At 63.5% G+C, this 56,062-nt stretch carries 58 protein-coding genes and 1 pseudogene (1 of these 59 cut by a window edge); 21 read left to right on the top strand and 38 right to left on the bottom strand.

Features of this window, described 5'->3' with window-relative positions:
• Window positions 1-50: 50 nt before the first annotated feature.
• Window positions 51-581, bottom strand: a complete 531-nt coding sequence (locus WFP78_RS15915) for a hypothetical protein (protein ID WP_336964431.1) — start codon at window positions 579-581, stop codon at window positions 51-53.
• A 148-nt stretch (window positions 582-729) separates the two neighbouring features.
• On the opposite strand from WFP78_RS15915, the gene WFP78_RS15920 reads away from it, so the two are divergent.
• Entirely contained in the window at window positions 730-1,863 is a 1,134-nt protein-coding gene (locus tag WFP78_RS15920) for an ATP phosphoribosyltransferase regulatory subunit (RefSeq protein WP_336964433.1), read from the top strand.
• 43 nt (window positions 1,864-1,906) lie between these two features.
• On the opposite strand, the gene WFP78_RS15925 is transcribed toward WFP78_RS15920, so the two are convergent.
• Complete coding sequence (locus WFP78_RS15925; protein WP_336964781.1) at window positions 1,907-2,734, bottom strand: alpha/beta hydrolase; 828 nt, start codon at window positions 2,732-2,734, stop codon at window positions 1,907-1,909.
• Between the two features lie 235 nt (window positions 2,735-2,969).
• Between WFP78_RS15925 and WFP78_RS15930 the strand changes: the two genes are divergently transcribed.
• The gene (locus WFP78_RS15930; protein ID WP_336964436.1) at window positions 2,970-4,259 is read left to right on the top strand and encodes an adenylosuccinate synthase; all 1,290 of its coding nucleotides are present in this window, start codon (window positions 2,970-2,972) and stop codon (window positions 4,257-4,259) included.
• Window positions 4,260-4,330: 71 nt separating this feature from the next.
• Here the strand turns inward: WFP78_RS15930 and WFP78_RS15935 are convergent, their stop codons facing one another.
• The 10 genes from WFP78_RS15935 to hisB all read right to left on the bottom strand — a co-directional run bounded on the left by WFP78_RS15935 (window position 4,331) and on the right by hisB (window position 11,842).
• A complete protein-coding gene (locus WFP78_RS15935) occupies window positions 4,331-5,593 on the bottom strand; it encodes a multidrug effflux MFS transporter (protein WP_336964439.1) in 1,263 nt (420 codons plus the stop codon).
• A gap of 182 nt (window positions 5,594-5,775) precedes the next feature.
• Entirely contained in the window at window positions 5,776-7,338 is a 1,563-nt protein-coding gene (locus WFP78_RS15940; protein WP_336964442.1) for an amino acid permease, read from the bottom strand.
• A 160-nt stretch (window positions 7,339-7,498) separates the two neighbouring features.
• Entirely contained in the window at window positions 7,499-7,900 is a 402-nt protein-coding gene (locus WFP78_RS15945) for an HIT domain-containing protein (RefSeq protein WP_336964445.1), read from the bottom strand.
• Window positions 7,901-7,904: 4 nt separating this feature from the next.
• The gene (locus WFP78_RS15950; RefSeq protein WP_336964448.1) at window positions 7,905-8,243 is read right to left on the bottom strand and encodes a phosphoribosyl-ATP diphosphatase; all 339 of its coding nucleotides are present in this window, start codon (window positions 8,241-8,243) and stop codon (window positions 7,905-7,907) included.
• Window positions 8,244-8,292: 49 nt separating this feature from the next.
• Complete coding sequence (locus WFP78_RS15955; protein ID WP_336964451.1) at window positions 8,293-8,547, bottom strand: PEP-CTERM sorting domain-containing protein; 255 nt, start codon at window positions 8,545-8,547, stop codon at window positions 8,293-8,295.
• Between the two features lie 254 nt (window positions 8,548-8,801).
• Window positions 8,802-9,578 (bottom strand): imidazole glycerol phosphate synthase subunit HisF, encoded by a 777-nt coding sequence (gene hisF / locus WFP78_RS15960; protein WP_336964454.1) that lies wholly within the window; start codon window positions 9,576-9,578, stop codon window positions 8,802-8,804.
• The gene (hisA, locus tag WFP78_RS15965; RefSeq protein WP_336964457.1) at window positions 9,575-10,312 is read right to left on the bottom strand and encodes a 1-(5-phosphoribosyl)-5-[(5-phosphoribosylamino)methylideneamino]imidazole-4-carboxamide isomerase; all 738 of its coding nucleotides are present in this window, start codon (window positions 10,310-10,312) and stop codon (window positions 9,575-9,577) included. Before hisA ends, hisF begins: the two co-directional genes overlap by 4 nt.
• A 6-nt stretch (window positions 10,313-10,318) precedes the next feature.
• Entirely contained in the window at window positions 10,319-10,930 is a 612-nt protein-coding gene (gene hisH, locus WFP78_RS15970) for an imidazole glycerol phosphate synthase subunit HisH (protein ID WP_336964460.1), read from the bottom strand.
• Entirely contained in the window at window positions 10,927-11,217 is a 291-nt protein-coding gene (locus WFP78_RS15975; protein ID WP_336964463.1) for a YciI family protein, read from the bottom strand. Before WFP78_RS15975 ends, hisH begins: the two co-directional genes overlap by 4 nt.
• A 37-nt stretch (window positions 11,218-11,254) precedes the next feature.
• Window positions 11,255-11,842, bottom strand: a complete 588-nt coding sequence (hisB, locus tag WFP78_RS15980; RefSeq protein WP_336964465.1) for an imidazoleglycerol-phosphate dehydratase HisB — start codon at window positions 11,840-11,842, stop codon at window positions 11,255-11,257.
• Window positions 11,843-11,967: 125 nt separating this feature from the next.
• Here hisB and WFP78_RS15985 point away from each other — a divergent pair, with 125 nt between their 5' ends.
• From WFP78_RS15985 to WFP78_RS15995, 3 genes are all read left to right on the top strand, one after another.
• A complete protein-coding gene (locus WFP78_RS15985; protein WP_336964468.1) occupies window positions 11,968-12,447 on the top strand; it encodes an SspB family protein in 480 nt (159 codons plus the stop codon).
• Window positions 12,448-12,522: 75 nt separating this feature from the next.
• A complete protein-coding gene (gene fumC / locus WFP78_RS15990) occupies window positions 12,523-13,914 on the top strand; it encodes a class II fumarate hydratase (RefSeq protein ID WP_336964471.1) in 1,392 nt (463 codons plus the stop codon).
• Between the two features lie 111 nt (window positions 13,915-14,025).
• A complete protein-coding gene (locus WFP78_RS15995; protein WP_336964474.1) occupies window positions 14,026-14,370 on the top strand; it encodes a hypothetical protein in 345 nt (114 codons plus the stop codon).
• Here WFP78_RS15995 and WFP78_RS16000 read toward each other — a convergent pair.
• On the bottom strand, window positions 14,345-14,902 hold the full coding sequence (locus WFP78_RS16000; protein WP_336964477.1) for a DUF2585 domain-containing protein: 558 nt from the start codon (window positions 14,900-14,902) through the stop codon (window positions 14,345-14,347). The two genes, WFP78_RS15995 and WFP78_RS16000, sit on opposite strands and share 26 nt — an antisense overlap.
• On the bottom strand, window positions 14,899-15,489 hold the full coding sequence (locus WFP78_RS16005; protein ID WP_336964480.1) for a DUF1697 domain-containing protein: 591 nt from the start codon (window positions 15,487-15,489) through the stop codon (window positions 14,899-14,901). The genes WFP78_RS16000 and WFP78_RS16005 overlap by 4 nt, the downstream gene beginning before the upstream one ends.
• A 61-nt stretch (window positions 15,490-15,550) precedes the next feature.
• Here WFP78_RS16005 and gmk point away from each other — a divergent pair, with 61 nt between their 5' ends.
• Window positions 15,551-16,219: a guanylate kinase gene (gene gmk, locus WFP78_RS16010; RefSeq protein ID WP_336964482.1), complete on the top strand. Its 669-nt coding sequence runs from the start codon at window positions 15,551-15,553 to the stop codon at window positions 16,217-16,219.
• Between the two features lie 99 nt (window positions 16,220-16,318).
• Window positions 16,319-16,924 (top strand): hypothetical protein, encoded by a 606-nt coding sequence (locus WFP78_RS16015; RefSeq protein ID WP_336964483.1) that lies wholly within the window; start codon window positions 16,319-16,321, stop codon window positions 16,922-16,924.
• 5 nt (window positions 16,925-16,929) lie between these two features.
• Here WFP78_RS16015 and WFP78_RS16020 read toward each other — a convergent pair whose 3' ends face one another.
• The 7 genes from WFP78_RS16020 to bla all read right to left on the bottom strand — a co-directional run bounded on the left by WFP78_RS16020 (window position 16,930) and on the right by bla (window position 22,218).
• Entirely contained in the window at window positions 16,930-17,631 is a 702-nt protein-coding gene (locus WFP78_RS16020; protein ID WP_336964485.1) for an ATP12 family chaperone protein, read from the bottom strand.
• An 11-nt stretch (window positions 17,632-17,642) separates the two neighbouring features.
• Window positions 17,643-17,903 (bottom strand): hypothetical protein, encoded by a 261-nt coding sequence (locus tag WFP78_RS16025; protein ID WP_336964489.1) that lies wholly within the window; start codon window positions 17,901-17,903, stop codon window positions 17,643-17,645.
• A gap of 13 nt (window positions 17,904-17,916) precedes the next feature.
• Window positions 17,917-18,585: an HAD-IA family hydrolase gene (locus WFP78_RS16030; protein ID WP_336964492.1), complete on the bottom strand. Its 669-nt coding sequence runs from the start codon at window positions 18,583-18,585 to the stop codon at window positions 17,917-17,919.
• Window positions 18,582-19,184, bottom strand: coding sequence for an FMN-binding negative transcriptional regulator (locus tag WFP78_RS16035; protein WP_336964495.1), 603 nt, complete (start codon window positions 19,182-19,184; stop codon window positions 18,582-18,584). The genes WFP78_RS16030 and WFP78_RS16035 overlap by 4 nt, the downstream gene beginning before the upstream one ends.
• Window positions 19,184-20,674, bottom strand: a complete 1,491-nt coding sequence (locus tag WFP78_RS16040) for an RluA family pseudouridine synthase (protein WP_336964498.1) — start codon at window positions 20,672-20,674, stop codon at window positions 19,184-19,186. The genes WFP78_RS16035 and WFP78_RS16040 overlap by 1 nt, the downstream gene beginning before the upstream one ends.
• Window positions 20,671-21,048, bottom strand: a complete 378-nt coding sequence (gene crcB / locus WFP78_RS16045) for a fluoride efflux transporter CrcB (RefSeq protein WP_336964501.1) — start codon at window positions 21,046-21,048, stop codon at window positions 20,671-20,673. Before crcB ends, WFP78_RS16040 begins: the two co-directional genes overlap by 4 nt.
• 270 nt (window positions 21,049-21,318) lie before the next feature.
• Complete coding sequence (bla, locus tag WFP78_RS16050; protein WP_336964504.1) at window positions 21,319-22,218, bottom strand: subclass B3 metallo-beta-lactamase; 900 nt, start codon at window positions 22,216-22,218, stop codon at window positions 21,319-21,321.
• A gap of 111 nt (window positions 22,219-22,329) precedes the next feature.
• On the opposite strand from bla, the gene WFP78_RS16055 reads away from it, so the two are divergent.
• Together WFP78_RS16055 and WFP78_RS16060 are read left to right on the top strand one after the other, a co-directional pair.
• Window positions 22,330-23,196: a LysR family transcriptional regulator gene (locus WFP78_RS16055; RefSeq protein ID WP_336964507.1), complete on the top strand. Its 867-nt coding sequence runs from the start codon at window positions 22,330-22,332 to the stop codon at window positions 23,194-23,196.
• Between the two features lie 149 nt (window positions 23,197-23,345).
• Window positions 23,346-23,939 (top strand): pseudouridine synthase, encoded by a 594-nt coding sequence (locus WFP78_RS16060; protein ID WP_336964510.1) that lies wholly within the window; start codon window positions 23,346-23,348, stop codon window positions 23,937-23,939.
• Between the two features lie 30 nt (window positions 23,940-23,969).
• On the opposite strand, the gene WFP78_RS16065 is transcribed toward WFP78_RS16060, so the two are convergent.
• Together WFP78_RS16065 and WFP78_RS16070 are read right to left on the bottom strand one after the other, a co-directional pair.
• Window positions 23,970-25,121, bottom strand: a complete 1,152-nt coding sequence (locus WFP78_RS16065; RefSeq protein ID WP_336964513.1) for a cupin domain-containing protein — start codon at window positions 25,119-25,121, stop codon at window positions 23,970-23,972.
• A 143-nt stretch (window positions 25,122-25,264) separates the two neighbouring features.
• Window positions 25,265-26,407 carry an FAD-dependent oxidoreductase gene (locus WFP78_RS16070; protein ID WP_336964516.1) on the bottom strand — a complete coding sequence of 381 codons (1,143 nt, stop codon included), beginning with the start codon at window positions 26,405-26,407 and terminating at the stop codon, window positions 25,265-25,267.
• A gap of 55 nt (window positions 26,408-26,462) precedes the next feature.
• On the opposite strand from WFP78_RS16070, the gene WFP78_RS16075 reads away from it, so the two are divergent.
• On the top strand, window positions 26,463-26,909 hold the full coding sequence (locus WFP78_RS16075) for a MarR family winged helix-turn-helix transcriptional regulator (RefSeq protein ID WP_336964518.1): 447 nt from the start codon (window positions 26,463-26,465) through the stop codon (window positions 26,907-26,909).
• 138 nt (window positions 26,910-27,047) lie between these two features.
• On the opposite strand, the gene WFP78_RS16080 is transcribed toward WFP78_RS16075, so the two are convergent.
• From WFP78_RS16080 to WFP78_RS16100, 5 genes are all read right to left on the bottom strand, one after another.
• Entirely contained in the window at window positions 27,048-28,484 is a 1,437-nt protein-coding gene (locus tag WFP78_RS16080; RefSeq protein WP_336964521.1) for an aldehyde dehydrogenase family protein, read from the bottom strand.
• A gap of 11 nt (window positions 28,485-28,495) precedes the next feature.
• Complete coding sequence (locus WFP78_RS16085) at window positions 28,496-29,683, bottom strand: CaiB/BaiF CoA transferase family protein (RefSeq protein ID WP_336964524.1); 1,188 nt, start codon at window positions 29,681-29,683, stop codon at window positions 28,496-28,498.
• Window positions 29,680-30,870, bottom strand: coding sequence for an acyl-CoA dehydrogenase (locus tag WFP78_RS16090; RefSeq protein WP_336964527.1), 1,191 nt, complete (start codon window positions 30,868-30,870; stop codon window positions 29,680-29,682). The genes WFP78_RS16085 and WFP78_RS16090 overlap by 4 nt, the downstream gene beginning before the upstream one ends.
• Window positions 30,863-32,176: a 4-aminobutyrate--2-oxoglutarate transaminase gene (gabT, locus tag WFP78_RS16095; protein WP_336964530.1), complete on the bottom strand. Its 1,314-nt coding sequence runs from the start codon at window positions 32,174-32,176 to the stop codon at window positions 30,863-30,865. Before gabT ends, WFP78_RS16090 begins: the two co-directional genes overlap by 8 nt.
• Before the next feature lie 79 nt (window positions 32,177-32,255).
• A complete protein-coding gene (locus tag WFP78_RS16100; RefSeq protein WP_336964533.1) occupies window positions 32,256-33,617 on the bottom strand; it encodes an aldehyde dehydrogenase family protein in 1,362 nt (453 codons plus the stop codon).
• Window positions 33,618-33,822: 205 nt separating this feature from the next.
• On the opposite strand from WFP78_RS16100, the gene WFP78_RS16105 reads away from it, so the two are divergent.
• The 4 genes from WFP78_RS16105 to WFP78_RS16120 are packed head-to-tail and all read left to right on the top strand — an operon-like array spanning window position 33,823 to window position 37,875.
• Window positions 33,823-34,656 carry a VOC family protein gene (locus WFP78_RS16105; protein WP_336964536.1) on the top strand — a complete coding sequence of 278 codons (834 nt, stop codon included), beginning with the start codon at window positions 33,823-33,825 and terminating at the stop codon, window positions 34,654-34,656.
• 20 nt (window positions 34,657-34,676) lie between these two features.
• The gene (locus tag WFP78_RS16110; RefSeq protein ID WP_419722985.1) at window positions 34,677-36,296 is read left to right on the top strand and encodes a bifunctional 3-(3-hydroxy-phenyl)propionate/3-hydroxycinnamic acid hydroxylase; all 1,620 of its coding nucleotides are present in this window, start codon (window positions 34,677-34,679) and stop codon (window positions 36,294-36,296) included.
• Complete coding sequence (locus WFP78_RS16115) at window positions 36,293-37,135, top strand: fumarylacetoacetate hydrolase family protein (RefSeq protein ID WP_336964542.1); 843 nt, start codon at window positions 36,293-36,295, stop codon at window positions 37,133-37,135. Before WFP78_RS16110 ends, WFP78_RS16115 begins: the two co-directional genes overlap by 4 nt.
• Before the next feature lie 17 nt (window positions 37,136-37,152).
• Complete coding sequence (locus WFP78_RS16120; protein WP_336964544.1) at window positions 37,153-37,875, top strand: class II aldolase/adducin family protein; 723 nt, start codon at window positions 37,153-37,155, stop codon at window positions 37,873-37,875.
• Window positions 37,876-38,111: 236 nt separating this feature from the next.
• Here the strand turns inward: WFP78_RS16120 and WFP78_RS16125 are convergent, their stop codons facing one another.
• A complete protein-coding gene (locus WFP78_RS16125; RefSeq protein WP_336964546.1) occupies window positions 38,112-40,967 on the bottom strand; it encodes a TonB-dependent receptor domain-containing protein in 2,856 nt (951 codons plus the stop codon).
• A gap of 227 nt (window positions 40,968-41,194) precedes the next feature.
• Here WFP78_RS16125 and WFP78_RS16130 point away from each other — a divergent pair, with 227 nt between their 5' ends.
• Complete coding sequence (locus WFP78_RS16130; protein ID WP_336964549.1) at window positions 41,195-41,431, top strand: hypothetical protein; 237 nt, start codon at window positions 41,195-41,197, stop codon at window positions 41,429-41,431.
• Between the two features lie 136 nt (window positions 41,432-41,567).
• The gene (locus WFP78_RS16135; protein ID WP_336964552.1) at window positions 41,568-43,643 is read left to right on the top strand and encodes a formylglycine-generating enzyme family protein; all 2,076 of its coding nucleotides are present in this window, start codon (window positions 41,568-41,570) and stop codon (window positions 43,641-43,643) included.
• 177 nt (window positions 43,644-43,820) lie between these two features.
• Here the strand turns inward: WFP78_RS16135 and WFP78_RS16140 are convergent, their stop codons facing one another.
• The 7 genes and pseudogenes from WFP78_RS16140 to WFP78_RS16165 all read right to left on the bottom strand — a co-directional run bounded on the left by WFP78_RS16140 (window position 43,821) and on the right by WFP78_RS16165 (window position 49,628).
• Window positions 43,821-45,368: an acetolactate synthase large subunit gene (locus tag WFP78_RS16140; RefSeq protein WP_336964554.1), complete on the bottom strand. Its 1,548-nt coding sequence runs from the start codon at window positions 45,366-45,368 to the stop codon at window positions 43,821-43,823.
• Window positions 45,369-45,456: 88 nt separating this feature from the next.
• Window positions 45,457-46,227 (bottom strand): hypothetical protein, encoded by a 771-nt coding sequence (locus WFP78_RS16145; protein ID WP_336964556.1) that lies wholly within the window; start codon window positions 46,225-46,227, stop codon window positions 45,457-45,459.
• Window positions 46,228-46,245: 18 nt separating this feature from the next.
• Window positions 46,246-46,503: pseudogene (locus WFP78_RS23460) on the bottom strand (Rieske 2Fe-2S domain-containing protein); the annotation flags it as partial.
• 81 nt (window positions 46,504-46,584) lie between these two features.
• Window positions 46,585-47,388: an SDR family NAD(P)-dependent oxidoreductase gene (locus tag WFP78_RS16150; RefSeq protein ID WP_336964559.1), complete on the bottom strand. Its 804-nt coding sequence runs from the start codon at window positions 47,386-47,388 to the stop codon at window positions 46,585-46,587.
• The gene (locus tag WFP78_RS16155) at window positions 47,366-48,220 is read right to left on the bottom strand and encodes an SDR family NAD(P)-dependent oxidoreductase (RefSeq protein ID WP_336964561.1); all 855 of its coding nucleotides are present in this window, start codon (window positions 48,218-48,220) and stop codon (window positions 47,366-47,368) included. Before WFP78_RS16155 ends, WFP78_RS16150 begins: the two co-directional genes overlap by 23 nt.
• The gene (locus tag WFP78_RS16160) at window positions 48,159-48,971 is read right to left on the bottom strand and encodes a TauD/TfdA dioxygenase family protein (RefSeq protein WP_336964563.1); all 813 of its coding nucleotides are present in this window, start codon (window positions 48,969-48,971) and stop codon (window positions 48,159-48,161) included. Before WFP78_RS16160 ends, WFP78_RS16155 begins: the two co-directional genes overlap by 62 nt.
• 144 nt (window positions 48,972-49,115) lie before the next feature.
• Window positions 49,116-49,628 (bottom strand): MarR family winged helix-turn-helix transcriptional regulator, encoded by a 513-nt coding sequence (locus WFP78_RS16165; RefSeq protein WP_336964565.1) that lies wholly within the window; start codon window positions 49,626-49,628, stop codon window positions 49,116-49,118.
• 230 nt (window positions 49,629-49,858) lie between these two features.
• Between WFP78_RS16165 and WFP78_RS16170 the strand changes: the two genes are divergently transcribed.
• Genes WFP78_RS16170 through WFP78_RS16190 form a run of 5 tightly spaced genes read left to right on the top strand, consistent with a single transcriptional unit; the run spans window position 49,859 to window position 54,542 of the window.
• Window positions 49,859-50,776 (top strand): alpha/beta fold hydrolase, encoded by a 918-nt coding sequence (locus WFP78_RS16170; protein WP_336964567.1) that lies wholly within the window; start codon window positions 49,859-49,861, stop codon window positions 50,774-50,776.
• Between the two features lie 52 nt (window positions 50,777-50,828).
• Window positions 50,829-51,701, top strand: coding sequence for an alpha/beta fold hydrolase (locus tag WFP78_RS16175; protein WP_336964569.1), 873 nt, complete (start codon window positions 50,829-50,831; stop codon window positions 51,699-51,701).
• Between the two features lie 13 nt (window positions 51,702-51,714).
• Window positions 51,715-52,563, top strand: a complete 849-nt coding sequence (locus WFP78_RS16180; protein ID WP_336964571.1) for a polysaccharide deacetylase family protein — start codon at window positions 51,715-51,717, stop codon at window positions 52,561-52,563.
• 24 nt (window positions 52,564-52,587) lie between these two features.
• Window positions 52,588-53,793, top strand: a complete 1,206-nt coding sequence (locus WFP78_RS16185; protein WP_336964573.1) for an MFS transporter — start codon at window positions 52,588-52,590, stop codon at window positions 53,791-53,793.
• Entirely contained in the window at window positions 53,790-54,542 is a 753-nt protein-coding gene (locus tag WFP78_RS16190; RefSeq protein WP_336964575.1) for a class II aldolase/adducin family protein, read from the top strand. The genes WFP78_RS16185 and WFP78_RS16190 overlap by 4 nt, the downstream gene beginning before the upstream one ends.
• A gap of 41 nt (window positions 54,543-54,583) precedes the next feature.
• On the opposite strand, the gene WFP78_RS16195 is transcribed toward WFP78_RS16190, so the two are convergent.
• Both WFP78_RS16195 and WFP78_RS16200 read right to left on the bottom strand, forming a co-directional pair.
• Window positions 54,584-55,324: an alpha/beta hydrolase fold domain-containing protein gene (locus tag WFP78_RS16195; RefSeq protein ID WP_336964578.1), complete on the bottom strand. Its 741-nt coding sequence runs from the start codon at window positions 55,322-55,324 to the stop codon at window positions 54,584-54,586.
• A gap of 87 nt (window positions 55,325-55,411) precedes the next feature.
• Window positions 55,412-56,062: the end of an alanine/glycine:cation symporter family protein gene (locus WFP78_RS16200; RefSeq protein ID WP_336964581.1), read on the bottom strand. Its footprint extends 798 nt past the window's final position; 651 of the gene's 1,449 nt are visible here — the last part of the coding sequence; its start codon lies beyond the right edge, outside the window; its stop codon occupies window positions 55,412-55,414.

Consider the following 56,062-nt stretch of genomic DNA (forward strand, 5'->3'; position numbering starts at 1 on the left):
CCAACCCTCCTCTTCGGAAAGCCGATTGAATCAGGAATAAATGCCGCTGTCTACAACCACCCGCACACAGGTCTCATAAGAGAGCCATTGCGGCCAGCAAGATACAATTCCCTCCCTTGACTGAAGCAATTTTTAAGCCTCGTCGCTTCCTCCAAATTTATTCCAGATTTTTTACCTGATCCAGAAGAAGCCTTTCTTAACCGATACAAATCACGTATTTCACTAGAGTTCTCTAAACTCTCTGCAAGCTCAATCATTGCGTCTTCAAAATCTAGAGTTTCTATTGCTAACGGCTTAATCGGATCTTCCCGATCTAGACGACTCCTAATCTCCTTTAAGAGCAGAGACGTATTTTTAGCAGGTATTAGAGCTTGATCTTTTGGGTCCCGCACGCCTTGCTTCAGTTCAAAGTCAGAAAGATCCCGATACTCAGCACGCTCGGCACCGCTAAATTGATTCCATTTTTGAGCCGCCATATCCTTCTTGGCCACGATATCATCGTAGTCAAATTCCGAAGAAAAGATCGGTTGATTTGATGCCAACACACGATTCAGATTATCTTGGATGATCTCTTCTAACATGGCAGCTTTATCTTTTCCCATTTACACGCCAGATCTTTAAAGCCCAGCGAGGCAGCACTTTGCAAGACTTTCTGATTGAAAGCTTCAAGCCCACCCCGCCGCCCATTCCCCCTCTGGCCTAATCCGCGAAATCCGCTAAAGCGCGCGCATGACCCATATCCCGTCCGGCCTGCTCCCCGAAGGATTGTCCGATCGTCTGCCGCCGCAGGCGGAAGCGTCTGCGCGGCTGGTGCGCCATGTGCTCGATACCGTCGACGCGCATGGCTATGGCCGGGTGATGCCGCCGCTCGCCGAGTTCGAGGAGACGCTGGTCGAGCGGCTGAAGTCCGCCCGGGCGCAGGATCTGTTGCGGGTGGTCGATCCCATGTCGCAGCGCACGCTGGCCATCCGGCCGGACATGACGGCGCAGGTCGGCCGCATCGCCGCCACCCGCCTGGCCGATGCCGCCCGTCCGCTGCGCCTGTCCTATGCCGGGCCGGTGGTGCGGCTGAAGGCGAACCAGCTGCGCCCCGAGCGCGAGCGGATGCAGGTGGGCGCGGAGCTGATCGGCACGGACAGCGTTGCCGCCGCCGTGGAGATCGTGAACGTCGCGATCGAGGCGCTGCAGGCCGCCGGCGTCACCGGCATCACCATCGATTTCACCCTGCCCGACCTGATCGACACGCTCGCCGCCGGCCCGCTGCCGCTGACGGAGGCCGAGGCGGAGGCCGTGCGCGCCAGGCTGGACGCCAAGGATGCCGGCGCCCTTGCCGCGCTGGGCGAAGGCCCCGCCGCCTATCTGCCGCTGATCGCCGCGGCCGGGCCTTTCCATGCCGCGATGGAGAAGCTGGAAGCGCTGGATGCCACAGTCGCCGGGGGCACGCTCTCCGGCCGGATCGCGGGCCTGCGCGCCATCGCCAAGCCGATCGGCTGGGACATCACGCTGACGCTGGACCCCACCGAGCGCCATGGCTTTGAATATCAAAGCTGGTTCGGCTTCTCGATCTTCGCGGACGGTTTCACCGGCGAGATCGGCCGGGGCGGCAGCTATGCCATTGTCGGCGCGAACGGCCATGAGGAACCCGCCATGGGCTTCTCCCTCTATCCCGATCCGCTGATCGACGCCGGATTCGGCACCGAGCCCAGCCGCCGCCTGTTCCTGCCGCTGGACCATGATGCCGGCCGCGCCAAGGCGTTGCGCGGCGAAGGCTGGCGCACCGTCGCCGCGCTTTCCGGCACGGACAATGGCGCCGCGCTGGGGTGCAGCCACTGGCTGGATGGCGAGACCGCGCGGGCATATTGACATGCGGCCGTGCCGCCCGCGGAAAAGCGCGGGCGGACGATCCTCAGCGCCCCGCGAACACCCGCTTCAGCCATACATCCACCACCGCGGTCGCAGGGTAATCGGGGTCGCCCAGCCGGCGGTTGATCTCCATATGGCCGCGCAGCCCATTGCCGTCGAAGCCCTGCACCTGCGCCGGCGTGCCCGCCCGGCCGAGCGCCTGGGCCAGCGCCTGCGACTGGGCCGTGCCGTCGGTCCGGGCGACATGCAGGATCAGGAAAGCGGGGGCATTGGGCCTTGTCGCCTGGAAGGTCGGCGACAGCGCCCGCTGGCGCGCCGCGTCATCGCCAAAGGCCCGTAGATAGGTGTCATGCATGAACTGGCCGCCCTCGGCGATCTGGCGCGGCACATCATAGGCGGCGCCGTCCAGCGGGATGACACCCGCCAGCGAATCCGGGCCAAGCCCCGCTTTTTCCAGATAGCGCATGTCGGTGCCCACCAGCGCGGAAAGATGCGCGCCGGCGCTGTGGCCCATCAGCACCACCTTGCGCGGATCGAAGCCCAGCGCCTTCGCCCGGGCGACGAGGGCCGCGACCGCATCGGCCACGTCCTGCGCCTGCTGCTCCACGGTGGCGTCCGGCACCAGGCGATAGTTGATCGAGGCAAAGGCATAGCCCAGGTCCAGATAATGCGTCACCTTGGTCGCGCCGGTCGCGTTGCGCTTGTCGCCGCGCGTCCAGCCGCCGCCATGCACGAAGAGGACGAGCGGCGCATCCGCCGCCGCCGCCTTTGCACGCCAGAAGTCGATATGCTGCAGCGGGCTGGCGCCATAGGCGATGTCCTGCCCGCCCGGCGCGGCCGCCTCGAAACGCTGCGCCAGCCGCGCCTCCATCCGCGCGCGCTGCGCCTGGCCGGCATGCGGCATCATCGCAAACGCCGCCGCAACCGCCACCATCACGCCTGTCGCAACATCCCGTCTCATCCCGGCATTCCCCGCTTCATCTCCTGCCCCGCCTATCCCCCGGTTGCGCGCCGATAGGAAAGCTTCAAAGCGTAACAAATTGTAAGGCTGGACGCGGGGCGATCCCCCCACTAGGGGGAAGCCGGTTTTTATGGGGTAAGTCAACTTGGCCAATGTGACCGTGATCGGCGCCCAGTGGGGCGATGAGGGCAAGGGCAAGATCGTCGACTGGCTCGCCAGTCGCGCGGATGTCGTCGTGCGTTTCCAGGGCGGCCATAATGCCGGCCATACGCTGGTGGTGGGCGACAATGTCTACAAGCTCTCGCTGCTGCCTTCCGGCATCGTGCGCGGAACGCTCAGCGTCATCGGCAATGGCGTGGTGCTCGATCCGTGGCATTTCCGCGAGGAAGTCGCCAAGCTTCAGGGCCAGGGCGTCACGGTCACACCGGAAAATCTGCACATCGCGGAGAATGTGCCGCTGATCCTGCCCTTCCACCGCGATCTCGACGGCCTGCGCGAGGATGCATCGGGCGCCGGCAAGATCGGCACCACCCGCCGCGGCATCGGCCCGGCCTATGAGGACAAGGTCGGCCGCCGCGCGATCCGCCTGTGCGACCTCGACCATCTGGACGATCTTGGCCCGCAGCTCGACCGGATCTGCGCCCATCATGACGCGCTGCGCGCCGGCTTTGGCGAACCGCCGATCGACCGGGACGCGCTGATCGCCGAGCTGGCCGAAGTCGCCGGTTTCATCCTGCCCTATGCCAAGCCGGTCTGGCTGACGCTGAACGAGGCGAAGAAGCGCGGCGACCGCATCCTGTTCGAAGGCGCGCAGGGCGTGCTGCTGGATGTCGACCACGGCACCTATCCCTTCGTCACCTCCTCCAACACCATTGCCGGCACGGCATCGGGCGGATCGGGCCTTGGCCCCTCCTCGGTCGGTTTCGTGCTGGGCATCGTGAAGGCCTACACCACCCGCGTCGGCTCCGGCCCATTCCCGACCGAGCAGGAAAACGACATCGGCCAGAAGCTGGGCGAGCGTGGCCATGAATTCGGCACGGTCACGGGCCGCAAGCGTCGCTGCGGCTGGTTCGACGCGGTGCTGGTGCGCCAGGCCGCCGCCGTTTCCGGCATCACCGGCATCGCGCTCACCAAGCTGGACGTGCTGGACGGGTTCGAGACGCTGCAGATCTGCGTCGGCTACAAGGTCGGCGACAAAAGCTACACCTATCTGCCGCCGCACCCGCAGGACCAGGCCCGCGCGGAACCGATCTACGAGACGATGGACGGCTGGCAGGAAACCACCGCCGGCGCCCGCAGCTGGGCCGACCTGCCCGCGCAGGCGATCAAATATATCCGCCGCATCGAGGAACTGATCGAATGCCCGGTGACGCTGGTGTCGACATCGCCCCAGCGCGACGACACCATATTGGTGCGCGATCCCTTCGCGGACTGACCGGGCGACCGAAGAACCATCGACCAAAAGGGCGTCGGTGCCGGGCTATCGCCCCTGCGCCGACGCCCTTTTCAATGCGCCAGTTCCACCGGATCGGGCCGCTCCGCGCCCCGCTTGGGGCGCGTGAACAATTTGCCCCGCTCGGCCCAGAACACCAACAGCAGCGATATGCTGCCAAAGGTCAGGAAGCCCAGCGCCAGCGGCAGGCTGGTGCCATTGAAATGCGCGCCCACCGCCGCCCCCAGCAGCGCCGACAGGATCGTCGTCAGGCACGCCTGAAAGGATGAGGCCAGCCCCGCCCCCCGCGCGAACGGCTCCATCGAGATCGCGCTGAAATTGGAGCCGGTCAGCGCGAAACAGAACATCGTCAGCGATTGGGTGGCGATGAAGGCCGGCAGCGAATCGAGCCCGGCCAGATCGATCAACGTGCGCACCGCCGAAACCGCGATCAGCGCCAGCAGCGCCCCATGGCTGATCCGGCGCGCACCGATTCGATGCACCAGCCGGCTGTTCGTCAGGCTGCCCAGCGCCATGAACATCGCGATGCCCGCAAAGGCGACGGGAAAGATTTCCGGCGCATGATAGACGTCGAAGAAGATCTGCTGGACCGATGTGATGAAGCCGACCAGCCCGCCCATCACCACGCCACTGGCCATCATGTAACCAATGCTGGTGCGATGCGTGGCGATGCCGCGCAATGTCGCTGCAAAATCGCGCAGGTTCACCTCAACCCGATTGTCCGGCTTCAGCGTTTCGGGCAGGCGAATGACGATCCACAGCAGGACCGCCAGGCCGATCGCCGTCAACACCCAGAAAATCCCGCGCCATGGCGCCACTGTCAGGATCAGCTGGCCAAAGCTAGGCGCGAGCACCGGCACGATCATGAAGACCATGAACACCAGCGACATGATGCTGGCCATGCGATCGCCATGGAATCGATCGCGCACGATGCTGACCGCGATCACCCGGGCAGCCGCGGCGAAGAAACCCGCAGCGGCCCTGCCGGCAAGCAACAAGGTGAAGCTGGGCGCCAGCGCGCAGAGCATGGTCGCGCCCGTGAACAGCGCCAGCGTGATGCACAGCACCGGGCGACGGCCGAACCGATCGGACAGCGGCCCATAGATCAGCGACCCCACCCCCATGCCGATGAAATAGGCGGTGATGATCCACTGCCGGTCATTGGGGTGGGGGATCGACAGCGCCTTGCCGATCGCGGGCAGCGCAGGGAGCATGGGGTCGATCGACAGCGCATTGAGCGCCATCATCGCCGCGATCAGCGCAACGAATTCCCGAAAATGGATCGGGAAGTCAGAGGGCGGAGAAACCCTCCGCATGGTGATCGGGCTCTGCTGCATTGCAGCGCTATGAACGCGACGGCGCGATATGGCCAGAGGGCGCACGCGATTACGCGCAAGAGACCAGCGACTTTTTATCATGCCCAACGCAAAGGCCCTGCCGACATCTGCCGGCAGGGCCTTTGTGCTCGTCCCGTCCGCCGCGCAAGAGGCGGCGCGGATCAGGCGTCCTTGCCGCCCGGCGTATGGGCACCGGGCATCGGCGGCACGGGCTGCGGCGGCACGTCGCTGTCCGCTTCATGCATTTCCACCAGGCCCCGGCCCAAATGGCTGCGGCGATAGCTGTAGCCATAATAGACCAGCAGGCCGACAGCCGCCCAGCCGACGAACATCAGCTTGGTTTCCGTGCCCAGGCTGAAGAACAGATAGACGCAGCCGGCAATGGCGATGGGCGCCGTGACCATGATCGCGGGCGTGCGGAAGGGGCGCTTGCGGTCCGGGTCCGTCCGGCGCAGCACCATCACCGCGATCGACACGGCGGCAAAGGCGAAGAGCGTGCCGGAGTTGGAGATGTCCGCCAGGATGCCGACCGGGAAGAAGGCCGCGAACAGCGCCACGAAGATGCCGGTCAGGATGGTGATGACATGCGGCGTCTTGTAGACCGGATGCACCTTCGAGAAGAATTCGGGCAGCAGGCCGTCGCGGCTCATCACGAAGAAGATGCGGGTCTGGCCGAACATCATCATCAGGATGACCGAAGGCAGCGCCAGACCGGCGGCAAGGCCGAGCAGGTTGCCGATCTGCGGCCAGCCGATTTCACGCAGCGTCCATGCCAGCGCTTCCTTCGAGCAGGTGACGGCTTCATGGCCCTGCGCGGCAAGCGCGGCGCATTGTTGCGAAAGCGCCATGGAACCGGGGGCCAGCACTTCGCCCGCCGGGCCCGCGACCGGCTGCGCGCCGACCGTGCCGATCACGCCGGCCGCGACCAGCATGTAGAAGATGGTGCAGATACCGAGCGAGCCGATCAGGCCGATGGGCATGTTGCGCTGGGGATTCTTGGTTTCCTCCGCCGCCGTCGACACCGCGTCGAAGCCGACATAGGCGAAGAAGATGGACGCCGCCGCCGCCGATATGCCCGAAAAGCCGAGCGGCGCGAAGGGCGTGAACTTGTCCATGTGCATCACCGGCAGGGCCAGCACGACGAACAGCGTCAGCGCCGCGACCTTGATAAGCACGAGCACCGCGTTGACGCTGGCGCTTTCCTTCGTGCCGATCACCAGCAGCCAGGTGACGAGCGAGGCGATGAGCATCGCGGGCAGGTTGACCACGCCGCCATCGAAGGGCCCGCGCGTCAACAGGTCCGGGATGTCCATATGGAAGGTATGCTCGATGAGCCCCACGACATAGCCCGACCAGCCCACCGACACGGCGCCCGCCGCCACGGCATATTCCAGGATAAGCGCCCAGCCCACCATCCAGGCGATCAGTTCGCCCATCACCGCATAGCTATAGGTGTAGGCCGAGCCCGACACCGGCACCATGGAGGCCATTTCGGCATAGCACAGCGCCGCCACGGCGCAGACGAAGCCGGCAATGACGAAGGCGAGCATCATGCCCGGCCCTGCCTTTTGCGCGGCTTCCGCCGTCAGCACGAAGATGCCGGTGCCGATAACGGCACCGATGCCGAGCATGGTCAGCTGGAATGCCCCCAGCGAGCGATGCAGCGATTTCTTTTCCGCTGTCGCCAAAATGGCGTCGAGTGGCTTTACGCGCCCGAATATCATGAATGCCTGTCTCTTTCCCTTGTGGCGCGCCTTGCAGGCGCGTTCCCCTTTTTGGATAGAACGAGACTATCGCCTAAATCCACATGCGCAAGCTTGTTACAATTTCGGGTTTTTATCGGACGCGCAAAAAACAAGGCCCGGATTGCCGGAATTGGCACGTTCAGCGCTTGCCGGACCCCGGCCCGCGCCCGGCCAGCATCGGCCCCAGCGGCTCCCCCGCCAGGATATGGACGTGCAGATGCGGCACTTCCTGATGGGAATCGAAGCCTGAATTGGCAAGCAGGCGATAGCCCGGCGCCACAAGCCCGGCGGCCCGCGCCACTTCGCCGACCACATGCACGAAATCGACGATTTCCGCGTCGGAGGCACGCGCAGAGAAATCGTCCCAGCTGACATAGGGGCCGCGCGGGATGACGAGGATGTGAGTCGGCGTCCATGGCGCAATGTCGTGAAAGGCGATGCTATGCTCGCTTTCATGGACACGGTTGCTGGGAATCTCCCCGCGCAGGATCTTCGCGAAGATATTCTGGTCGTCATAGGGCAGCGTCGCGTCGACGGGCATCGCGCTATTCTCCTGAAGGCGGGGGATTGCTGGTGCGGGCGGCCTTTTCGGCCAGCCCCGAAAGGCCGTCGCGCCGGTCAAGCTCGGCGCACAGGTCGGCAAGGGACAGGTCCATGTCCGCCAGCAGCACGGCGAGGTGGAACAGCAGGTCCGCCCCCTCCTTCACCGCTTCGGCGCGATCGTCCGCCATGGCGGCGATCACCGTCTCCACCGCTTCCTCGCCCAGTTTCTGCGCCATTTTCGGGCGCCCCCTGGCGGTGAGCGCCGCGACATAGGACTGCGCCGGATCACCCGTCCGGCGCGCCCTGATCGTTGCTTCCAGTCGTTCGAGCGTTGCCTGCATGCGCCGCAGTTGCGGCGGCAGGGGCCCGGCCGTCAACCGGAAAATGCGGTTATTTGTTCCGGCGGCGGCCCTTGACCGCACGCAGGACGAGCACGGCCGCGCCCATGCCGAACAAGGCCATCTGTTCGGGTTCCGGCACCGGCGTCGCGCCGCCCGAGGAGGAGGAGCCGCCGCTCGAAGACGAACTGCCGCCGGAGGACGAACCGCCACAGCTACCGAACCAGCACTTGCCCGCCTGTGCCGGAGCAGCCGCGGCCATCATCAGCGAGAGGCCGGCGACGGCCAGAAGATTGCGCATCATCATCGTTTACATTCCTTCTCCATGGTCAAATGGCAAAGGACTGCGAAGCAATCGCAGGGCCATATCGCGAATATGCCCCGCGCCGCCCGCCTCCAATGGTTAACGCCGCGCGAGCGCACAGGGTTAATGTCAAACATATTGACATTAACCCATGGAACTCAGCCGGTTGCCGGCAATGTTCAGTTACGATTTAGGCAAACAGTCTTGCCGGTCGATGTCTCGCTCGACATCTGCACCCGGGCGCGATCCTATGCCGATCAGTGCGAGCGGACCGGGATACCCGCCGCCGCCAGCGCCGCATGCGCCTGCGCGATCGTGTGCTGGCCGAAGTGGAAGATGGAGGCGGCAAGCACCGCGCTCGCATGGCCTTCGATCACGCCCTCCACCAGATGCGCCAGCGTGCCGACGCCGCCGCTGGCGATGACGGGCACCGACACCGAGTCGGCAATGGCGCGGGTCAGCGCCAGATCATAGCCCGCGCGCGTGCCATCCCCATCCATGGAGGTGACGAGCAGCTCGCCCGCGCCCATCTCGGCAAGCCGCACCGCATGTTCCAGCGCGTCGATGCCGGTCGCGGTCCGGCCGCCATGGGTGAAGATTTCCCAGCGCGGTCCATGGGGGCCGTCGCCCACGCGCCGCGCATCCACGGACGCGACGATGCACTGGCTGCCGAATCGGTCGGCGATCTCGGCGATCACCTGCGGCCGGGAGACCGCCGCGCTGTTCACCGCCACCTTGTCCGCGCCCGCGAGCAGCAGGGCGCGCGCATCCTCGGCCGAACGCACGCCGCCGCCCACCGTCACCGGCATGAAGCAGACCTCCGCCGTGCGGCGCACCACGTCGATGATGGTGCCGCGCGCCTCATGGCTGGCGGTGATGTCGAGGAAGCACAGCTCGTCCGCCCCCGCCTCGTCATACAGCCGCGCCTGTTCCACCGGGTCGCCCGCGTCCATCAGGTCGATGAAGTTCACGCCCTTGACCACCCGGCCATTGGCGACGTCGAGACAGGGGATGACGCGGGTGCGGACGGTCATGACGCGGCCTGTGCCACCGCCAGCGCGGTCTTGAGGTCGAGCCGCCCGTCATAGAGCGCGCGGCCGGTGATCACGCCTTCGATGCCCGCATCGGCATGCAGGCTGAGGATGCGGATATCGGCGATGCCGGCCACGCCGCCGCTGGCGATCACCGGAATGTCGGTGGCGCGGGCAAGGTCCACGGTCGCATCGATATTGCAGCCCTTGAGCAGGCCGTCGCGGCCGACATCGGTGAACAGCAGCGACGCAACGCCGGCATCCTCGAACCGGCGGGCCAGGTCGATGACCGGCATGTCGGACTTTTCCGCCCAGCCATCGGTCGCGACGAAGCCGTCGCGGGCATCGACGGCGACGACGATACCACCGGGGAAATCGCGCGCGGCGGCCTTCACGAAAACAGGGTCTTTCAGCGCGGCGGTGCCGATGACGATGCGCGACACGCCAAGGTCGAACCAGCGCTCCACCGACTCGCGATTGCGGATGCCGCCGCCAAGCTGGACATGGCCGGGAAAGCGACCGACGATGCTTTCAACGGCATCGGCGTTGACCGCATGCCCGGCGAAACTGCCGTCCAGATCGACGACATGCAGATAGTGCGCGCCCGCCTGGGCGAACTGCATGGCCTGCGCGGCGGGATCGTCGCCATAGACGGTGGCGCGGTCCATGTCGCCCTCGGCAAGGCGGACGACCTGGCCGCCCTTCAGGTCGATGGCGGGGAAGACGATCAGCGACATGGGTCTTCAGGGTCTCCAGTCGAGGAAGCGGGCAAGGAAGGACAGGCCGTAGCGCTGGCTCTTTTCCGGGTGGAACTGCACGCCGATGACGGTGTCGCGCGCCACGGCGGCGACCAGCGCCGCGCCATGCTCGGTGATCGCGGCGATATCGGCCCGGTCGGCGGCGTCGAAATGATAGCTGTGGAGAAAATAGGCCTCACCCTCCTCCAGCAGTGGATGGGGCGTCACGATGCGCACGTCGTTCCAGCCCATATGCGGCACCTTGACGGTCGCGTCGGTCGGCGCAATCAGCCTGACCGTGCCCGGAATCCAGCCCAGCCCTTCATGCCGGCCGAATTCCTCGCCCGCGTCCGCCAGCAACTGCATGCCCACGCACACCCCCAGGAAGGGCACGCCGCGCCCGCGCACCGCGCCGTTCATCGCGTCGACCATGCCGCTTATGCCCACCAGCGCATCGCGGCACGCGCGAAAGGCGCCGACGCCGGGCAGCACGATCCGGTCCGCCCGCGCCACCGCATCCGGGTCGGCGGTGATGACGACATCGCGCGCGCCGGCCTTCACCAGCGCATTATGGACCGAGTGGAGATTGCCCGCGCCATAATCGATCAGCGCGATCACGGGATCAGGCTTTCCAGGAGCGTGTCCGGCGCGATCCTGCCGGGCAGGAATTCGGTGATCTCGATCTCCGCCACGCCGTTCACGACGAAGGGATCGCCCGCCGCCTTGCGCGCGATCGTCTCCCGAACGCCCCTTGCGAGCAAGATGCCGCCGTCGCGCGGTTCCTTGCGCCCGGCCATCAGCAGCCACCCTTCGGTGATCGCCGCGTCGAGCCAGGCGACATGCGCCGCAAGATGATGGTCCACTTCGGCCAGCGGCGCCTTGTAGGTCAGCGAAATGACGAACATGCGGTCCTGCCTCCGGTCATGCAGCGCGTGGGCCTGCTCACAGGATTCCCTTGGTCGAGGGGATCGCATCCGCCTTGCGCGGGTCGATCTCCACCGCCTGCCGCAGCGCGCGCGCCAGCCCCTTGAAGCAGCTTTCCACGATATGATGGTTGTTGCTGCCATAGAGATTTTCGACATGCAGCGTGATGCCCGCCGCCTGCGCGAAGCTGTGGAACCAGTGCTCGATCAGCTCGGTATCCCATTCGCCAAGGCGCGGCATGGAGAATTTCGGGCTGAAGACGAGCCAGGGCCGCCCGGAAATATCCAGCGACACGCGGGTCAGGGTTTCGTCCATCGGCGCATAGGCGGTGCCGTAGCGGGCGATGCCGCGCTTGTCGCCCAGCGCCTTTGCCACCGCCTCGCCAATGGCGATGCCGGTGTCTTCGGTCGTGTGATGCTGGTCGACATGCAGGTCGCCCTTTGTCGTCACCGTCATGTCGATCAGCGAGTGGCGCGAAAGCTGTTCCAGCATGTGATCGAGGAAGCCGATGCCGGTCGACACCGCATATTCGCCGGTGCCGTCCAGATTGACGGTGACGTCTATGGCCGTTTCGGCCGTGCTCCTGTGGATTTCCGCCGTGCGCATGGCCGCCCCTATAACGCCGAATCGCGCAGGTGCAATGCGGCCGCGCACGCCCCGATCGCATGATGTGCATATCAACGCCCGAGCAAGGCTTGACCCGCCCTTTCGCTTCGCTAGGAAGATGGCCCATGAGCGACGAGCTTCCAGACAGCCTGATTCCCTATGACGAAATCGTCCAGGAGGCCCTGCGCGCCGTGGTCGGCCGTGTGCTGGGCGAGGTCCAGCAATCCGGCGGGCTGCCCGGCACGCACCATTTCTACATCACGTTCAAGACGCAGGCCGCAGGCGTCGCCGTTCCGCGCCAGCTGATCGAGCGCTTCCCGGACGAGATGACCATCGTCCTCCAGAACAAATATTGGGACCTGAAGGTCGCCAGCGACGGCTTCGAGGTCAGCCTGACCTTCAGCCAGGTGCCCGCGCACCTCGTCATCCCCTTCTCCGCGATCACCGCCTTCGTCGATCCGGCGGTCAACTTTGCGCTGCAGTTCCAGGTGCAGGAAGACGGCGACACGCCCGAACCGCCCGAGCCCGCCGGCAACGACGCGCCATCGGTGAACACGGAGGACGGCTCGAACGTCGTCACGGTGGATTTCGGCAAGAAGAAATAGGGCTGGCGCTTTCGGGCCGGCCTTCCCACATTCGCGCCGTCCCCTTGCCCGTCCTGGGCCTGCACGGAGCGCCACATGACCAAGACCCGCACTGAAACCGACAGCATCGGCGCCATCGCCGTGCCCGCCGACGCCTATTGGGGCGCGCAGACCCAGCGCAGCATCGAGAATTTCCCCTTCGGCGAGACCGAGCGGATGCCGATCGGCATCGTCCACGCCCTTGCCCATGTGAAGCGCGCGGCGGCGCGGGTGAACCGGGCCCACGGCCTCGACGCGAAGCTGGCCGACACCATCGAAGCCGCGGCGCAGGAGGTGATCGACGGGCGCCATGACGACCAGTTCCCGCTCGTCATCTGGCAGACGGGCAGCGGCACCCAGTCGAACATGAACGCCAATGAAGTGATTGCCGGTCGCGCCAACGAGATGCTGGCCGGCACGCGCGGCGGCAAATCGCCCGTCCATCCCAACGACCATGTGAACATGGGCCAGTCGTCCAACGACAGTTTCCCGACCGCGCTGCACATCGCCGCGGCGCTGGCGGTCACGGGCGCGCTGTTCCCGGCGCTCGACCGGCTGCACGATGCGCTCGACGCCAAGGCGAAGGCGTGGGACGATATCGTCAAGATCGGCCGCACCCATTTGCAGGACGCGACGCCGCTGACCCTGGGGCAGGAATTTTCCGGCTATGCGCATCAGGTCTACCGCAGCCGCAAGCGGATCGAACCCGCGACCCTGCACGGCATGACGGCGCTGGCACAGGGCGGCACGGCGGTCGGCACGGGCCTCAACGCGCCGGCAGGCTTTGCCGAGGCGATCGCGGCGGAGATCGCGTCGGCCACCGGCCTGCCCTTCCGCACGGCGGACAACAAGTTCGAGGCGCTGGCGTCGAACGATCCGCTGGTCCACCTCTCCTCGACGCTCGCGACGCTGGCGGTGGCGCTGACCAAGATCGCCAACGACATCCGCCTGCTCGGCTCCGGCCCGCGCTCGGGCCTTGGCGAGCTGGACCTGCCCGCGAACGAGCCGGGCAGCTCGATCATGCCGGGCAAGGTCAACCCGACCCAGTGCGAGATGCTGACCATGGTCGCCGCGCAGGTGATCGGCAATCATCAGGCCGTCACCGTCGGCGGGCTGCAGGGGCATCTGGAACTCAACGTCTTCAAGCCGATGATCGGCGCGGCCGTGCTACGCTCCATCCATCTGCTGGCGGTCGGCATGGAGAGCTTCGCCGAGCGCTGCGTCGAGGGGCTGGAGGCGAATGAGGGCCGGATCGCCGAACTGGTCGACCGCTCGCTGATGCTGGTGACGGCGCTCGCACCGGAGATCGGCTATGACAATGCCGCGAAGATCGCAAAGCATGCCCATGTCGAGGGGCTGACGTTGCGCGAGGCGGGCTTGGCGCTCGGCCTTGTCGACGCCGCGACCTTCGACCGGCTGGTGCGGCCCGAAACGATGGTCGGGCGGTAGTGCGGCGCGGGGCTTGCCGCTGCGGAGAAGAGCCGCCTTTCCGGAACCCGGCGGCCCCGCTATATATTCGTCATGGCGAAGCATCCGGACAGCAAACAGGGACATCACATCATGCGCATCCTGGGCAAGATCGCCTCCACAATCATCGGCACGCGAATCGCGGCGGAAAGCGGCAAGGCCGGTCTTCTGGGCGCGGCGGCGGGCATGGTCGCGACCCGGGTGATCACCCGCTCGCCCATCGGCGCGCTGGCCATTGGCGGCGCCTATGTCGCGCATAAATTGTGGCAGAAGAAGAAGCAGATCGATGCCAAGGGCCCCCATGAAGTGGCCGTCGAAGACGGGCTGGTCAAGAAGGGCCAACCCCCGCTGTCCGCGATCCCGCACCGCGCACGCTATCGCAAGGCACGCCCCGTCACGCCTAGGACCCCGGTCAGGCGCCGCCCTGCCAGGCCTTGATCGCTTCGACCGGCCAGGCGAGCATCAGCACGTTCAGGGTCAGGTTGTCGCGGATCACCCATAGGGTCATGAGTTCAAAGGCGATGGCGACGGCCACCGTCAGCCAGACCGGCACGCGCGCCGCGAACAGGAAGCCGATGGCCATCATGGCGATGTCGCTCACCGAATTCAGCACCGAATCGCCGGTATAGCCCAGCGCGATCGTCGCCGTGCGATAACGGTCGATGATGATCCGGGAGTTTTCCAGGATTTCCCACCCCGCCTCGACCATGACGGCAACGGCGAGGCGCAGCGGCAATGGCCGGCCGCGCAGCGCCAGCCATATCGCGCCATAGAACAGGAAACCATGGATGATATGGCTGAAGCTGTACCAGTCGGCGATATGCTGGCTGTTGCCGCTGTCGACCGCGCCATGCCACAGCTCCACCGTGCCGCAGGTGCAGATCGGCGGGCGGCCCATGGCCAGCAGGATGACGACCGCCGCGATGACGATGATCGGGACCGGCGCCCACAGCTTCCATCCCCTGGTCATCCCTCCTCCCCGATCAGTGCGGCGATCTTCAGCACGCTGTTCCAGTTGCGGCCCGTCACCGTGGAGCCGGCGCATCTGTCGATGAAGGCCGGCGTCAGCTTCGAATCGGCGATCGACCGGCCATAGTCGATCCACAGCGCCCCGCCGGCCTGCACGACGCGCTCATGCGGCAGCGCCCGTTCGCACAGTTTCCGCGCGGCATCTTCGGCAAGCGGCGCGCGTGAAAGGCACAGATGCACCGATTTGGGCAGGGCCTGCGCATCGTCCGCAAAGGGATTGGCCGCGACATAGCCCGCCCAGTCGAAGGCCGCGCGCACGATCACATCGGTCGCAAAGCCGAATTCCGCGGCGATCATCGCTTCCAGCGCCGCGCGCACCGCCTCCAGCGGGCCGGGCGCCCCGACGATCAGGTTGCCGCTCTGGATATAGGTGCGGGGATTGTCCCAGCCCCGCGCCACGCACAGTTCGCGCAAACGCGCCATGGGCAGCGGGCGATGGCCGCCGACATTGATGCCCCGCATCAGCGCGACCCATGTGGTGGCGCCCACTCCGCCGCCCGATCCGCCAACAGGCTTTTTCGCCGTCATGCCCCCGCCATTCCGCGCCATACCCCCTTGCAAATTGGCAATTCCATCGTCACTAGCAGCCATGGCCCACAGCATCCAGACCGACCCCCATGGCTTCAAGCGTCGCGGGGTCCTTTTCGTCCTTTCCTCACCCTCGGGCGCGGGGAAATCCACCATCGCGCGCAAGCTTCTGGCGTCCGACGACGGCCTGCAGATGTCCGTCTCCGCGACCACGCGCCCGCCCCGGCCCGGCGAGGTCGACGGCAAGGATTATCATTTCACCGATCTGGATGGCTTCCGGCAGATGGTGTCGGACAATGAATTCCTGGAATGGGCGCATGTCTTCGGCCACCGCTACGGCACGCCGCGCGCGCCCGTGGAAGAGATGCTGAAGGCCGGGCGCGACGTGCTGTTCGACATCGACTGGCAGGGCGCGCAACAGCTGTACCAGATCGCCGGCGGCGACGTCGTCCGCGTGTTCATCCTGCCCCCCTCCATGGACGAGCTGGAACGCCGCCTGCGCGGTCGCGGCACCGACAGCGAGGATGTGATCCAGCGCCGCATGGCCCGCGCCGCGGGCGAAATCGCCCATTGGGACGGCTATGACTATGTGCTGTGCAATGACGATGCCGATGCCTGCTTCCTGAAGGTCAAGAATATCCTGGAGGCCGAGCGGCTGAAGCGCAGCCGCCAGACCGGCCTGATCGGCTTCATCCGCCATATCAGCAAGCAGGTGCCCGACGCCGAATAAAGCCCCGACAAGGCCCCGCGCGACCGCCGCCATGGGATAAGGATTGGCGCGCGCGCATTCTTGCCCCACATTGTCCGGCAGACAGGCGGGAGGATTGCGATGTTCAAGACCTTGATCGGCGGGCTGCTGGGCGGCCTTGCCATGTATCTGATCGGTTTCGTTTTCTGGGGCACGCCGCTCAGCAACCTGGCCTTTTCCGGTGTCGATGCGCAGACCAGCGCCAATCTGCAGGCGGCGCTGGCGCAGGGGCTGACGCCAACGGGCAGCGGCGTCTATGCCATTCCCTCGGCCGCCAGCAGCGAAGGCACGATCCTCTATGGCAAGGGGCCGGTGGCGCTGGTGATGTTCAACACCGGCGGCTTTCCGGTGGTGGATGGCGCGAGCCTGCTCGCCGGGCTCATCCTGGCCCTGATCGTCGGCGTGGTCTTCGCCTTCGCCCTGCGCGCGGTGACGCTGGATTCGGCCACGCGCGGGCGGGCCGCGATACTGTTCGCCCTGGCCGCCGTGCTGTGGATGCATATCGGCCAGCCGATCTTCAACCATGCGCCCTGGGGCTATTTCCTCTACCTCGCATTTTCCGATTTTCTGGGGCTGGCCGTCGCGGGCCTCATCGCCGCGCGCTTTGCCGGCCGCAGGGCGGAGCCGGCCAAGGCCGCGCCCGCGCCAGCACCCTCTGCCGGTGAAGCCCTCCCCCCGGAGGACTGAGGCGTTCAGCCGCCGTCCGTCACCAGCGCGCAGAAGCGGGCGGCATCGGCAAATTCACGGGCGCGCAGGGTGCGGCGGGCGCTCGCCTCCGCATCCTCGCCCCATTGCTCGGCCTGCCATTGCTCGTCGATCTCGGTGGCTGCCCATGTGATGTCGGCGGCCCTCTCGCCAAGCGCGACGGCAAGGCCGCAGACCAGCGATCCGCTGAGCGTCACCAGCGTGGAAAGCCCCGCCAGCCTATGGGCATCCAGCGCCGCGACGGTGGCGGCAAGGCGCGCGAGCGTTTCGGGCGGCTGGGCGACATGGATGATCCCCGCCGTCACCCGGAAAGCGATATCGTAGCGCGCCTGCGCCCAATCGAGCAGCGGGTCCCATAGCGCCGCCTGACGCTCGACCAGCGCGGCGGGGCCATCGGCGCGATAACAGAGCAGGTCGCTTTCGCCATAGGCGGCGATCCCCTGCGCAAAGGCGGCGGCATTGGGCGACACCTGATCGATCGCGGCATTGGCAAGGCCGGTCATCGGCATGGTGCGCGGGTCGATCTCCTCCCCCTGCCCCGCCCATTCCGCGACGATCGCCTCGGCAAGGCCGGGATGCGGCACCAGCAGCGGCGCGCGCGCCGGGGTGCGCAGCGGCCGCCCATCCAGCACGATGCCATGGCCGCCCGCCTCGGCGACCATGGCGACATCCTTGTAGAAACGCTTCATGGCCTTCGCGTTCAATCCTTCTTGCGCGTGCTGCTCAGCGCCGCCAGCAACAGCCGGGGAATGACGATGGTCTGCACCAGCCCTACGACCGAGAGGATCGCGCCCATGATCTTCGCCTTGTCGCCCTGCACCCAGGAAAAGCGCTGCATGATGATGAGGAATCCGAACATCAGCACGAACACGCCCGACAGGCGGAACAGGCCGATGGCGAAATAGCGCTGCCGTGCGATCCGCGCCGCCTGTTCCGGGGTGAGCGGCGGGGGCGGCGGCATATCTTCTGTTTTTTCAGGCTTCCTCATATCCCGCGATATGGCCGCGCAGGGCCGCGCTGTCCATGGCCACGACATCGGCGCCCGCCGCGATCAGCTCTTCCGGCGCATGATAGCCCCAGCCCACGCCGATGCCGCGCACATCCGCCGCCACCGCCATCGCGATGTCGAAGCTGGTGTCGCCGATCATGACGGTGGTTTGCGGGGACGCGCCCGCTTCCGCCATCGCCTGATGCAGCATCGAGGGATGCGGTTTGGAAGGGTGCCGGTCCGCCGTCTGGAGCGTGACGAAGCGGTCGATCAAGCCATGATGGGTGAGACAGAGCGCCAGGCCGCGATCCGATTTGCCGGTGGCGACGCCCAGCAGCCAGCCCGCCTCGTCCAGCGTGACGATCAGGTCGGCGATGCCGGGATAAAGTGGCTCCGCCACCGCCTTTTCCCGCCGCATCGCCTGGAACGCCCGCTTGTAGCATTCCGCCAGGTGATCGTGGAAATCCGGCTCGGCATCCGGCAGCAGCCGGGCCATGGCATGGGGCAGCGACAACCCGACGATCGCCAGGATCGCGGCCCGGCTGGGCGCCGCCAGCTTCTCGCCCTCGAAGGCGCGGACCATCGCGGCGCAGATGCTGTGCTGGCTGTCGACCAGCGTGCCGTCGCAATCGAACACGGCCAGACGATTGCTCATGCGCGCCCTTCCCGCATGACCCGCGCGACCGGCGCGTTGCCGGCGGCGTCCAGCGCATCTGCCACGGCCAGGCGCGCTGCGGCCGGCTTGTCCTGCCCGAACTTGGCGGTGCCGCGCCATTCGGCAACGTCCAATATAAAGCCGGTGATCGCGCCCAGCATCCGGTCGAACCGGCCGGGCGTCATCTTCTCGCGCGTCCATGCGGGCTTGGGCGACAGATGCGCTTCCCGCGCGGCCGAGAGCCCATCGAGCAGGTCGGCGGTCGGCGGTCCGGTCATCGCCGATACCGTGCCGGACAGTTCGACCGCACGATAGTTCCAGGTCGGCACCTGATCGGCCATGCCATACCAGTCGGGGCTGACATAGGCATCCTCGCCCTGCGCCACGAACAGCGCCGGCGCGCCGTCCAGCACCGGCGTCAGCACATTGGCGTTGGCGAGGTGGAAACCGATACGGTCATCGCCCAGCCAGAGGACCGCGACATGCGCCACGCGCGGCCCCTGCGGCGTCGACGCGCAGACCATGCCGAAGCCGCGCTCGCCCACGAAAGCGCGCATGGCATCGCGATCTTCCCAATGGAAGCGCCGGTCGGGATGCATCAGTCCGTGCCGCGGCCGCGCCGTTCGCCACGCCGTCCCTTGCGGACCTGCTTGGCATGCTGGCGCGCGATCTTCTTTTCGTCCTCGCGCGTCGGCCGCAGGTCCAGATCCTCCGCCAGCGGCATGTCGCCCAGCGTCATGTCGAAGCCCAGATCCTCGATGCTCTCAAGGAAATGCCGAGGCAGGTCCGCCTTTACGTCCACCACCCCGCCATCGGGGCTGTCGATGCGGATGCGGCGCGCGTGCAGGTGCATCTTGCGGCTGATCGTGCCGGTCAGGAAGGCTTCCTTGCCGCCATATTTGCCGTCGCCCACGATTGGGTGGCCGATGGCCGCCATATGCACGCGCAACTGGTGGGTGCGGCCGGTGAAGGGCTGCAACTCCACCCAGGCGGCGCGATTGCCAGCGCGCTCGATGATGCGATAGCGGGTGCGGGCAGGCAGCCCCTCTTCCTCGTCCACATGCATCTTCTCGCCGCCGGTGCCCGGCTGCTTGGAAAGCGGCAGTTCGATCATGCCATCGCCGATATCGGGCACGCCCATCACGATCGCCCAATAGACCTTGCGCGCGGTGCGACTGGAAAAAGCCTTGGCGAAATGCCCGGCCGAACGCGATGTCCGGGCGAGCAGCAATGCGCCGGACGTATCCTTGTCCAGCCGGTGGACCAGCTTGGGCCGCTGGTCGAGATCGTACATCAACGCGTCGAGCAGGCCGTCGACATGGGTGTCCGTCTTCGTGCCGCCCTGCGTCGCGAGGCCGGGCGGCTTGTTGATGACGATGGCCTGCGCATCCATGTGGATGACCATGGCCTGCGCGTGCGCCAGTTCCTCGTCGCTCAGGATCGGGCGCGGCTTTTCCTTCTTCGCGCGCACGCTTTCAACGGCGGCGGGCTTGGGGTCGGCGGGGGGCACGCGGATGCTCTGCCCCTCGGCGATGCGGTCGCCCGGCGTCGCTCGCGCGCCATCGACACGCAGCTGGCCGGTGCGCGTCCAGCGGGAAACCTGCGCGAAGCTGATGTCGGGCAGGTGCCGCTTGAACCAGCGGTCGAGGCGGATGCCGTCATCGTCCGCCGCCACGAGGAACTGCCGCACGTCGAGCGAGGCGGCCGGAAGTGCGGCGGGCTTGCGGGTTTCGGCGATCTTGGGCACTGCGGCCTTTGGCGCGGGCGCCCTGGATGCGGCAGCGCTGCGCGGCGGACGCGGGGCGGCGCTGCCCCCGGCCTTGCGCGCCGTCGCAGCCTTGGCGGCGCCCCGTGCGCGGCCTGCGCTCGCGGGCTTGCCCGGCCCTTTTGACCGATCTCCCCCCTTTGCCCGATCTCCCTTGACCAGATCCTTTGTGCGATCCCTCGGCGCGCCCTTGCCGGCACCGCGCCCCGGCGCAGCACCGCGCGGCGGACGCGCGCCCGCAGGCTTCCCGTCGCCGGACTTGCCCGATCCTGCGCCCCTGCCCTGACCAGCACCCTGGCCCGGCCCCTTGCCCCGCCCCGTCATGCCACGGCCCGCATGGTTGCAAGACCAACAGCGAGCGCGCCCAGCGCGCCCAGCACGGACAGCAGCACATAACCGAGCGCAAGGGCGAGTTGCCCGCGCTCGATCATCAGCACCGTTTCAAGGCTGAAGGCGGAAAAGGTGGTGAAGCCGCCCAGCACGCCGACGGCCAGCAGCAGGCGCGTGTGCTCGCCGCCCAGGTTGAAGCGCGCTAGCGCGCCGGCCAGCAGGCCCATCGCCAGCCCGCCGGCGATATTGGCGATCAATGTGCCCCATGGCAGCGCGGTGCCAAGCAGCGGCGGCGCGATGCGGCCAAGATGATAGCGCAGCGCCGCCCCGACGGCGCCGCCCGCCATGACGAGGAGGGTATTGTTCATCGCCCAGCCTCTAGAGGGAAATGGCCACAAAGGAAATGGCGCGTTTTCGCTCATGAATCCTGCCGGGATCGGGCGGTGATGGCCCAGCAGGAAACCACGAGGCATCGCATCGGGCCGTTTCACCCTTTTGTGTTCCTGTGAACGCAGGAACCCAGGGGCGAGAGCGTGCCAAATCCAGCTGTGCTCCTGCCTTCGCAGGAGCACGGAGCGCGCATGCCTGCTCCGCCAGATAGATGGTAGAACCAAACACATGACAGGCCGGTGAACCCCTCACATCTTCGCGCGCTGTTCCGCCTCTTCGCGCGCGAACGCGCGCTCGGCCACGGCCAGCCGCCGCGTCAGTTCGCCCGGATCGACAAAGGCGGTGGCAATGCCCGCCTGCTGCCGGGCGCGCTTCTTCTGCATGTCGAACTGCTGGTCATGGAAGCTCAGGAACACATCCGCCTTCATCCGCCGCAGCCTGGCAAAGGTCGCGCGGAAATCCGCGTCGGCGCGCGGATAATAGGGATCGCCGAACAGCTTCTGCCCCGCCACCGTCAGGCTGGAGGCGAACAGCACCGTCCGGTTCCCGGTGCGCAGGGTCCAACTTGTCGCGCCGCGCGTATGCCCCGGCGTCAGATGCGCGGTCATCGCAATGGGGCCAAGGCGCAGCACATAGCCGTCAGCGATCGCCCGGTCGACCTTCACCGGCGGCGCATCGGGCAGTCCGGGGCGGCCCCGCACCTTGCCCGATTCCAGGTCCGCCTTGTCGGCCATGCTCGCCACCAGCTGCGCGCCCGTCAGCCGCTTCAGTTCGGCAAGGCCGCCGCAATGATCGAAATGGGCGTGGTTGATGAGGATGGTGCGGACGTCCTTCAGCCGGAAACCCAGCGCCTTGATATTGGCGGCGATCAGCGGCGCGCTTTCCGGCAGGCCGCCATCCACCAGCACATGGCCGCGCGGGCCGGTGACGAGATAGGCGGCCAATCCCCGCGTCCCCACATAATAGACATTGCCGACGATGCGGAACGGGGCGAAGGGCGCGTTCCACTCCACGCGCTGGGCGGCATCCTGCGCCAGCGCCGGGGGCACGGCCCCAGGCACGGTTGCCCCAAGGATAATTCCAGCCATCGCCATCCGCAGCCAGCGCGGACCATGCCCCGCACAGCGCGCGAAACCCATGCTCGACATCCTCTGTTTCCTTCCATTCCCGTTGAATATGACCGCAAGCTAAGGGCGCCGGGGAGGACAGGGCAAATGATGTTCCGTCACGGCTGCCATTAGATTATCTAGGGTATCGCCATGGTTCGCCCGCATCTGCCCCTCAACGCCCTGCGCGCTTTCGAAGCGTCCGCCCGGCATCTCTCCTTCACCCGCGCGGCGATGGAGCTGTGCGTCACCCAGGCGGCGGTCAGCCATCAGGTGAAGGCGCTGGAGGCCCGGATGGGCGTGCCGCTGTTCCGCCGGCTGCCGCGCGGCCTGGCGCTGACCGACGAGGGGCTGGCGCTGCTCCCCGCCCTGGCCGACAGTTTCGACAGGATCGGCGACCTGATCGAGCATATCGCCGGCGGCCGGGTGAAACAGCTTCTGTCGCTCGCCAGTGTGGGCACCTTCGCCACCGGCTGGCTGCTCCCGCACCTGCCCGATTTCCAGGCGGCGCATCCGTGGATCGACCTGCGCCTCTTCACCAACAACAACCGCGTCGACCTGGCCGGCGAAGGGCTGGACATGGCGATCCGCTTCGGGGACGGCGCCTGGCACGGCACGCAGGCCGACCTGCTGATGGACGTCGCGCTCACCCCGGCCTGCGCGCCGGCGCTGACGGCCGGGCTGGACGATCCGCGCGCCCTGCTGCGGGCGCCGCTGCTGCGCTCCTATCGCGCCGACGAATGGCCCCGCTGGTTCGCCGCCGCCGGCATCGACGCCCCGCCGGTGCGCGGGCCGGTGTTCGACAGTTCCATCACCATGGCGCAGGCCGCGATGCAGGGCGCGGGCGTCGCCCTGCTCCCCGCCGCGATGTTCCAGAGGGAACTGGAAGCCGGCGCCCTCGTCCGCCCCTTCGCCACGGAAGCCCGCACCGGTGCCTATTGGCTGACCTGGCTCAAATCCCGCACGCCGACACCGGCGATGACGAGTTTTGCGGGATGGTTGGCACAGGCCCTGGCATAGGCACCGATATCCGCTTTCCAGGGCCATTGGCGGCGGCGAACGGCGTTTCCACCTGACCGGAAAATGCTCTAGACGCACAAGCAGGTCGTTTGCGCCCCTTATCTGGCCGCTTGATCGCTTGGGTGACGAAAGGGAGGATGAGAAGGGCGATGTCGCGGTTGATCCTGTTCAACAAGCCATATGGCGTGCTGTGCCAATTCACGGATGGCGGCACGGGATCGGGCGGCACAACATCGGACGACAGGGCATCGGCACGGCCGACCCTGTCGGATTTCATCGTTCTGCCGGGCGTCTATCCCGCGGGGCGGCTCGATCTCGATAGCGAGGGCCTGCTGCTGCTCACCGACGACGGCAAATTGCAGGCGCGGATCGCCGACCCCAGGTTCAAGATGCCGAAATCCTACCTCGTGCAGGTCGAGGGCGACCCGCAGGAGGCAAACCTGGATCAGCTGAGGCGTGGCATCCGCCTGAAAGACGGCCTGACCCGACCGGCAGAGGTCGAACGCATTGCCGCCCCCGCCCTCTGGCCTCGCGATCCGCCGGTACGCTTCCGCAAGAGCGTGCCCGATTGCTGGCTCAGGCTGACGATCCGGGAAGGCCGTAACCGGCAGGTGCGCAGGATGACGGCGGCCATCGGCCACCCGACGCTGCGGCTTGTGCGATGGCGTATCGGCGACTGGACGATCGAAGGCATGCAGCCCGGCGCATGGCGGGAAGCCGCGATCGCGCCTCTCATGCGGTGATCGGGCGCTGATCCATAGGCGCGCGCGCCCTCAATCCTCGGGCTCGAACGCCAGACTGCCTTGATTGATGAGTTGCACGATCAACGCCATCGCCGAATCCGATTTTCCAAGATCCGGATCGATGCCGATGCGATCCTGCGCACAGAGGATTTCGGCAAAGGCGGCGCTTTCTCCGGTGCATGCGAAACTTGCGCCATCGACGAACAGCAGCAGGGAATCCGCCTGTTGCCGGATGAACGAAAAGCGGCTGGCCGGGTTGCGGCCGAGCGGCACATCATCGGCAAGGCAGGCGCGCAGTTGCACGATCCCGATGGGCTCTTCCGGCTGCACATCCATATCGGGATATTTGCGCGTGCTGTTATATTGCCCGAACCAGCGGGCAAACGCATCGCGGTCCAGCATTTTCTCGGCGATCATCGCGTGCAGCCGCGCAATGGCCGTTGCCGAAATCTCGCCCGGATTGTCCTGCATCGGCAGATCCGGATCGTCATAACGATCGTCGTCCTGTATCTCCGCGAGCAGATGGTCGCACCAGTGCGCGATCAGTTCGCTGCGCGAAGGCGCGCGAAAGCCGATCGAATAGGTCATGCAATCGTCGCCGACGGCAACGCCATTATGCGCCACGCGTGGCGGCACATAGAGGATGTCGCCGGGTTCCAGGACCCATTCGTCGGTAGCCTCGAAGCTGGCGAGCAGGCGCAGATCGTCGTGCGGCAACAATGCGGTGGCCTGATCGCACGGCGCCCCCACCTGCCAGCGGCGTTTGCCCAGGCCCTGGATGAGAAACACGTCATATTGATCGAAATGCGGCCCGACGCCGCCGCCATCGGTGGCATAGCTCACCATCACATCGTCGATCCGCCAATTCGGGACGAAGCGGAACGGCTCGATGAGCGCGGCAACCTCCGGCACGGCGTGGTCGACGGCCTGCACCAGCAGCGTCCACGGCGCCTTGCCGATCTGGCCGAAGCGCGATTCGGGGAAGGGCCCGTGCTCGACCTTCCAGGTCGCGCGCGTTTGCGTAATCAGGCGCGATTCGACCTCTTCTTCGCAGGCCAGCCCCGCAAGTTCATCGGGGTCGAGCGGATTGCGCCATGCCGTCCAGGGATTTTTGATCAGCAGCGGCTGCTTTTGCCAGTAATCGCGCAGGAAAAGGGCGATGTCGAAATCATGGAGTTGCATAGATACTCGCGACAGAATTGGCAGCCGGCGCCGGGAAGGGACATGGCATGTGCCTGTTCCATCGCCTTGTCGATACAGGTCGCCGCTGTCAAAGCGCGCCGCGCGGTTTCGGCGCCGGCCGTCCCCGAACCCGATGCCACGCCTCACCGTGCGGCGCGTTCCCTGTAATGATCGAGGATATCGGCCAGGCCGGTGGCAGAAAAGGCCCCGCGCAAGCCTTCCGCGGCCCCTTGCGCTGCCGGCACGGCCCGCGCGGTCATCCCGACCTCATATCGCGCCACCGCCGACCAGCCTTCCCCCGAGGCGAGCGCCTCCGCGAGGTCCACGGCATCGGCAAGCGCCAGGTTCACGCCCTCGCCGCTGAACGGCGACATGAGATGCGCCGCGTCGCCAAGCAGGGTCACGCCGGTGCGGTTCGCCCATGCGAACCCGACAGGCAGGGCATAGAGCGGCCGCACCGCAAGCAGGTCGCCGCTTTCGACCAGGGACGATAATGACGGCGCCCAGCCTGAAAATGCGGCCCGGACGATATCGCGGACAGACTCCGGCGCCTGCTCCTCCATGGCACGTCCCTCCATGGCACGCGCCTCCGCTTCCGACATGCGAAGCCCCGCATAGCCGCGGATGTGGCCATGGCCGTTGCGCTGCGCGATCAGCACCCGATCGTCCCCGACCGCAAACATCTTGCCACCGCCCACCAGCGCATCGACCGCCGGGTGACGGCGAACGTCGAAACCGAACTCGATCAGGGTCACGCCTTCATAGACCGGCATCACGTCGGACAGCAGCGCACGGACCTGCGACCAGGCACCGTCCGCGCCGATGACGATGTCGAACGGCTCGACAACGCCCTCCGCACCCTCCACGACAATGGCATAACCGCCCGCGTCCAGCGGCGCGATGGCCGCAATCCTGGTGCCCCAGCGCACGGCGTCGGGGGCCAGCGATTCAAGCAGGATGCGGCGCAACGCCGTGCGATCGATTTCCGGGCGATCATCCTGCGCCCCGTCGCGGTCGAACAGCAACCTGCCCTGCGCATCGTACAGGCGGTCGCCCTGGTCTTCCGGCCGGGCTTCGGCCTCGAACGCGCGCTCCAACCGGGCAAGCCGCATGGCGCGCTGGCCGGTCTCGGCATGCAGGTCGAGCGATCCGCCCTGGGGGCGTTCCTGGGCATGGGCATCGCGCTCGAAGACGGTTACGGCGATCCCACGCACCGCCAGCAGCCGGGCCAGCATCAATCCGCCGGGCCCGCCGCCGATGATCGCGATCCTGGGTGATATTGTCATGTCGTTCTTCTCCATCTACATAGGAGCCTATACACATAACATAGGCACCTATGCAATGACCCGCACCCCCTGGAACCCGATGGCGACCCCAGGCCATTATTTCAGCCGGATCGCCCGCGCCCTGGCCCGCATCGGCGACGCACGACTGCGGGATCTGGGCTTTGCGACCGCCCAGCTACCCGTGCTGACCGCGCTGAAAGAGGGCGCGCGTCTCTCGCAGACAGAGCTTGCGCGCTGGAGCAAGGTCGAGCAGCCGACCATGGCGCAACTGCTCGCCCGGATGGAGCGGGATGGCCTGATCCACCGCGAACCCGACCCCGCGGATCGCCGGAGCAGCCTGGTTTCCCTCACCGACGCGGCGCGCGCCAGGCTCCCCGCCGGCCGCGCCATCCTGGAGCAGGGCAACAGCGAAATGACCCGCGGCCTCTCCGCGCAAGAGGTCGAGACGCTGATGAGATTGCTGCGCCATGTGCTCGCCAATATCGAGACCATGGAGGGCTAGAACGGTGAACGATGAGATTGAATCGTTCACCGTTCTGATGGTCTTTTGTTTTCCGCATTCTGCGAGCCGCCGGCTGTTCCAGCCGACTTCAGAACGCTCTAGGCAGCCACGCCCGTTGGGTTGGCGCGGCCTGTTGCATCAAACGGCAAGGCTATAGGCTGTCTTGAGCGATGTATAGAATTCGCGGGCATAGACACCTTGCTCGCGTGCGCCATAGGACGAGCCCTTGCGGCCACCAAAAGGCACGTGGAAATCGACGCCCGCCGTAGGCAGGTTCACCATCACCATGCCCGCTTTGGATCGACGCTTGAAGGTTCGGGCATGCAGCAAGCTGCGTGTGCAGATGCCCGACGAAAGACCAAAGGGTGTATCGTTCGCCATTGCGAGCCCCTCGTCGAAATCGGCCACCTCGATCACCGAAAGGCATGGCCCGAAAATCTCCTCGCGCGCGATACGCATGTCGTTGCGTGCGCCCAGGAAAAGCGCTGGCGCCTGGTAGAAGCCAGGGGATGCCCGGTCCAATCTCTCACCCCCAACGACCTGGGCTCCTTCCGCGTGCGCCAAGGCGACATAGTCGAGATTGGCAAGCAGCTGCCGCTCCGAAACGACTGGTCCGATCTGGGTTGCGGGATCAAGCGCATCCCCGACCACAAGCGCCGAGGTGGCGGCAACGAGGCGCTCAACAAATTCATCATGAATGCGTTGATGGACGATGACCCTCGATGTCGCGGTGCAGCGCTGTCCGGTCGAGAAGAACGCGGCATTGACCACGACCGCGACCGCAACATCGAGATCCGCGTCGTCCATGACGAGTGTAGGGTTCTTCCCTCCCATTTCGAGCTGGACCTTTTTCGCACTGGCGGCGCAACGCTCGAGCAGTGCCTGGCCAACCCCCTGCGATCCCGTAAACGAGATGGCGTTGACATCCTGATGCGCGACCAGCGCACGACCGACCGACTGGCCCGCACCGGTGACAAGGTTGAAGACGCCGGCCGGGCATCCGGCCTCGTCCAGCAACTCGGCAAGGACATGCGCGCATGCCGGCGTCAGCTCGGCGGGCTTCAGCACGACCGTGTTGCCGAAAGCGAGGGCAGGCGCGATCTTCCACGCGGGTATGGCGATCGGGAAATTCCAGGGCGTGATCAGCCCGACGACGCCAACGGGCTCACGCGAGACCTCGACATCCACATCCGGACGGATCGAGGGCAGATAGTCGCCGCCTGCCCGCAACGCCTCCCCCGCAAAAAAACGGAATATCTGGGCGGCGCGAACCGTTTCACCAACGCCTTCGGCCAGCGTCTTCCCCTCCTCACGAGCGAGCAGACGACCGATTTCTGCCTGGCGCAAAAACAGCTTCTGCGCCACAGCTTCAAGAAGATCAGAGCGGATCAGCGGCGTTGCATAAGCCCAGGCCTCCGCCGCCTCGTTGGCGGCAGCCACTGCCGCCGCGACATCCTCGACAGTGCCCTGCGGAAAGTGACCGATCGTGTCGCCGATATTGGAAGGATTGATGTTCGCGGTCTCACCGGTGCTCGAAACCCAGCGTCCCCCGATATAATTATTATGGCTGCTCATATGCACACTCCTCAAGCGCCGGGATGGAATGATAGTCCGCACTCGGCGAGAATGTCCTTGCGGTGCGCGTCAAGGCAGGGCGATGCGCCGCCCCTGTCGGCAGATTCACCGTTGATCCGGATAGGCGTCCGGACGCCCGGTACGCTACCGCCAAGCGCCCAGGCCGCATCAAGATCAAGCCGCATGCCTCGTGCCCGAACCTGCGCGTCGGCAAACACTTCGGCGACATCGTTGATCGGGCCAGCGGGAACCCCTTTCCTCTCAAGACCATCCAGCAAAGCTGCCTTTGTAAATCCTTTGGTGGCTTCGGCGATCTCCTGCCGGAGCGCGCTTCTGTTCACAACGCGCGCGGCATTCGTCGCAAAGCGCGCGTCATCTGTCAGTCCAGGCAATCCCACAAAGCGGCAGAAACGGCTGAACTGGGGATCATTGCCGACCGCCAGGATGAAATGACCATCCGCAGTCGGCAGCACTTCATATGGCGCAATATTGGGATGCGCATTTCCCAGACGCCTTGGCGCGATACCCGAGACCAGATAATTCAGGGCCTGATTGCCAAGCACGCCGACCATCGTATCGAGGAGTGCGAGATCGATATGGGCGCCCAGACCCGTTCGCGCCCGATCCGCAAGGGCCGCCTGTATCGCGATCACCCCATAGAGGCCGGTGAAGATATCAGCGAAAGCGACGCCGGTCTTTTGGGGCTCTCCGGCTGGATCGCCGGTAAGATCCATGATGCCGCCCATCCCCTGGACCACGAAATCATAGCCGGGCCGTTGCGCATAGGGCCCGTCCTGCCCAAAGCCCGTCACCGAACAATAAATGATCGCCGGATTGATCGTGCGGACACTCTCATAGTCGAGATCGAATTTTCGCAGCCCCCCGAGTTTGAAGTTCTCGATGAACACATCGGATCGCCGGACAAGCTGCTCGACCACCGCGCGATCTTTGGCCTGCGCAAGATCGAGCGCAATCGAGCGCTTGCCGCGATTGCAAGCGTGGAAATAGGCGGCATCCCCCGGCGTCCCATCAGCGCGCGCGACAAAGGGCGGGCCCCAGCGACGCGTATCGTCACCCTCCGGACTTTCCACCTTCACGATGTCCGCCCCAAGATCGGCCAGCGTCTGTCCGATCCATGGGCCTGCCAGAATCCGCGCGAGTTCGACCACGCGCAGACCTGCCAGCGGCCCCGCCGTCATGCGAACGCCTGGAGGCCCGTCTGCGCGCGCCCAAGGATCAGCGCATGGACGTCATGCGTGCCTTCATAGGTGTTGACCGTCTCGAGATTGATCATGTGGCGCATGACCTGGAATTCCTCGGATATGCCATTGCCGCCATGCATATCGCGCGCGGCTCTGGCGATATCGAGCGCCTTCCCGCAATTGTTGCGTTTAACGATCGAGATCATCTCGGGCGCCATCTTGCCGGCGTCGATCAATCGGCCGACGCGCAGTGATGCCTGCTGGCAAAGCGCGATTTCGGTCTGCATGTCCGCGAGCTTCTTCTGGAAGAGCTGCGTTTGCGCGAGCGGACGGCCGAACTGCTTGCGGTCGAGACCATAAGCGCGCGCAGCGTGCCAGCAATATTCGGCGGCCCCCGTCACACCCCAGCTGATCCCGTAGCGCGCCCGGTTGAGACAGCCAAAGGGCCCCTTCAAACCGCTCACGCCGGGAAGGATCGCGTCCTCCGTCACTTCCACCCCGTCCATGACGATCTCCCCGGTGACGGAAGCGCGCAGCGACAGCTTGCCCGTTATTTTGGGCGCGGACAGCCCTTTCATATCTTTTTCGAGCACAAAGCCCCGGATCGCGTCGCCATGCGCCTCCGACTTTGCCCAGACGACAAAAACGTCAGCAAAGGGCGCGTTGGAAATCCAGGTCTTCGTGCCGGTAAGCCGATAACCCTTCGCTGTCTTCACCGCACGCGTGCGCATGCCTCCCGGGTCCGACCCTGCATCAGGCTCCGTGAGACCGAAGCAACCGATGAGTGTGCCCTGAGCAAGGCCGGACAGATAACGCGCCCGCTGCGCCGCGGAACCATAAGCGTAAATGGGGTGCATCACGAGCGAGGACTGCACCGACATCATCGATCGATACCCTGAATCGACCCGCTCGATTTCGCGCGCTACCAGTCCATAAGCGACATAGGAGGCACCTGCCCCGCCCCAGGCTTCGGGCAAGGTCAGACCAAGCAATCCAAGGGCTCCCATCTCGCGAAAGATGGCGGGCTCGCTCGTCTCATCGCGATATGCCTGGATGACGCGGGGCTGCAGCTTATCCTGGGCATAGGCGCGTGCCGTGTCCCGGATCAGTCGCTCCTCATCAGTCAGCTGGTCTTCAAGCTGGAAGGGATCGGCCCAATCGAAGGCCGCGATCATGTCAGTCATGGGCAACCTCCGCGACAGGCTGAAGAGCGGATTCGATCGATTCTTCAAGGATCGTCAGCCCCTCCTCAAGGATCGCTTCCGGGATGGTAAGGGGTGGAAGGAGGCGAATGACATTGGCGCGCGTCCCGCATGACAGCAGGACCAGGCCCCGTCTCTCAGCTTCGGCAACGATGCGCGCCGTCAGCGCCGCATCCGGCGCGTTCGCATCGCCGTCGATCACGAATTCGATCGCATTCATGGCACCTTCACCGCGGACTTCGCCGATTGCGCCATTGCCCTGACGCGCAGCGAACTCGGTCAGGCGACCGCGTATCCGCTGGCCGATCCGTTCGGCGCGCGCGCAAAGCCCCTCATCCTCGATCACGTCGAGAACGGCATGAGCGGCCGCGACCGCGATCGGGTTGCCGGCATAGGTGCCGCCTAGCCCGCCGGGGTTGGCCGAATCCATGACATCAGATCGCCCGACAACCGCCGACAGGGGGAAGCCGCCCGCCAGGCCCTTGGCAAGCGTGACGAGGTCGGGACGCACGCCGGAGCGCTCGACCGCGAACATCCGCCCGGATCGGCCCATGCCTGCCTGAATCTCGTCCAGGATCAGCAAAATACCGTGCCGGTCGGCGACCGCGCGCAACGCCCGCAGGAACTCGGGCGGCGCCACGTTGAAACCGCCCTCCCCTTGCACGGGTTCGACGATGAAGGCCGCGACCCGTCCCGGATCGACGTCCGATGCCAGCAGATTATCGAGGCCCCGCAACGCCTCCTCGACGCTCACACCGTGAAAACTGTTTGGGAAGGGCGCGTGGTAAATCTCGGATGGAAACGGCCCGAAGCCCGCCTTGTAGGGCGCGACCTTCCCGGTCAGCGCCATGCCCAGCATCGTGCGGCCGTGAAATGCGCCTGTAAAGGCAATGACAGCCGACCGCTTGCTATAAGCCCGCGCGACCTTGATGGCATTCTCCACGGCCTCGGCCCCGGTCGTGACCAGCATGGTCTTGGCATCACCCTCGACCGGCGCAATCGCGTTCAGCCGTTCGGCGAGCCGGATGTAGCTCTCATAAGGCCCGATGTGGAAACAGCTGTGCGTGAAGGCCCTCGCCTGGGCCGTGACGGCTTCCATGACGCGGGGATGCCGATGTCCGGTGTTCGTGACCGCGATTCCCGCCGCGAAGTCGACATAGCGACGACCTTCGACATCCCAAAGCTCAGCGTTTTCCGCGCGCGCCACATAGATGGAGCGGGTCGAGACCCCCCGCGCCACCGCGCTGTCCTGGCGCGCTCTCAGTTCCACCGCCTTTCCCACGATCATTCCCTTTCTGTCAGTATACTGTTTATCTGTCTGTTGCGCGCGCGAAGGCCTGTCTCATCGGTGGCAGAGACCGCGTCGCCTAGCCGACGACCGCCTTGAGCTCGAGATATTCCTCCAGACCGAAGACACTCCATTCGCGGCCATTGCCCGACTGCTTGAAACCGCCGAAAGGCATCGCAGGCACACCCATGGAACCGTTCAGAAGAACATTGCCGGTCTGCAGCCGGCGCGCGACGCTTGCCGCCGCCGCGCGGTCGGGCGACTGCACATAGGCCGCCAGGCCATATGGGCTGTCATTGGCGATGCTGATCGCATGATCGACAGAGTCATATGGAATGACCACAAGAACCGGCCCGAAAATCTCTTCGCGCGCGACCGCCATATCGGGATGCACGCCGCCAAAGACGGTGGGCCTGACGAAATAGCCGCGATCAATGCCCTGGGGCATGGCTTCGCCACCCGCCACGACCTGCGCGCCCTCGCGCGCCGCGCGGGAAATTGCTGCGCGCACACGTTCAAACTGCGCGGCGTTGGCAAGCGGCCCCATCTGTGTGGCGGGGTCCTTCGGGTCTCCGACAAGAATGCCGTTTGCCGTCGAAGATGCGATCTCCAAGGCATTGCCGAGCTTTTCGCGTGAAACCAGCATTCGGGTGGGGGCGTTGCAGGATTGTCCGCTATTGGCGAAGCATGCGCGCACGCCAGCCGACACCGCGCTTTCCAGATCGGCGTCGGGCAAGATGATGTTTGCCGATTTTCCACCCAACTCCTGGGCCACGCGCTTGACGGTATCGGCCGCATCCTTTGCGACCTGAATACCTGCACGCGTCGAACCGGTGAAGGAGATCATGGCGATGTCCGGGTGCGCCGCAAGCGCATGACCGACAGTTGGTCCGTCACCATTCACCAGATTGAAAACACCCGGAGGGACGCCTGCGTCGGCGAGCAACTGGGCAAACAGCAGCGCGCTCAAGGGTGCGAACTCGCTTGGCTTCACCACCATGGCACAGCCGGCCGCAAGTGCCGGAACAACCTTGAGCGCGAGTTGATGCAAGGGCCAGTTCCACGGCGTGATCAAACCACAGATCCCGACCGGCTCGCGCATGAGCAGCATCCCGTCGCGCTCTTCCTCGAAGGCATAGCTCTCCAGCACCCGGATCATCTCGCCAAGAGTCATGAGTATGACCGGCGCCTGTGCGCCGCGCGACAGGGAGATGGGCGCTCCCATTTCCAGCGTCACGGCAGAAGCGAAGGATTCGATCCGCTCAACATAGAGAGCTTCGATTCGCCTGAGCAGTGCAATGCGCTCCGCAACGCTTGTACGCGCCCATTGGGGGAGCGCGCGCTTTGCCGCCTGCACCGCCCTGTCCACGTCGGCGCACGCTCCGAGCGCGATCGTGCCATGGACCGTTGCGTCGGCAGGATCGATCAGCGCATGGACCAAGTTTGCGCCGATGGGATCGACCCATGATCCGTCGATGAAGAAATGCCGCGCGTGGTCTGCTGCTGCCATGCCGAAATCCTTTCCACCGGACCATCATGCTTCCGGCTTGCAGAATCATCAGTATACTGTCATAAGAATCTTGCAAGCCTGATCGTGAACGAAATTCACGCACTCATGACAATGAATGCCAGACAAGGAGGATGCAGTGGCTGCAAGGCTGAATGCAATATTAGATCATATTGCCATAGAGTCCGATAATCCTGGTGCACTTTCGACCTTTTATGCTGCCGCCCTTCGCAGAAATGTCGCACGCATTGGAAAATTTGACTGTGTTGAGCGCGACGGACGTACGCTCCTGTTCAAATCCGGGACGAAGAAACACATTGCATTTTCATCCTATTCTTTCGCTGCGGAGGGCGATTTTTCCGCGCTAGAGACTCGATTGAAGCAGGCGAACGCCCCGATAGAGGCAGCGCAAAGCCCCATATGGCAAGGCAAGGCACTGCGAACGCGCGACCCTGACGGCAACGCGATCGAATTTGGGCTGAACGCCGGCTCGCGCGCACCAAACCTGGACGGCCCCCATGCGAGACTCCAGCATGTCGTCTTTGCCACCAGGAATGTCGAACCGGTTGAACGCTTTTACCGCGATATCTGCGGTTTCGGCCTGTCGGATCATGTGCTTGATGATGAGGGCGGCGTGCGCGCGACGTTCATGCATAGCGATGCCGAACATCACGCCCTTGCCGTCTTCCAGGCGGCCGAAAATCGCCTCGACCATCATTGCTATGAAGCGCGCGACTGGAACGAGCTGCGCGATTGGGCAGATCATTTCGCCGGCCTGGGCCTCAAACTGCAATGGGGCCCCGGACGACATGGTCCGGGCAACAATCTCTTTCTTTTCATCAACGACCCGGATGGGAACTGGATCGAGATTTCGGCCGAACTCGAATTGCTGGAGGAAGGGCGCACGCCGGGTGAGTGGAAGCACGAAGAGCGGACGCTCAATCTTTGGGGCCATGGAAAGCTGCGCAGCTGATGCAGGACGAGATCAGGCCAATGGCCTCGCACTATGAGGTCATCATTGTCGGCGCCGGACCGACCGGGCTTCTCCTTGCGAATCTTCTTGGCAAGGAGGGGGTCCGCACGCTCGTCATCGAACGCAATGCCTCAACCGTCAGCGAGCCACGCGCCGTTTCCATCGATGATGAGGCGTTGCGCGCCATTCAGTGGATCGGGCTTGAGAAAGAGCTGATCGCCACGCTCTCGCTCGATTATGGTTCGCATTATTTCGATGCCCGCGGTCGCCGGTTCGCCATGATCGAGCCCTCCGAAATCGAGCATGGCTATCCCAAGCGCAATGCCTTCGAACAGGTCGAGCTTGAAAGGATACTCCACGAGGGCGCGCGTCGCTACGATTGCGTGACATTGCTGTTTGAGACCAGCGTCGTTTACGCCGAGGATAGCGACGGCCAGGTCATCGTCACCGCCTCACCAGCGGGTGGAGGCGATCCAGAGCATTTCTCCGCTTCCTGGGTGGCAGGCTGTGACGGCGGTCGCAGCACGATCCGGCGCGGCCTCGGCATCCAGCTTGAGGGCGACACCTATAACGAGCGATGGCTGATCGTTGATCTTGCCGACACGCGCGATCCCTTCCGTCAGTCCCGGGTCATCTGCGATGCCCGACGCCCTTGCATCACGCTTCCGGGGCCTGGTGGCATTCGCCGGTACGAGTTCATGATCCACCGCAGCGAGGATGCGGACAGCCTGGTAGAGGAAGCCAATGTCCGCCGATTGCTGGCTGGCGTCGGCCCGGATGGCGATGCCACGATAAGGCGGATCCGCACCTACACCTTTCATGCTCGGGTGGCAGAACGGTGGCGCAGCGGGCGTCTCCTTCTTGCAGGTGACGCCGCCCATCTTAGCCCACCATTTGCGGGCCAGGGTTTGAACAGCGGGCTACGCGATGCGGTGAATCTTGCCTGGAAACTGGCAGCGGTATGTCGTGGCGATTTCGGCCCGGCCCTGCTCGACAGCTATGAGACCGAGCGCAAGCCCCATGTCCATGCGATGATAGACCTGTCCTTGCGCATGGGGCGTATCCTGATGTCGCAAAGTGCGGTTCGCGCATGGCTTACGCCTTGGTTCTTCCGCGCACTCGCCCTGTTTCCCAAAGCCCGCGATTATGTGCAGCAGATGCGCTATAGGCCGCGCCCACGTTTCGAGGACGGCCTGCTCCTGCAAGGGGCCATGGGCACCGCCGAGGTGGGGCGCCAGTTCCCCCAACCGCGCGTCGAAACGCCCGATCGCCAGTTTCTGCTCCTCGATCATATGCTGCCGCCCGGCTTCCTCCTGCTCTCGCTTGCAGACGACCCGGTGCATGCCTTCGATGACCTGGCTTTGCCAACCGCGCTCACCAGGCTCGCGCTCCCGCGCGTCGTGATCGTGCCACGCCAGCAGACCGCGCGGACGGTCGACGGACTCATCGTCTGCCGCGACGCCGAGGGCGCGCTTATGCCACGTTTCGCGGCAGTCAGGGACTGCTACATCCTGCTGCGCCCCGATCGCTATGTCGCGGCGATCGTCCGCAAGGGCGATGCAAGGGGCTGGGATGCCGTCGCCAGCCTGATTGAAAAACACCATCCCCACACGGTTCCGCAGGAGCTTGCCACAGCATGAAACTGATCAATTTCCTCCATGAAGGTCGCCAGAGCTTCGGTATCGTCGAGAATGATATCGTGATCGATCTGGGCGGGGAGATCGAAGGCGTAAACAGCGTCGATCAGACTCTTGCCGAACCGCAATGGCTGTCGATGGCGCGCGATCAGTCAACGCTGTCCATTCCGCTTGCCGCAATCACCTTCCTTCCGCCGGTGCTCAACCCCCGGCTGATGGCCATGGTCGGGCTGAACTATGCCAGCCATATTGCCGAAACCGGCAGGGAACCGCCAAAATATCCCTCGATCTTCACGCGTTGCACCGACAGCGTCGTCGGCCATCTCGCGCCACTGATCCGACCGCGCGTGTCCGAAAAGTTCGATTATGAAGGCGAGCTTGCAATCGTGATCGGCAAGGGGGGCCGCCATATCGCCAAAGAAGATGCCTATGAGCATGTTGCTGGCTACACGCTTTTCAACGATGGCTCGGTACGCGACTATCAGCGGCACACGATCCAGTTCTTTCCCGGCAAAAATTTCTGGCGCTCGGGCTCCGTAGGTCCCTGGATCGTCACGCGGGACGAAGCCCCTGCCCCGGCGGAGATGACACTCACCACCCGGCTCAACGGCGCTGTTATGCAGCAGGCAAGGCTGGACGATCTCGTCTTCGGCGTGCCCGAGCTTATCTCCTATCTTTCCGATGTGCTGCCGCTTGTGCCCGGCGATATCATCGCGACCGGCACCCCAGGCGGCGTCGGGGCGTTCAGGGAACCGCCGGTCTGGATGAAGCCGGGCGACCGTGTCGAGGTGGAGGTCTGCGGTATTGGCACGCTCGTCAACATGATCGTGGACGAGGAATGAACAGGGTCACCACCGCCGTGCAGCGCGACCCGGTGGTTCGACAAGCGATTGAGAGGCTCGTCACCGCCAACGCGATTCTCTATCGCAAGGGCGTGGTCGACGCGTTCGGGCATGTCAGCGCCCGTCATCCGCACGATTCCAGTCGCTTCCTGCTGTCATCCTCGAAGGCGCCCGCAACCATTGCGCCATTCGACATCATGGAGCACGGTCTCGATGGCGAGCCATGCGCTGGCCATGATGGCAAGCCCTATCTCGAACGCTTCATTCATAGCGAGATCTACAAGGCGCGCGCCGATGTCAGCGCCATCGTGCACAGCCACTCGCCCTCGGTCATTCCCTTCGGCTGTGTTGCCCAAGCGAAGTTGCGGCCGATCTTCCATATGTCATCGTTCCTGGGCGAGGACGTGCCCTGCTTCGATATCCGCTCTTTGGGAAGTGACGAAACGGATCTGCTGATCAGCAGCCGCGAGCATGGTGCTGCCCTTGCGGAAACGCTTGGCCGGGACGCGACCGTTGTGCTGATGCGTGGCCATGGATCGACCGCGACGGGATCGAGCCTGCAGGAGGCAGTCTTCCGGGCCGTCTATACCGAGGTCAATGCGGGCCTGCAGATCGCAGCCAGCACGATGGGCGATGTCACATATCTTTCCCCCGGCGAAGCCCTGAGCGCCACAATTTCCAATCGCGCCCAGATCGGCCGCGCCTGGGATCTATGGGCTTCCGAAGCCGAGCGTCGTTGACGATTGCCGGGAGGCGCAGCCTCTCGCGTGCTGATATCGGCGTGTCGACTGGCGCAGCTCAAATAAGCACCGGAACCTGATCCGCAGCATGTCGAAGAACATCGTGGTGGCGTCGAGCCGCTTTGGCACGTCTTCCGGCATCTGCAACGCCCCCCAAACAGGCCCAAGCAGTCCGACTGCGCAAGCAAAAGGGCGGAATCGCAAGACCCCGCCCCAATATTTGTCTTCCGATCATATTAGAAAGTGTAGCGTACACCGATCTTGAAAGAGCGACCTTCGGGAATGCCGATGGCGGGATCATAGCTTAGAGACTGACGTGCGCCGGAAGGGTCCTTGTCGAACAGGTTCAGCACCGTGACGTTGAGTGTCGTCCCGGAAAAGAGTTCCACCTGATAATTGGCGTCGATGCTGGTAAAGGCGGCCACCTTCTGCCCGAATGTGACGAGCTTGCAATTGGGCGCTGTCGTTCCTGCTATGCATGGTGACGTCACGGGACCAGTCTGCACATAGACGGGGATACGGTTATCCTTCACACCCGCGACATAATAGGCCGCCAAGCGGAAGGTGTGCGGACCGGTCGCATATTCGATCGAGGCGTTGCCGCGCCAGCGCGCAATAGTGCCGGGAAGCCGATCATAGTTGGCATAGCCAACGGCATCATATCCTTTTGAGATGAGCACGCCATTGTTCAAGAAATCATTGATATGATACTTCAGGACAACACTGGCATTCGTCGCCAGCGTGAGCTTTCCACTGCCGATGTCATTGAACTTCATGCTCGCTGCGAAATCAAGGCCACTTGTATTCGTGGTAGGGCCATTGACGAGATCCGACTGGATGATCGCGATGTCGTTGGCACGCGTCACGCCCTGGCTACAGACATTGCCGGCAAAAGTGATCAGCGAGGCCAGCGGGCTGGCGCAGTTCACAAATTGCGTGCCGGTGCCGGCACCGGCAACAGCCGAGGCGATCACGTCCGGCGGTGTGCGGACGATCAGATCCTTCAGCTTGTAACTCCAATAGTCCACGGAGAAATGGAAGCCGCCCGTCTCGACGATCGCGCCCAGGCTGTAGGTGAAGGCGGTTTCCGGTTGGATGTCCGGGTTCCCCCGATTTTCCACCGCCTTGAATACGCCGCCAGCGACGGCGAGGCCGATGCTGCTCTGTGTGCCGGAGGCCGCGCGTTCCGCCATTGAGGGACCGCGGAATGTCGTGCCGACCGATCCGCGGAGCGCCAAACCATCGATCGCCTGCCATTTCAGCGCGAACTTCGGATTCACCGTAGACCCCGTTCCGCCACCATAATCCTCATAGCGAATGGCCAATTGACCATTCAGGCGAGATGTTACCGGCAAACTCAACTCGCCAAAGGCTGCGTAGATTTCTTCACTGACATCGAGCGGTACGATCGGACCGAAGAACTGATATGGTCCCGTCCTCAAAGTACAGGACATATTGCCCGGATTGATACAGGGTGTAATATACTGGTTCGAGAAATTGTCCGTCCGCGAATGGAACGCACCCTTGCGATATTGGCCACCGACTGCCCATCCGATATCGCCGCCCGGCAGGCTGATGCCCAGCTTCCCGCTCAGCAACGCATCGAATACCAGCAACGACTGTTCCTGAACAATCCGCTGATCGTTGAACAACCAATTCACCAGCGCCGGATCATTGGCGACGGTGGATGCAAAGCCAGGATTGGTCAGACCAAGGGCCGGGTTGGAGGCGTAGGCATTGGAAAACGGATTGAGATATTGGCATCCGTTGGCACCAGCCACCGTGCCCGAACAGTTCGGACCACCAAAGCCATTCAGAGCGTTTTGCAGACGATAAATGAGTATATCTGGCGCACTCGAATCATATTTCTCGTTCGAATAAGAAACACCGACGTTATAATTGATCGAATCGGTGATCTTTCCGTCAATATTGGCGGAAACGCGATACAGATCGCGCTTGCGGTAGCCGATGTTACCCCCGAGCCCGTCGGTTGAAGGGTTCCCACCATTTCCGAAGGCACGCCACAGGATAGTATTCGCACCGGTCGCAGTTCCTATCAGAGCAGCATTGCCGGTCTGTGTCAGGAAATTATTGAAGCCTGGGTTACTGCTTGGAATAGTAAAGGCGCTGCCCGGACCATTGGGCCCGACAATCGGCGGATAGGATGGAGAAAAGCGCATATGCGGCAAGTCGCTGCGCGCATACAGCCCTTCGACATGCAGCTTGCTGTCGCTGCCCAAATCGACATCGGCATCGCCGTAGATCTGATATTTGTTCTCGTCCTCGACCAGATTATCGAACGGGATGGCAGTGTGATAACAGACCGGCAGCGTGTTCGAATAACCGGCATATCCGCCAGTCTCAGCACAGTTTGCGTCGCGAACCGGCGGTCCCAACGGCGCGCCTCCGGCACCGGTGATCAGGAACACGCCGGGATTGGACAGCGGCCCCCAGGGCGCCGGATTGGTCGTGTAGGGAAGGTTTGCCCAATCTCGGTCGACGGACGCAAGCTCTGACCGATGCTGATACCCGGCCGAAATGAAGGCACGCACGGTGTCGTTTGACCAGCCATAGGCGACACTCGCGCTGTAGTCGCCGTCTGTGTCAGGGACATAGCGGTAATTGGCCGATACGTCGAAACCATGGAGGTCGGTTCGGGTAATCAGGTTCACGACACCGCCAATGGCATCCGAACCATAGGTCGCCGCAGCGCCGTCCTTCAGGATTTCAATGCGGCCAATCGCCGACAAAGGCATCAAATTCGTGTCAACGCCCTGGCTGCCCTGGCCAGGGGAAGCGACTATCCGTCGCCCGTTCAGCAAGACGAGCGTCCGTTCGCCACCCAGGCCGCGCAAATTGATCGAGCCGGCGCCAACCTGCTGCTGCGCGCTGACCGAGAAAGCGTTGCTCTCACCTTGAACCTGACCGACCGATGGCAGGGTTTTTATGATATCCAACATCGAAGGCGTCCCGCGCTTCTGCAGCGTATCGGCACTGATCACTGCAACGGGAAGTGCGGCGTTTTCGGCCGACCCGCGAATCAGCGTGCCGGTAACAACGATGTCCGCATCCTTATTCTCGCCATTTGCCATGATGGACTCAGGTGGAGTCTGCGCATGGGCTACCCCTGTAGCAACGAGTTGCGCAGCTGCGGCCAGTATCGACGTTGTAGTGAATAGACTTCGCATCGTTTTTCCCCCTGAAATATTCGCAGAGATATCCTGTGAACAAGCGTGCATTGCCTGTTCCCCGAGCCTCCCCGCCTTGACAATCAGTACACGGTCAATTTGCGCCGAACGCGGAAGCGATAGCACCGAGAATGACGACCTCCGCCGAGCCGCACGACCATGTGCAGCCAGAAAATATGTTGAAGGAAAATCAAATTGACGCTGCGAGCCTGCCGAATCGTCAGTATACTGTCAAGATCAAAAAACAGCGCTTGACACAGGGGCGTTTCCACCTGTTTTCAAGGCATCGGACATTTGACAGTCTACTGACGAATCGCGACTGGTCAGGCTTGCATCGGCGTTTCTCCCTTCCCGATGTCGATTTGTGAAAGAGATGGCATGACGAACTTATGCACGCAGGGTCGGCGACTGTCGCGAAGATGGATGAGAGCAGCCGGCCTGCTCGCCGCAATCACTGCGGCGCCATTGAACGGGCAGTTGGTCACGCCACCGCCATTCAAGCAAATGATGATCAGCGGACCGGCATGCCTGGCAGTGGATGGGCCGTTCACCGCCGCACGCTGGGCCGGATGCTCGCAGGCCGATTATGACCGGTGGTACGACGGAGTGAAAGCATGGCGCGACGAGCAGCGGGATCGCATTGCTTTCGATGATCGCCATTATCGCGAAGCTGCGCTGGCCTGGACCCGGAGTGCATTCATCCAGACCCAGGCGATGATGGAAGATCGCTACCTCTATGATCCGATCGCACGCCGCTGGACAGTGGATCGCTTCCTGGACGACTTGAAAGACCGCTATGGCGGAATAGACGCAGTGCTGCTCTGGCCCTCCTATCCCAATATCGGCGTGGACGATCGCAACCAACTCGACATGCTGCTGTCGATGCCCGGCGGCGCAGCAGGTATCAAGGCAATGGTCGCCGATTTTCACCGGCGCGGTGTACGCGTGCTCTTCCCCTATATGCTCTGGGATCGTGGCGTACGCGAACTGGGGACCTTGCCTGACAATGTGGTCAAGCTGTTACAGGATCTGGGCGCGGACGGGGTCAATGGCGACACCCAGGCCGGCGTTCCTCCGGGCTGGCCGATGGCAGCCGAGCGGCTGGGCAAGCCGCTGGCTTTCCAGCCCGAGCTGCCTTTCGCCGATGAAGCACTGAGTTGGAATGTCATGTCCTGGGGGCAGTACAGCTACGATTTCGTGCCCAAGATCGACCGCTATCGCTGGCTCGAACGGCGACATATGGTCAATGTCTCAGACCGCTGGGCCCGGGCCAAGAGCGACAACCTTCAGTTCGCCTTCTTCAACGGGTCGGGCTGGGAAAGCTGGGAGAATGTCTGGGGCATCTGGAACGGCATTACGCCGCGCGACGGCGAGGCGACGCGGCGCATGGCGACGATCCAGCGAGCGACGGCGCCGTTCCTGACGCAAGGGGAATGGCGGCCTTTTTACCCCATGCTCCAGTTTGGCATATTTGCGAGCCAGTGGGAACATGACGGACAGGTTCTGTGGACCGTTATCAACCGGAATGACTATGAAAGCGCGGGCGCCCAGATGGTCGTGCCTGCGAAACCCGGCATGCGCTTCTATGACCTGTATCACGGTGTCGAACTGAGCGGCGTGCTCGGGGGCAATCATGTAACCCTGTCCTTTCCCATGGAGGGCAAGGGCTTTGGCGCGATACTGGCCAGCGAGACCGCAATCGATCCGGGCATCTTGCGCCTGATGTCGACGATGCAAGCGATGACGCGAAAGCCGCTATCGTCCTTCGATGCCGATTGGCGCCCGCTACCGCAAACGCAGATGCCGATAGCCCCTACCAGGGCCTATGCCGAGGCACCAAGGGACATGATCGAAATCCCGGCGGCCCGCTTTGATTTTGCGGTGCGTGGCGTGGAAATAGAAGGCTCAAACGATGTCGGGGTCGATATCGCATATCCCTGGGAGAAAACGCCGCGGCGCTTCCACCGGAAAACCATCGATATCAAACGCTTCTATATCGATCGCACGCTTGTCACCAACGCACAGTTCAAGGCGTTTCTCGATGCGACGGGCTATAAGCCCGCCGATCCCGTCAATTTCCTGAAACACTGGACGAATGGCTCCTTTCCCGAAAAGCTGGGGAACCGGCCAGTCATTTGGGTGTCACTGGAAGATGCTCGCGCCTATGCGTCATGGGCCGGCAAGCGGCTGCCACATGAATGGGAATGGCAATATGCCGCGCAGGGCGTTGACGGACGCCTTTTCCCCTGGGGTAATGAATGGGACCCAGCCCGCGCACCTGAACCTGTGGACGGTCGGGCGCTGACATCCCCCGCGCCGGTGGATGCGCATGCTGGCGGAGCAAGCCCTTTCGGCGTATTCGGGATGGTCGGCAATGTCTGGCAATTGACCGATGAATATAGCGACGAGCATAGCCGCGCCGCGATCATCCGGGGAGGCAGCTATTATACGCCGCGCGGCAGCATCTGGTATTTTCCAAATGCCCCGCGACTCGATCAACATGGCAAACTCCTGTTGATCGCGCCATCCCGCGATCGGTCTGGCACGATCGGCTTCCGTTGCGTTGCCGACGCGACGTGACGCGTCCTCGATATCGATGGTTTGGCGGCTGGACCGAGCGGCTGGCTTCGACGATCCCGATCGTCTGCTGGGAAAGCGGCTTTAGAGCGGTTTCCGTTCACACGGAACCGCTCTCGATTCTTCAATGCCCCAATATCCGAGCCGTTGGCGGAATCGCCCAACGGCTCGGATATTGCTTTAGATAACGGCCTCGATCAAGAATGGACCATTCCTGGCCATTGCCGCCTCCAGCACCACCGCAAACCGCTCGACGGTGTCCGCGCGTTCGGCATCGACCCCCATGCCGCGCGCCAGTGATACCCAGTTGATTGCGGGATCATCGAGATCGAGCATCCTGCGCGCGTTCGCGCCGGGATGGGCGATACCGACATTGCTCATTTCGCCATGCAGCACCGCATAGCTCCGATTGGCGAGAATGATCGTCACCACATTGCAACGCTCGCGTGCCTGCGTCCAGAGCCCCTGGGCCGTGTACATGCCACTGCCATCGGCCTGCAGGCATATCACCTTGCGATCGGGGCATGCGATGGAAGCGCCCAGCGCAAGCGGTATCCCGGCACCGATCGCGCCGCCGGTCAGCTGAAGATAATCATGATTGGGGCCGTCCGAAGACAGCCCCCAGAATTGCCGGGCCGAAGTGATCGACTCCTCGCATATGATGGCGTCTTCAGGGAGAAAACGTGCGGTAATCGCCGCGACGGCCGCGTCCGTGAGCTTTCCGGAGCTGGGCATTTCGGGCTTGCGGACAGGGCGGGCAGCAAAGACAGGCTTCGCACCTGTCAGGGTTGCGAGCGCGTCCAGGCAAGCCTCGAGATCGTCACCAAATTCTGCGAGGCGAACAACCTCGCATTTCTCCGGCACAAGCCGGCTCGGCTTTCCCGGATAGGCAAAGAATGCGACGGGCTCCTGTGGGCCGATGCACAGGAGTACCTCGACATCGGCGAGCGCGGCCAGCGCGAGATCGACAGGATAGGGGATCAGGGCGATTGCGGGTCGTCCGGCACCCCGTTCGACCCGGCCGTTGGCGACCCCGCCCATCATTCGAGCACCCGTTCGCGCACATATATCGGCCGCGAGCGATAGCGCGCGCGCGCGCAAGGCATTACCCGAAAGGAGCAACATGACCTTCTTGCCCGAGAGCAAATGGGCTGCCGCCATTTCAATTCCAGCGTCGGGAACCTGCCGCAAGGGTTCCATGGATCGCTCCAGCGTTTTCCGCCTTGTCATTTCCCAGGCGGCGTCGGCGGGCAGAATCAGGGTTGCGACACCGGGCATTCCGCGCGCCGCCCGGCATGCCGCATCGACATCTTCCGCGATCGTCTCCGCATCCTGAACCCTGCGCACCCATTGCGACATGGGCCTCGCAAGGCTCTCGATATCGGTGGTCAGCGGCGCGTCATATTCCAGATGATAGGAGGCGTGATCGCCCACGATGTTGATCATCGGCGTCGCCGCGCGCCTGGCATTGTGGAGATTTGCCAGACCATTGGCGAGACCAGGGCCGCAATGGAGCAGAGTCGCGGCAGGCTTTCCGGCCATGCGCGCATAGCCATCGGCCGCTCCCGTCACGACACCTTCGAATAATCCCAAGACGCAGCGTATCTCCGGTCGGCGATCGAGCGCCGCCACCATATGCATTTCCGACGTGCCGGGATTGGCGAACCAGGTATCGACCCCGTTTGCATCAAGGGCTTCGCACAGAATATCGGCCCCGCTCATTGTCATTTCGTCCACTCTTTCCTGCCCGTCATTGCCCAATCCACTATGGTATCGGTTCAGCCTGCCTTCGCTGCGATATTGCCGTAAGACCCGGTTAGAAATCTGACGGGACAGACGCGCCGGCCGTGCGCTCAGCCTCACGCAGGCGCTGGATCACGCGACGTACGCGCATCGCGCCCACATCACCCGCAAGCAACGCAGGCTTCATCGTGAGGAAGTCCGCATCCCTGCCCATGGTCTGCTGAACAGCCTCGACCATCGGCTTGTCCTCATCCTCGAAAGCTATTCTGGCGAACGCCCGTCGGGCCGTGGTCAGTTCGACATCATCGACTGCGAAGTTACGAACCCCGCAATGGAAATAATGGGTCGTCGTCTCGGTCTCAGGCGTCATGAGATGACATGCCTCGCTTACGAACGGCGGCGCGTCCGGAGCGTCCGTCGGTCGCATGAGAATGCGCAACCTCATGTTTCCGGCCGCTTGCCAGGTGACTTCGGTCGAGGTGTCGATCCTTGTCACGTCGCCAAACACCGCCGCGTTAAGCCGTGAGGGCGGAACGCCGGTCACATCCCAATGTATCGACACCCGCTCCCCATCCTGAGTGCATTTCGGCTGGATCGTCGCGAAGGAACCTTGTGCCAGGGTATTGGGGTGCAGATAGTCCACATGCCCGAGATCCATGATATTGTCGTTGAGCAGCTCATAATTCGCGCGGACATATGTATAGCCAGGGGTTCGCGAGGATGGATGCGCCTGGGAAATGAAGCCAAGATCGGGAATACTGCCGATGTCGGCGCGCTCCACGGCGCCCAGCCAGACCCAGATCAACTCATTGACTTCGACCGCAGGAAATGCAGCAACGCTCACACCACGAAGCCGGGCGCCCTGTGGATTATGCACACAGGCGCCTGATCGATCGAACACCAGACCATGATATCCACATTGGAGACCAGTCTGGACCACTGTGCCGCGGTGAAGTGGCGCGAAGCGATGCAGACACCGATCGCGTAATACGGCAACACACCCCTCAGCATCAATGAATATGACGAGAGGCATATTAAGAATAGTTCTCGATATGAGAGAAAATTCGTTCAACTCATTCCGCCATGCTACCGCATACCATGAGTTAAAAACGAACGACATTGCGATCTTTCCAAATTATAGAGAAATTTAATTCATAAATAGATCGTCTAATAGAACTTACCGGACATATTATTCATTTTATCACGGACCACCTGTGACAGAAATAAGTTGTCCGCTGATATAGCCAGCCGCAGGCGAGGCCAGGAAAAGCGCCGCATGCACCATATCGTCACCGCTCCCCAGACGACCCCGCGCGATGCCGGTCGTCAGCCGCGCCTGTTCTTCGGGCGGAAGCGCATTGAAACGCTTGGTAATCTTGGCCTCCGGGCCCGGCAGCGTCAGACCGGGCACGATGGCGTTCACGGTGATGCCTGCAGGCCCCAGATCATAGGAAAGCTGTTTCGTCAGGCCCGCTATTCCGCTTTTGGCCGTCACATATGGCAGAAGCGCCGGCGCGGTGCCGACGCCGCCGAACAGCCCATGCATCAGCGAACTGCCGATGTTGATGATCCTGCCCGTGCCCAGGGCGCGCATGCCCGGCACCAGCGCCCGGCAGAAGCGCATCGTACTGCCAAGATTGAGGTCGAGAACAAGATTCCAGACATCATCGCTGACATCCTCGATTCCCTCACAGCGCCCCTCGCCACAACCGCCGACATTATTGACCAGGATCGAGATCGGACCGAGCGCGGCAGCAACTTCCGTGCAGACCCGCGCAACGGCCGAAGAGTCGCGTACATCGGCCACCCAACTCGCAACATCGGCGCCGGGTGCCGGCGCCTGAACATCGACAACGGCAACCTTTGCGCCCTGCTTGGCAAGCCCACCGGCGATCGCGGCGCCGATACCCGCCGCGCCCCCTGTGACAAGCGCCACTGCTCCAGACAGATCATTCCCCACGCACAGCTCCCCTTTATCGATCTCAACCCATGTGGCGTCCGCCATTCACCTCCAGCACGCACCCGGTCATGAAGTCGGCATCGGGCGCTGCAAGAAATTCAACCGCAGCAGCAATATTCTCGGGCCGACCAATCCGGCCGACCGGCGTCTCGCGGGCGATCGCGGCGATCTGCTCAGGCGTCAGCTGGGCGCGGACGGTATCGGTCAGGATAGTGCCCGGTGCTATCGCATTTGCAGTGATGCCGAGTGGCGCGCCTTCAAGCGCGGCAAATCGCGTCAGATTGATCGCAGCGGCCTTCGAGGCGGCATAGGCGACACCGGTGTGGAGGCCCGAAGGGGCAACGCCCGCCATCGAACCGATCGTGATGAGGCGTGCCTGCGCGACCGGACGCACTTCGCGCCTGCGAAAAAAGGCGCGTGTCGCCAGAAACAGACCGCGCGCATTGAGCGTTTCGGTTTGCTCCCAATTATCGACCGATGTCTGCGCGATCTGTTGCGGCTGCGACGGATCGACCAATGGACCGCCCGCGACATAGACAAGGATCGCAATATCTCCGATTGCCGCCTCGGCGGAGGCAAACAAAGCCTCCACGGCAGCCTCCTGCCTGACATCGGTAGAGAAACCGGCATGCGATCCATGTCCCAGAGAAAGGGCCACGTCATTCGCTGCGTCACCATCGATGTCCGCGACCGCGATGACATTGCCCACACGCGCGAGATTTCGGCATATCGCCGCACCGATGCCGCCTGCGCCACCGATGACCAGTGCTATGCGGGGCGATGGCGGGCCAGCGAAGCGCGCGGGGGCGGTCATGCTACAGCAGCGGCGTGCGACGGAGCGTACGGCGCTCTTCCGCATTGAACGGCATCCGCGCATGCTGGAGCGCGAGATTGTTCCAGATCAGCAGGTCGCCGCTCTTCCACTCATGAACATATTCTTCAACGGATTCGGCCGCCTGCCAGATCTCGTCGAGCAGCGCCTCCCCTTCGCCATGCGAGACGCCTTCGAAGTCGGCAGTGCTGAACCGGACGACCCACACGGCCGGCTTTCCCGTTGCCGGACTGCGCCAGACAAGCGGCTGCAGCGCCGTCTTGGCATTGGCGGACAGATTGGAGAAGCCGACCTCGACGGAATAATCCTTGCGGTCGTAATCGAAGACATGGAGGCACTTCACGGCTTCGGCCCGTGCGCGCAAATCCGCGCTCAGCGCCTCATAGATCGCATTGCCCGATCGCCACTTCGTCTGGCTGCCGGAATCCGGGATTTCCATGGCATAGAGCATGAGCGCACGAAGCGGCTCTTCATGGAAGAGATGATCCTGATGGAATTTGAGCTCGCCGTCTCCGAGAATGCCATCGGCACGCGTGTTCGAGATATATTGAGTGCCGGGCTCCTGTGCGACCGCACCGGTCGCGATACCCTTTCTGACTTCGATCCGCCCGAACACTTCGCCATATCGCGATTGTTCGGGCGCCGAAATGTCGACACCCCGGATCAAGAGCAGATTATATTCGTCAAACCCCTTGCGCAGCACGGCCGACGTCTCGTCATCGAACGGTTCATGCAGGTTCACCCCATGAACTTCGGCACCCAATGTGTTCGTCAAAGGTGTGAACGTGATCGGCATGGAAGCTCCCGGTGCGAGTAGACGACAACAAGGCTGCGTGACCCGCATCGAGCGACGGGATATCCGACTCTCTCAGATCACCGTCATCACAATGCACAAACATCAGTACACTGTCAATCAGTATGCCGATGCAATGCCTGCCGCTTATTTCGGCGCCTTGCGCGGCTTGAGCGGTGCCCGGCTAAGATCATTATTCCCCGTCACCAGCCGTGAGAGGAGAGATACGAACAGGGCCTGCTCCTCCGGATTGAGCGGCGCCATGATGCGCTCCTGGACGCGCTCGATCGCATCGGTCGACTCATCCAGCAATTTCTCAGCCTTGGCTGTCAGCCACACCTGTTTGATCCGCTGATTATGCTTGGGCATTTCGCGCCGAACGAGTCCGGCATCCTCAAGCCGCCCCAGCAATGTACCGATCGTGGAACGGTCGATCGCTATCAGATCCCCCAACGTGCGCTGGTCGACACCGGGATTGGCACGCACGGCTACCAGGGCCGCGTATTGGACCGATGTGATGTTGAAAGAGTCGAGTTCCTCCAGGAAAATGGCAACCGCGATCTGGCGTGCACAGCGAATCAAGTGCCCGGGAACATGATCGAAGACGTGTATCCCCTCCCCGCCATGGATCTGTTCCAACTTTTCCTTGGCCTTTGCCATCGCGCTTCGAGCCATTTCTTCTTGTCCCTGTTGCAGCTGCAGCGATGCCGTATCGCGTGCTGATCGCACATAGCCATCCGCCAAAGCACAGCCAGATTCAATAGCCGCATGCAGTCCATCGAATGGTGCGCGTCCATCCGCAAACAGAATTTGACAGCACACTGATAATCAGCCAACTGTCACTCTGAAGCGCTTCGGCGCTCTTAGGTGAATCAAACGGGGACTTAGGCATGTCGACCGAAGGGTTAGGCGTAACCACGACGCCCGCGATGCGCAATCCGCGCAGGCGGACAATCGAAGGTATCGACACCGTCTTCCACGATGAAGGAAACGGTGAGACAATTATATTCATCTTTGGCGGCAACTTTGGTTCATCCGAGGCCGGCAGCAGCACCCACGCCTGGGACCTGAACTTTGTCCCGCTTGCCGACCGGTTCCGCGTGGTGGCTTTCGACAAGATCGGCCAGGGCTTCACCGGCAATCCCCTGCGCGACGAGGATTACACGATGGCGGCGGTGGTCCGTCATGCCGCGGCCTTTATTGAAACGCTCGATGCAAATGGTGTCCATCTCGTCGGTCACTCGCGCGGCGGCTTTTGCGCGACGCGCGTGGCCCTTGAATATCCCCATCTGGTCAAGTCGCTCACTATCGTGAGCAGCGGGACGCTCAGCCCGACGATATCGCCCAATGAGATCACCCTGGCCGGCAATCCGCACCCTCCTTATTCGCGTGCGAGTTCGCGTTGGGTCTATGAGGGCTATTGCCACGATCCACGAGCCGTGACCGAAGACTGGGTTGATCGTTCCGTCGAGGTCGCCAATCAGCCTCAAGTAAAAATCGCCGTGCAGAAAATGGTCCGCGAAGGTCTCGCTCATCGTTATTTCCTGCCCGAACTGGCCAGGCAGAAGCGCGAAACCCTTCAGTGGCTGCGCGAGGGCCGGCTCCAGCGGCCTGTCGAAATCATCTGGGGCGCCAATGATCGCACTGTCGCGGTGCAGGGCGCATTCGAGATTTTCGGGATGATCAGCCCGCATCAGCGCATGACCGAGATCAGCATGTTCAACCATTGCGGCCACTTCCCGTATCGTGAGCATCCCGCACGCTTCAACGAGTTGCTGTCCCGCTTCGTCGACGACGTCAGCGCATGAAGGATCCCCGATGATGAGTCTGCTTGAACATCAAACTCTCGCAATCCAGGGCGTGGCGACGCATGTCATCACTGGCGGTGCGGGCGATACGCCAACCCTCTTCCTCCATGGCGCCATCCCCGGCATATCGCCCTATTGCGGTGGGGCGCATCTGTGGCAGGGGATGCTTGAAGGCTTCGGCACCGATAATCGCGTGCTCGCCATCGACCTGCTCGGAAGCGGTAGCACAGGCTTCAAGACCGATGAGGAGCCCCTTACGATCGACGATATCGGCGCGCATGCCCTGGCCACCCTGGAAGCCCTTGGCGTAGGCCGCGTGCATATCGTCGGGCACGATCTCGGCGGCCTGGTCGGTCTGTGGATCGCCATGAACGCGCCAGACCGGGTCGCCTCCGTGAGCGTTGTCGCCAGCGCCGCAGCCGCGCCGATCGGCGATTGGGTCGATGACCTCGTCTTTCTGGATCCACCGCCCCCCTTCTGGAGTCCCGCCTCGCAGCGTTGGGCGCTTGAGCGCATTTCCTTCACGCCTGGCCATATCGACGCCGCATTGCTGGACAATTGCGTGTTCGCTGCGCAGCAACCCGGGCCGATCGCGGCACGGAAGGCAATGGCGAATCCAGCAGCGCGCGCGCTGTTCAGCGCCAGCCTCAGCCGGACGAAGAGCAAATTGTGGGCGCTGGCGCGGGATGCCCGGTTTCCAGTCCCGCTACAGGTCATCTGGGCCGCGGAAGACCCCCTGACCACGCCGGCGCACGGTCTCGTGCTCTTCCAGACCATCGGCAAGTCACAGCCTGAAGCGCAATACCACCTCGTCAATCGATCCGGCAATTTCATCTTCCGCGAACATCCGAAGCGCTTTCAACGCCTCATTCGCGCATTCCACCAGGGGCTGGCCATGACCGAGCCCCAATATCGTTACGCCTGAGCTGGAGTCCTTGATGCCCTATCCCCGCAACTGGTCTCTCCCCAAGAACGAACGTCTCGTCTTCAACATCGGGTTGGCCTTCGAATCCTTCACGGTCCAGAGCCAGTACACCCATTTCCAGCCGGGCATCCGCGATCCCTTCTCACTGTCTTATGGCGACTATGGATGGAAGGCAGGGATGTGGCGGATTTTCGACCTGCTTGGCGAACTCGGCGTCACGGCAACCATGTCCACAAACGGACTTGCCGCCGAACAGCATCCCAAGGTGGTCGAGGCAGCCATTGCCCAAGGCTTTGAGATCAGTGGCCATGGCTGGCAGAACGATATCAGGATGCGCGAGGATGATCCCGAGGGAGAGCTGGAAGAGATCCGTCGCTGCACCAGGGTGCTGACAGAGATCGCCGGCGAGAGGCCGGCGGGATGGATCAGTGTCGGCCTGACAGGCACGAGCAACACCAATCGCCTGCTTGCCCAGGAAGGCTATGCGTGGAACGCCGACGACGCGAGCGACGACATTCCATTCCTGCATTCGACCGGGCATGGCGACCTCGTCATCTTCCCGCGCGCCGGTCTTCCCATGAACGATCTGAATATGTGGGCCCTTGCCCGCAATCCGCCATCGGTCATCTGGGAGAATTTCAAGGACACGTTCGATACACTGTACGCGGAAGGTGCCGCCGGACGTCCCAAGATCATCGACATCACCCTGCACGGGCACATGGCCGGGCGCCCCACCCTCATTCCAACCATCCGTCGCATGATCAGCTATGCCCAGCAGCATGAAGGGGTCTGGTTCGCGCGACGGAAGGATGTTGCCAACTGGGTGCGAAGCCACGACCATCCGGATTTTACTGCCGCCTGACACCGTCGATACAGGAGTTCGTGAATGCGTTTGCGTCCCGGAAGCTGGCCCTCGATCTTTGCGATTTACCTGTTCGGCATATTGTCGAGCGCCGGTTTCGGGAAAATGGTCCCGATCCTCCCCGACATAAAGCTCGCCTTTGGCGTCTCTTCGGCAACCGCAGGCCTGGTGATGTCGGTGCTGGCCGTCATGGGTGCCGTGGGCGCGCTCCCAGCGGGGACCATCATCAACCGACTGGGTGACAAGCCCGTTCTGGCGGGTTGTGCGCTGTTGAGCATTGTTGCCAACCTCGCCGCCTGGATCGCGCCGAATATTGGATGGCTGATCGCTTCGCGGGCCCTGGACGGCGTGACCTGCATTGCCTTTGCGGTGGCCGGGCTGATGCTCCTCATGCGAACAACTGAGGGAAGACGCCGCACGACGGCGCTGACATTGTGGGCAACCAGCATTCCCATCGGCTTCCAGTTCGGCGTGATCAACGCCTCGTCGGTTGCCGGGGGAGAGCATTGGCGCTGGGTTTTCCTCGGTACAGCCGTGCTTCAGGCCGTCGCCTTTCTACTGGCACTATCATTCCCTCCACACATCGCAGACGAGAAGCCGGAGTCGTTCCGTCAAAGCTTCTCCGTGATCTTCGCGCCCAAGCCGTTGCGGCTGGGCCTGGCCTTTGGGGTGCTGGCGGTCCTGCAGTCAGGCACGGCGACGATCATCCCGCTCTATTTCAAGACGGCTTTTGGCTTGCCCATCGCGATGACCGCGATGTTCAGCAGCCTTTCGACCTTTCCGGACAGCTGTGGCAGCTTCATCACGGGCTATCTGCTCAATCGCGGGTGGCGTAGCCTGCTGGTCGGCGCCATCGGCACGGTGGCCCTGATTGCCGGCGGCGCCATCTACATGTTCCCGCAAAGCGGCTGGAAACTCGCCATCATCGGCATGTTGATCTTCCAGTTTTCCACCGGCTGCTTCACCGCTCTCATGATGGCCATGTTGCCGCATGTTCGAGGAACGCATAGCGCCAGCTCGACCAGTGGCATCTTCAACCAGCTTTCGTTTGTGGGCCTCGTGATCGCGACCCCGCTGATCCTTACAACCCAGGACGCCTTCGGGTGGTATGGCGTTCTCGCCTATATCGCGGTGACGGCGATCCTGATCCTCCTCCTCGTTCCGATTTCGGGAAGTCTGCCCGGGACATCGAAGGCAGCGGCGGAAAATCGGGAGACGGTCGTCATATGATCAGCATGCAATCCACCACCGCCGACGTGGAATGGGAGACAAGGGTTTCGCTCGCGGCATTGTATCGGCTGGTCGCGCTCTACGGCTGGGACGACATGATCTTCACGCACATCTCTGCGCGTGTGCCAGGGTCGACTCCAGCCTTCCTCATCAATCCCTATGGTCATTTCTTTGAGGAGATGACGGCATCGTCGCTGATCAAGGTGGATATTGAGGGCGCGATCCTCGATGGCGGCGCGGGCCCGGTCAACCGGGCAGGCTTCGTCATCCACTCGGCGATCCATGCCGCCCGCCCCGACGCGCATTTCATCATCCATCTGCACACCGATGCCGGGGTCGCTGTCTCCGCGCAAAAGGAAGGGCTCCTGCCGCTGACCCAGCATGCGCTGATCGTGCTCCCGAAGCTCGCCTATCATGATTTTGAAGGCATCGCGCTCGATACGGATGAGCGCGCACGGATCGTCGCGGATCTGGGCAGCAAATCGCTGATGCTGCTGCGCAATCACGGGACCCTCGCGCTGGGGTCGACTCCAGCAGAAGCCATTGTCGGCATGCAATATCTCGAACGCGCCTGTTCCCAGCAGGTGTTGGCGCTTACAGCGGGGCGGGATGGTGTCCTCATGGCACCTCGATCCGCCCAGGAGGCGGTTCGGCGCCAGACCGACGGCCCGACGGCGCCGATCTGGGACAATGCCTGGGAAGGCTGTTTGCGGATGCTCGACCGCAAGCTGCCCGGATACGCCCAGTAAGCGCGATCATATAGGCCCATCGAGACCAATCGCCTTTCGGTTCAGGCAGAGCCTGAACCGCGAACAGCCGCAGGGCTGAAAGGCGACCACCCTGCCGAATTCAGGCCGGCGGGTTTCGCCAGGCCATCGAAAGACCACCGTTCAGTCCGCTTTCCGACCACTTGCACGAAGGGCCGCAGCCCGAACCGGCCATGAGGCGGCGCTGCTCCCATAGAGCCGGGTGCGCAACCGAAGTCCGAACATGCGGGCGTATAGGGCACAATGGCGCCACGGGTGCTGTAGCTGAGTTGCGAGCCTTGCCAATAGACCTCATCGAAGAGATTATCGATATAGGCCGTCACGCTCCACTTCTCCTTCTCAAGGCCGATGCCGAGGTTGACAAGATCATAAGCGGGCAGATCGTCCACCGGGCCAAGACCGGACCATGGGAAGGCCGCCTTGCTGCCGCTCCTCGCAGTCAGTTCGCGCATCAGGCGGTCATGAGTATCGAGCCCGAAATAGACGAAGCCGCCGCCATGCATATAGATGAGCGCGGGGCTGAAAGTCGCCGCGCCATGTGGACGAAAAATACGCACGCGCACTTCGCCGCGTCCAACCGTCACCCCGCGATCCACATGGGGAACATCCGGCCCACCCATCCGCCATGGGCGACGCACATCCGCAAGGATATGACGCTGCTCGGGAAACTCCAGTGTGGCGAAATCGGGATGTGCGGCCGTGCCATCCAGCAAAGCACGGACGAAGCGGGCGATATCGACATCCGCGGCTGATTTGGTGAGCATTTTCTGAGATCCGACTGCAAGCCCCCGGTCCTGCCGGGCGTTACCACCGACTAGCCGGATGGTCGGGTGATTGCTTGCGACCCCGGATCAGTCACTTGCTCTACGGGGCCATGCCGGCAATGCTGCCGGCCCTGTCGTGTCGACCCGGCCAATATCTCGCCTTGCCGCAAAATACCGTTCGCCGTCATCGCGGACCTCACCGGACAATATGTACAATCCGATGATATTCGGCACGGCCAGCAGGAAAAAGAAACTGTCGGCAAGGTTCGTGACGGTCGAAACATCGACCAGCGCACCGATCGGAAGCGTCGCGCAGAAGAAGATCAGATAGGCCCGGTCCTTCCACTTCGATGGACCGACAAGATAGGCCCAGACCTGCAAGCCATAATAGCCCACCGCCAATATGGTGGAGAAGGCAAAGAGGCACACCGCGATGGCCAGAAGCGCCGGGAACCAGGACCCGGCCGTCTCGAACGCGGCAGAGGTCATGGCGATATCATTATATCCCAGTCGCCAGCTGCCCGTCACCAGGATCGCCAGCGCGGTCGCGGTGCAGATCACCACGGTATCCAGAAATGGCTCAAGCAGGGCGACGAAGCCCTCCGATGCCGGCTCCCGCGTCTTCGCGACGGCATGGGCGATGGCGGCAGGGCCGATGCCCGCCTCGTTGGAAAAGGCCGCGCGCCGAAGGCCAACGACCATGGTCGCAAGAAAGCCGCCCGCTACCGCCGTGGGCGC

The organism is Sphingobium aquiterrae, assembly GCF_037154135.1.
Lineage (GTDB): Bacteria > Pseudomonadota > Alphaproteobacteria > Sphingomonadales > Sphingomonadaceae > Sphingobium > Sphingobium aquiterrae.

Coding starts and splice junctions, on each gene's coding strand:
- hisB (WP_336964465.1), bottom strand. CDS start 11,842: ATGCGCACGGCGGAAATCCACAGGAGCACGGCCGAAACGGCCATAGAC.
- WFP78_RS15925 (WP_336964781.1), bottom strand. CDS start 2,734: ATGGAGGCGCGGCTGGCGCAGCGTTTCGAGGCGGCCGCGCCGGGCGGG.
- WFP78_RS15985 (WP_336964468.1), top strand. CDS start 11,968: ATGAGCGACGAGCTTCCAGACAGCCTGATTCCCTATGACGAAATCGTC.
- WFP78_RS16040 (WP_336964498.1), bottom strand. CDS start 20,674: ATGACGGGGCGGGGCAAGGGGCCGGGCCAGGGTGCTGGTCAGGGCAGG.
- WFP78_RS16070 (WP_336964516.1), bottom strand. CDS start 26,407: ATGACAATATCACCCAGGATCGCGATCATCGGCGGCGGGCCCGGCGGA.
- WFP78_RS16140 (WP_336964554.1), bottom strand. CDS start 45,368: ATGACAATGAGCGGGGCCGATATTCTGTGCGAAGCCCTTGATGCAAAC.
- WFP78_RS16090 (WP_336964527.1), bottom strand. CDS start 30,870: ATGACTGACATGATCGCGGCCTTCGATTGGGCCGATCCCTTCCAGCTT.
- WFP78_RS16155 (WP_336964561.1), bottom strand. CDS start 48,220: ATGCGCGGATGCCGTTCAATGCGGAAGAGCGCCGTACGCTCCGTCGCA.
- WFP78_RS15945 (WP_336964445.1), bottom strand. CDS start 7,900: ATGCCCGTCGACGCGACGCTGCCCTATGACGACCAGAATATCTTCGCG.
- WFP78_RS16195 (WP_336964578.1), bottom strand. CDS start 55,324: ATGCTCACCAAATCAGCCGCGGATGTCGATATCGCCCGCTTCGTCCGT.
- WFP78_RS16075 (WP_336964518.1), top strand. CDS start 26,463: ATGACCCGCACCCCCTGGAACCCGATGGCGACCCCAGGCCATTATTTC.
- WFP78_RS16170 (WP_336964567.1), top strand. CDS start 49,859: ATGTCGACCGAAGGGTTAGGCGTAACCACGACGCCCGCGATGCGCAAT.
- WFP78_RS15915 (WP_336964431.1), bottom strand. CDS start 581: ATGTTAGAAGAGATCATCCAAGATAATCTGAATCGTGTGTTGGCATCA.
- WFP78_RS16160 (WP_336964563.1), bottom strand. CDS start 48,971: ATGCCGATCACGTTCACACCTTTGACGAACACATTGGGTGCCGAAGTT.
- WFP78_RS16065 (WP_336964513.1), bottom strand. CDS start 25,121: ATGCAACTCCATGATTTCGACATCGCCCTTTTCCTGCGCGATTACTGG.
- WFP78_RS15940 (WP_336964442.1), bottom strand. CDS start 7,338: ATGATATTCGGGCGCGTAAAGCCACTCGACGCCATTTTGGCGACAGCG.
- WFP78_RS16185 (WP_336964573.1), top strand. CDS start 52,588: ATGCGTTTGCGTCCCGGAAGCTGGCCCTCGATCTTTGCGATTTACCTG.
- gmk (WP_336964482.1), top strand. CDS start 15,551: ATGGCCCACAGCATCCAGACCGACCCCCATGGCTTCAAGCGTCGCGGG.
- WFP78_RS15950 (WP_336964448.1), bottom strand. CDS start 8,243: ATGCAGGCAACGCTCGAACGACTGGAAGCAACGATCAGGGCGCGCCGG.
- bla (WP_336964504.1), bottom strand. CDS start 22,218: ATGTCGAGCATGGGTTTCGCGCGCTGTGCGGGGCATGGTCCGCGCTGG.
- WFP78_RS16055 (WP_336964507.1), top strand. CDS start 22,330: ATGGTTCGCCCGCATCTGCCCCTCAACGCCCTGCGCGCTTTCGAAGCG.
- WFP78_RS16165 (WP_336964565.1), bottom strand. CDS start 49,628: ATGGCAAAGGCCAAGGAAAAGTTGGAACAGATCCATGGCGGGGAGGGG.
- WFP78_RS16115 (WP_336964542.1), top strand. CDS start 36,293: ATGAAACTGATCAATTTCCTCCATGAAGGTCGCCAGAGCTTCGGTATC.
- gabT (WP_336964530.1), bottom strand. CDS start 32,176: ATGATCGTGGGAAAGGCGGTGGAACTGAGAGCGCGCCAGGACAGCGCG.
- WFP78_RS16135 (WP_336964552.1), top strand. CDS start 41,568: ATGATGATCAGCGGACCGGCATGCCTGGCAGTGGATGGGCCGTTCACC.
- WFP78_RS16035 (WP_336964495.1), bottom strand. CDS start 19,184: ATGCATCCCGACCGGCGCTTCCATTGGGAAGATCGCGATGCCATGCGC.
- WFP78_RS16150 (WP_336964559.1), bottom strand. CDS start 47,388: ATGGCGGACGCCACATGGGTTGAGATCGATAAAGGGGAGCTGTGCGTG.
- WFP78_RS15920 (WP_336964433.1), top strand. CDS start 730: ATGACCCATATCCCGTCCGGCCTGCTCCCCGAAGGATTGTCCGATCGT.
- WFP78_RS16030 (WP_336964492.1), bottom strand. CDS start 18,585: ATGAGCAATCGTCTGGCCGTGTTCGATTGCGACGGCACGCTGGTCGAC.
- WFP78_RS16000 (WP_336964477.1), bottom strand. CDS start 14,902: ATGACCAGGGGATGGAAGCTGTGGGCGCCGGTCCCGATCATCGTCATC.
- crcB (WP_336964501.1), bottom strand. CDS start 21,048: ATGAACAATACCCTCCTCGTCATGGCGGGCGGCGCCGTCGGGGCGGCG.
- WFP78_RS15955 (WP_336964451.1), bottom strand. CDS start 8,547: ATGATGATGCGCAATCTTCTGGCCGTCGCCGGCCTCTCGCTGATGATG.
- WFP78_RS16060 (WP_336964510.1), top strand. CDS start 23,346: ATGTCGCGGTTGATCCTGTTCAACAAGCCATATGGCGTGCTGTGCCAA.
- WFP78_RS16130 (WP_336964549.1), top strand. CDS start 41,195: ATGACGACCTCCGCCGAGCCGCACGACCATGTGCAGCCAGAAAATATG.
- hisA (WP_336964457.1), bottom strand. CDS start 10,312: ATGTCGCTGATCGTCTTCCCCGCCATCGACCTGAAGGGCGGCCAGGTC.
- WFP78_RS16085 (WP_336964524.1), bottom strand. CDS start 29,683: ATGACGGCGGGGCCGCTGGCAGGTCTGCGCGTGGTCGAACTCGCGCGG.
- WFP78_RS16110 (WP_419722985.1), top strand. CDS start 34,677: ATGGCCTCGCACTATGAGGTCATCATTGTCGGCGCCGGACCGACCGGG.
- WFP78_RS16180 (WP_336964571.1), top strand. CDS start 51,715: ATGCCCTATCCCCGCAACTGGTCTCTCCCCAAGAACGAACGTCTCGTC.
- WFP78_RS15935 (WP_336964439.1), bottom strand. CDS start 5,593: ATGCGGAGGGTTTCTCCGCCCTCTGACTTCCCGATCCATTTTCGGGAA.
- WFP78_RS16025 (WP_336964489.1), bottom strand. CDS start 17,903: ATGCCGCCGCCCCCGCCGCTCACCCCGGAACAGGCGGCGCGGATCGCA.
- WFP78_RS16005 (WP_336964480.1), bottom strand. CDS start 15,489: ATGACGGCGAAAAAGCCTGTTGGCGGATCGGGCGGCGGAGTGGGCGCC.
- WFP78_RS16125 (WP_336964546.1), bottom strand. CDS start 40,967: ATGGCAAATGGCGAGAATAAGGATGCGGACATCGTTGTTACCGGCACG.
- WFP78_RS15995 (WP_336964474.1), top strand. CDS start 14,026: ATGCGCATCCTGGGCAAGATCGCCTCCACAATCATCGGCACGCGAATC.
- WFP78_RS16080 (WP_336964521.1), bottom strand. CDS start 28,484: ATGAGCAGCCATAATAATTATATCGGGGGACGCTGGGTTTCGAGCACC.
- WFP78_RS15975 (WP_336964463.1), bottom strand. CDS start 11,217: ATGTTCGTCATTTCGCTGACCTACAAGGCGCCGCTGGCCGAAGTGGAC.
- WFP78_RS16015 (WP_336964483.1), top strand. CDS start 16,319: ATGTTCAAGACCTTGATCGGCGGGCTGCTGGGCGGCCTTGCCATGTAT.
- fumC (WP_336964471.1), top strand. CDS start 12,523: ATGACCAAGACCCGCACTGAAACCGACAGCATCGGCGCCATCGCCGTG.
- WFP78_RS16190 (WP_336964575.1), top strand. CDS start 53,790: ATGATCAGCATGCAATCCACCACCGCCGACGTGGAATGGGAGACAAGG.
- WFP78_RS16020 (WP_336964485.1), bottom strand. CDS start 17,631: ATGAAGCGTTTCTACAAGGATGTCGCCATGGTCGCCGAGGCGGGCGGC.
- hisF (WP_336964454.1), bottom strand. CDS start 9,578: ATGACCGTCCGCACCCGCGTCATCCCCTGTCTCGACGTCGCCAATGGC.